The 56028-nt window shown below is 67.9% G+C and carries 54 protein-coding genes (2 of these 54 cut by a window edge); 11 read left to right on the top strand and 43 right to left on the bottom strand.

Features of this window, described 5'->3' with window-relative positions; translation table 11 throughout:
* The 3 genes from pelG to ACAV_RS04915 all read left to right on the top strand — a co-directional run.
* A protein-coding gene (gene pelG / locus ACAV_RS04925) for an exopolysaccharide Pel transporter PelG (RefSeq protein WP_013593470.1) crosses the window boundary here: on the top strand, positions 1-538 show its 3' end. It extends 836 nt beyond the left edge of the window; 538 of the gene's 1374 nt are visible here — the last part of the coding sequence; its start codon lies off the left edge, out of view; the stop codon is at positions 536-538.
* A gap of 48 nt (positions 539-586) precedes the next feature.
* Positions 587-1795 (top strand): spherulation-specific family 4 protein, encoded by a 1209-nt coding sequence (locus tag ACAV_RS04920; protein WP_013593469.1) that lies wholly within the window; start codon positions 587-589, stop codon positions 1793-1795.
* A 153-nt stretch (positions 1796-1948) separates the two neighbouring features.
* Entirely contained in the window at positions 1949-3151 is a 1203-nt protein-coding gene (locus tag ACAV_RS04915; protein WP_013593468.1) for a spherulation-specific family 4 protein, read from the top strand.
* A 39-nt stretch (positions 3152-3190) separates the two neighbouring features.
* Here the strand turns inward: ACAV_RS04915 and hisA are convergent, their stop codons facing one another.
* The 7 genes from hisA to ACAV_RS04880 all read right to left on the bottom strand — a co-directional run bounded on the left by hisA (position 3191) and on the right by ACAV_RS04880 (position 8649).
* On the bottom strand, positions 3191-3937 hold the full coding sequence (gene hisA, locus ACAV_RS04910) for a 1-(5-phosphoribosyl)-5-[(5-phosphoribosylamino)methylideneamino]imidazole-4-carboxamide isomerase (protein WP_013593467.1): 747 nt from the start codon (positions 3935-3937) through the stop codon (positions 3191-3193).
* Positions 3938-4030: 93 nt separating this feature from the next.
* Positions 4031-4699, bottom strand: coding sequence for an imidazole glycerol phosphate synthase subunit HisH (gene hisH / locus ACAV_RS04905; protein ID WP_013593466.1), 669 nt, complete (start codon positions 4697-4699; stop codon positions 4031-4033).
* A gap of 2 nt (positions 4700-4701) precedes the next feature.
* Positions 4702-5331, bottom strand: a complete 630-nt coding sequence (hisB, locus tag ACAV_RS04900) for an imidazoleglycerol-phosphate dehydratase HisB (protein WP_013593465.1) — start codon at positions 5329-5331, stop codon at positions 4702-4704.
* Positions 5328-6440, bottom strand: a complete 1113-nt coding sequence (gene hisC / locus ACAV_RS04895) for a histidinol-phosphate transaminase (RefSeq protein ID WP_013593464.1) — start codon at positions 6438-6440, stop codon at positions 5328-5330. The genes hisB and hisC overlap by 4 nt, the downstream gene beginning before the upstream one ends.
* Positions 6437-6886 (bottom strand): PIN domain-containing protein, encoded by a 450-nt coding sequence (locus tag ACAV_RS04890; protein WP_013593463.1) that lies wholly within the window; start codon positions 6884-6886, stop codon positions 6437-6439. Before ACAV_RS04890 ends, hisC begins: the two co-directional genes overlap by 4 nt.
* On the bottom strand, positions 6883-7128 hold the full coding sequence (locus ACAV_RS04885) for a hypothetical protein (RefSeq protein WP_013593462.1): 246 nt from the start codon (positions 7126-7128) through the stop codon (positions 6883-6885). Before ACAV_RS04885 ends, ACAV_RS04890 begins: the two co-directional genes overlap by 4 nt.
* 51 nt (positions 7129-7179) lie before the next feature.
* Positions 7180-8649: an aminotransferase-like domain-containing protein gene (locus ACAV_RS04880; RefSeq protein ID WP_013593461.1), complete on the bottom strand. Its 1470-nt coding sequence runs from the start codon at positions 8647-8649 to the stop codon at positions 7180-7182.
* A 145-nt stretch (positions 8650-8794) separates the two neighbouring features.
* On the opposite strand from ACAV_RS04880, the gene ACAV_RS04875 reads away from it, so the two are divergent.
* Positions 8795-9148: a DUF2917 domain-containing protein gene (locus ACAV_RS04875; protein ID WP_157768731.1), complete on the top strand. Its 354-nt coding sequence runs from the start codon at positions 8795-8797 to the stop codon at positions 9146-9148.
* A gap of 73 nt (positions 9149-9221) precedes the next feature.
* Here ACAV_RS04875 and hisD read toward each other — a convergent pair whose 3' ends face one another.
* From hisD to ACAV_RS04840, 7 genes are all read right to left on the bottom strand, one after another.
* On the bottom strand, positions 9222-10532 hold the full coding sequence (gene hisD, locus ACAV_RS04870) for a histidinol dehydrogenase (RefSeq protein ID WP_013593459.1): 1311 nt from the start codon (positions 10530-10532) through the stop codon (positions 9222-9224).
* Between the two features lie 33 nt (positions 10533-10565).
* Positions 10566-10919 carry a hypothetical protein gene (locus ACAV_RS04865; protein ID WP_013593458.1) on the bottom strand — a complete coding sequence of 118 codons (354 nt, stop codon included), beginning with the start codon at positions 10917-10919 and terminating at the stop codon, positions 10566-10568.
* A 106-nt stretch (positions 10920-11025) separates the two neighbouring features.
* A complete protein-coding gene (hisG, locus tag ACAV_RS04860; RefSeq protein WP_013593457.1) occupies positions 11026-11688 on the bottom strand; it encodes an ATP phosphoribosyltransferase in 663 nt (220 codons plus the stop codon).
* Positions 11685-12989 carry a UDP-N-acetylglucosamine 1-carboxyvinyltransferase gene (gene murA / locus ACAV_RS04855; RefSeq protein ID WP_013593456.1) on the bottom strand — a complete coding sequence of 435 codons (1305 nt, stop codon included), beginning with the start codon at positions 12987-12989 and terminating at the stop codon, positions 11685-11687. Before murA ends, hisG begins: the two co-directional genes overlap by 4 nt.
* A gap of 74 nt (positions 12990-13063) precedes the next feature.
* Complete coding sequence (locus ACAV_RS04850; protein WP_011794177.1) at positions 13064-13312, bottom strand: BolA family protein; 249 nt, start codon at positions 13310-13312, stop codon at positions 13064-13066.
* Between the two features lie 76 nt (positions 13313-13388).
* Positions 13389-14144: an ABC transporter permease gene (locus tag ACAV_RS04845; RefSeq protein ID WP_013593455.1), complete on the bottom strand. Its 756-nt coding sequence runs from the start codon at positions 14142-14144 to the stop codon at positions 13389-13391.
* Positions 14141-15118: an ABC transporter ATP-binding protein gene (locus tag ACAV_RS04840; RefSeq protein ID WP_013593454.1), complete on the bottom strand. Its 978-nt coding sequence runs from the start codon at positions 15116-15118 to the stop codon at positions 14141-14143. The genes ACAV_RS04845 and ACAV_RS04840 overlap by 4 nt, the downstream gene beginning before the upstream one ends.
* A 105-nt stretch (positions 15119-15223) precedes the next feature.
* Between ACAV_RS04840 and ACAV_RS04835 the strand changes: the two genes are divergently transcribed.
* Entirely contained in the window at positions 15224-16756 is a 1533-nt protein-coding gene (locus tag ACAV_RS04835; protein WP_013593453.1) for a DUF4034 domain-containing protein, read from the top strand.
* Positions 16757-16770: 14 nt separating this feature from the next.
* Here the strand turns inward: ACAV_RS04835 and ACAV_RS04830 are convergent, their stop codons facing one another.
* The 23 genes from ACAV_RS04830 to ACAV_RS04720 form a co-directional block, all read right to left on the bottom strand.
* Entirely contained in the window at positions 16771-17085 is a 315-nt protein-coding gene (locus ACAV_RS04830) for an STAS domain-containing protein (protein WP_491894095.1), read from the bottom strand.
* Positions 17082-17738, bottom strand: coding sequence for an MlaC/ttg2D family ABC transporter substrate-binding protein (locus tag ACAV_RS04825; RefSeq protein ID WP_013593451.1), 657 nt, complete (start codon positions 17736-17738; stop codon positions 17082-17084). The genes ACAV_RS04830 and ACAV_RS04825 overlap by 4 nt, the downstream gene beginning before the upstream one ends.
* A gap of 142 nt (positions 17739-17880) precedes the next feature.
* Positions 17881-18663 (bottom strand): MlaA family lipoprotein, encoded by a 783-nt coding sequence (locus ACAV_RS04820; protein WP_013593450.1) that lies wholly within the window; start codon positions 18661-18663, stop codon positions 17881-17883.
* On the bottom strand, positions 18660-19151 hold the full coding sequence (gene mlaD, locus ACAV_RS04815; protein WP_011794171.1) for an outer membrane lipid asymmetry maintenance protein MlaD: 492 nt from the start codon (positions 19149-19151) through the stop codon (positions 18660-18662). Before mlaD ends, ACAV_RS04820 begins: the two co-directional genes overlap by 4 nt.
* 39 nt (positions 19152-19190) lie before the next feature.
* Positions 19191-19973, bottom strand: coding sequence for a lipid asymmetry maintenance ABC transporter permease subunit MlaE (gene mlaE / locus ACAV_RS04810; RefSeq protein ID WP_011794170.1), 783 nt, complete (start codon positions 19971-19973; stop codon positions 19191-19193).
* On the bottom strand, positions 19970-20794 hold the full coding sequence (locus tag ACAV_RS04805) for an ABC transporter ATP-binding protein (RefSeq protein ID WP_041828579.1): 825 nt from the start codon (positions 20792-20794) through the stop codon (positions 19970-19972). Before ACAV_RS04805 ends, mlaE begins: the two co-directional genes overlap by 4 nt.
* A 208-nt stretch (positions 20795-21002) precedes the next feature.
* Entirely contained in the window at positions 21003-21815 is an 813-nt protein-coding gene (locus ACAV_RS04800; protein WP_013593448.1) for an amino acid ABC transporter ATP-binding protein, read from the bottom strand.
* Positions 21796-22449, bottom strand: coding sequence for an amino acid ABC transporter permease (locus ACAV_RS04795; protein WP_013593447.1), 654 nt, complete (start codon positions 22447-22449; stop codon positions 21796-21798). Before ACAV_RS04795 ends, ACAV_RS04800 begins: the two co-directional genes overlap by 20 nt.
* Positions 22450-22644: 195 nt before the next feature.
* A complete protein-coding gene (locus ACAV_RS04790; protein WP_013593446.1) occupies positions 22645-23448 on the bottom strand; it encodes an amino acid ABC transporter substrate-binding protein in 804 nt (267 codons plus the stop codon).
* Between the two features lie 346 nt (positions 23449-23794).
* Positions 23795-25273 (bottom strand): glutamate synthase subunit beta, encoded by a 1479-nt coding sequence (locus ACAV_RS04785; RefSeq protein ID WP_013593445.1) that lies wholly within the window; start codon positions 25271-25273, stop codon positions 23795-23797.
* 57 nt (positions 25274-25330) lie between these two features.
* On the bottom strand, positions 25331-30073 hold the full coding sequence (locus tag ACAV_RS04780) for a glutamate synthase-related protein (RefSeq protein WP_013593444.1): 4743 nt from the start codon (positions 30071-30073) through the stop codon (positions 25331-25333).
* Positions 30074-30243: 170 nt separating this feature from the next.
* On the bottom strand, positions 30244-30948 hold the full coding sequence (locus ACAV_RS04775; RefSeq protein WP_013593443.1) for an REP-associated tyrosine transposase: 705 nt from the start codon (positions 30946-30948) through the stop codon (positions 30244-30246).
* A gap of 18 nt (positions 30949-30966) precedes the next feature.
* Positions 30967-31929, bottom strand: a complete 963-nt coding sequence (locus ACAV_RS04770; protein ID WP_013593442.1) for a class I SAM-dependent methyltransferase — start codon at positions 31927-31929, stop codon at positions 30967-30969.
* Entirely contained in the window at positions 31926-32504 is a 579-nt protein-coding gene (locus ACAV_RS04765) for a DUF1415 domain-containing protein (RefSeq protein WP_167539401.1), read from the bottom strand. The genes ACAV_RS04770 and ACAV_RS04765 overlap by 4 nt, the downstream gene beginning before the upstream one ends.
* Positions 32505-32652: 148 nt before the next feature.
* Positions 32653-33912: a deoxyguanosinetriphosphate triphosphohydrolase gene (locus ACAV_RS04760; protein ID WP_013593440.1), complete on the bottom strand. Its 1260-nt coding sequence runs from the start codon at positions 33910-33912 to the stop codon at positions 32653-32655.
* 22 nt (positions 33913-33934) lie between these two features.
* Positions 33935-35065 (bottom strand): 3-dehydroquinate synthase, encoded by a 1131-nt coding sequence (gene aroB, locus ACAV_RS04755; RefSeq protein ID WP_174270292.1) that lies wholly within the window; start codon positions 35063-35065, stop codon positions 33935-33937.
* A gap of 111 nt (positions 35066-35176) precedes the next feature.
* Positions 35177-35728, bottom strand: coding sequence for a shikimate kinase (locus tag ACAV_RS04750; protein WP_013593438.1), 552 nt, complete (start codon positions 35726-35728; stop codon positions 35177-35179).
* Positions 35710-37431, bottom strand: a complete 1722-nt coding sequence (locus ACAV_RS04745; protein ID WP_157768730.1) for an Ig-like domain-containing protein — start codon at positions 37429-37431, stop codon at positions 35710-35712. Before ACAV_RS04745 ends, ACAV_RS04750 begins: the two co-directional genes overlap by 19 nt.
* 146 nt (positions 37432-37577) lie before the next feature.
* The gene (locus ACAV_RS04740) at positions 37578-39725 is read right to left on the bottom strand and encodes a type IV pilus secretin PilQ (protein WP_013593436.1); all 2148 of its coding nucleotides are present in this window, start codon (positions 39723-39725) and stop codon (positions 37578-37580) included.
* Positions 39722-40267, bottom strand: a complete 546-nt coding sequence (locus tag ACAV_RS04735; protein WP_013593435.1) for a pilus assembly protein PilP — start codon at positions 40265-40267, stop codon at positions 39722-39724. The genes ACAV_RS04740 and ACAV_RS04735 overlap by 4 nt, the downstream gene beginning before the upstream one ends.
* The gene (locus ACAV_RS04730) at positions 40264-40944 is read right to left on the bottom strand and encodes a type IV pilus inner membrane component PilO (protein WP_174270267.1); all 681 of its coding nucleotides are present in this window, start codon (positions 40942-40944) and stop codon (positions 40264-40266) included. The genes ACAV_RS04735 and ACAV_RS04730 overlap by 4 nt, the downstream gene beginning before the upstream one ends.
* A gap of 2 nt (positions 40945-40946) precedes the next feature.
* Positions 40947-41561, bottom strand: coding sequence for a PilN domain-containing protein (locus ACAV_RS04725; protein ID WP_013593433.1), 615 nt, complete (start codon positions 41559-41561; stop codon positions 40947-40949).
* Complete coding sequence (locus ACAV_RS04720; protein WP_013593432.1) at positions 41558-42637, bottom strand: pilus assembly protein PilM; 1080 nt, start codon at positions 42635-42637, stop codon at positions 41558-41560. The genes ACAV_RS04725 and ACAV_RS04720 overlap by 4 nt, the downstream gene beginning before the upstream one ends.
* Before the next feature lie 274 nt (positions 42638-42911).
* On the opposite strand from ACAV_RS04720, the gene ACAV_RS04715 reads away from it, so the two are divergent.
* The gene (locus ACAV_RS04715; protein ID WP_013593431.1) at positions 42912-45305 is read left to right on the top strand and encodes a penicillin-binding protein 1A; all 2394 of its coding nucleotides are present in this window, start codon (positions 42912-42914) and stop codon (positions 45303-45305) included.
* Between the two features lie 99 nt (positions 45306-45404).
* Here ACAV_RS04715 and cyaY read toward each other — a convergent pair whose 3' ends face one another.
* The gene (cyaY, locus tag ACAV_RS04710) at positions 45405-45737 is read right to left on the bottom strand and encodes an iron donor protein CyaY (RefSeq protein ID WP_013593430.1); all 333 of its coding nucleotides are present in this window, start codon (positions 45735-45737) and stop codon (positions 45405-45407) included.
* A 48-nt stretch (positions 45738-45785) separates the two neighbouring features.
* Here cyaY and lptM point away from each other — a divergent pair, with 48 nt between their 5' ends.
* The 3 genes from lptM (at position 45786) to ACAV_RS04700 (ending at position 48257) form a co-directional block, all read left to right on the top strand.
* On the top strand, positions 45786-46064 hold the full coding sequence (gene lptM / locus ACAV_RS23995) for an LPS translocon maturation chaperone LptM (protein WP_225976044.1): 279 nt from the start codon (positions 45786-45788) through the stop codon (positions 46062-46064).
* Positions 46061-47344, top strand: coding sequence for a diaminopimelate decarboxylase (lysA, locus tag ACAV_RS04705; protein WP_013593429.1), 1284 nt, complete (start codon positions 46061-46063; stop codon positions 47342-47344). The genes lptM and lysA overlap by 4 nt, the downstream gene beginning before the upstream one ends.
* 76 nt (positions 47345-47420) lie before the next feature.
* Positions 47421-48257: an oxygen-binding di-iron domain-containing protein gene (locus tag ACAV_RS04700; RefSeq protein WP_013593428.1), complete on the top strand. Its 837-nt coding sequence runs from the start codon at positions 47421-47423 to the stop codon at positions 48255-48257.
* A gap of 33 nt (positions 48258-48290) precedes the next feature.
* Here ACAV_RS04700 and msrQ read toward each other — a convergent pair whose 3' ends face one another.
* The 5 genes from msrQ to ACAV_RS04675 form a co-directional block, all read right to left on the bottom strand.
* Positions 48291-48914: a protein-methionine-sulfoxide reductase heme-binding subunit MsrQ gene (gene msrQ, locus ACAV_RS04695; RefSeq protein ID WP_013593427.1), complete on the bottom strand. Its 624-nt coding sequence runs from the start codon at positions 48912-48914 to the stop codon at positions 48291-48293.
* A gap of 50 nt (positions 48915-48964) precedes the next feature.
* Positions 48965-49960, bottom strand: coding sequence for a protein-methionine-sulfoxide reductase catalytic subunit MsrP (gene msrP / locus ACAV_RS04690; RefSeq protein WP_013593426.1), 996 nt, complete (start codon positions 49958-49960; stop codon positions 48965-48967).
* Positions 49961-50037: 77 nt separating this feature from the next.
* A complete protein-coding gene (gene ccsB / locus ACAV_RS04685; protein WP_013593425.1) occupies positions 50038-51372 on the bottom strand; it encodes a c-type cytochrome biogenesis protein CcsB in 1335 nt (444 codons plus the stop codon).
* Positions 51369-53564 carry a cytochrome c biogenesis protein ResB gene (locus ACAV_RS04680; protein ID WP_013593424.1) on the bottom strand — a complete coding sequence of 732 codons (2196 nt, stop codon included), beginning with the start codon at positions 53562-53564 and terminating at the stop codon, positions 51369-51371. Before ACAV_RS04680 ends, ccsB begins: the two co-directional genes overlap by 4 nt.
* Before the next feature lie 225 nt (positions 53565-53789).
* Complete coding sequence (locus ACAV_RS04675) at positions 53790-54428, bottom strand: c-type cytochrome (RefSeq protein WP_013593423.1); 639 nt, start codon at positions 54426-54428, stop codon at positions 53790-53792.
* A gap of 92 nt (positions 54429-54520) precedes the next feature.
* On the opposite strand from ACAV_RS04675, the gene yihA reads away from it, so the two are divergent.
* Together yihA and ACAV_RS04665 are read left to right on the top strand one after the other, a co-directional pair.
* Complete coding sequence (gene yihA / locus ACAV_RS04670) at positions 54521-55282, top strand: ribosome biogenesis GTP-binding protein YihA/YsxC (protein ID WP_013593422.1); 762 nt, start codon at positions 54521-54523, stop codon at positions 55280-55282.
* Between the two features lie 49 nt (positions 55283-55331).
* Positions 55332-56028: the 5' portion of an alpha/beta fold hydrolase gene (locus ACAV_RS04665; protein WP_013593421.1), read on the top strand. The gene runs 224 nt beyond the window's last position; the window shows 697 of its 921 coding nt (coding positions 1-697); its start codon is at positions 55332-55334; the stop codon falls past the right edge of the window.

Genomic DNA, 56028 nt, shown 5'->3' with positions numbered 1-56028 from the left:
CTACCTGTCCATCATTCCCGGCATGGCGGTGTTCCTGGTGCGCATCGAGACCGATTTCGTCGAGTACTACGACAAGTTCTACGACGCCGTGCGCAGCGGCGGCTCGCTGGAGTACATCGAGGCCATGCGCGACGAAATGGTCTATTCCATCCAGCAGGGCCTGGGGGAGATCGGCAAGATCCAGACCCTGGCCGTACTCATCACCTTCGTCGCCGGGCCGGCCATCCTCAGTGGCCTGGGCATCTCGCGCCTGTACCTGCCGCTGCTGCACGTGCAGGTGATCGGCGCGGGGCTGCAGGTGGGGCTCATGGCCATCCTCAACGTGTTCTTCTACCTGGACCAGCGCCGCATCGTGCTGATGCTGTGCGTGCAGTTCGTGCTGCTCAACATGGTGCTGACCGGCTTCACGCTGCATGCAGGCGCCGCGCTGTACGGCTACGGCTTCGCCGTCGCCACGCTGCTCACGCTGTGCACGGGCATGTATTTATTGTCTCGACAGCTGAACCGGTTGGAATACGAAACTTTTATGCTGCAGTAGCCGGCAGCATTCCACAATCGGTGCTCCAGACCAGCAGAGGGGGGCCCGATGGCACAGCCGAACTTTCCGAACGCACGGGCGGCACTGCCCGCCTGCCTCCTGGCCGCCGCCGGATGGCTGAGCGGCTGCGGCGGCGGGGGAGGTCCCGCCGAAGGCTCCGCCACGGCCACCCAGGCCACCCAGGATGCAGGGGCCTCCGCCCTGCCGGGCGCAGCGCTCGCGTTCACCGCGCCCGGCGATGGCGCGGACGTGTTCGACGTGGGCGCCGCCGTCGGCATCGCCGTGGAGGCATCGGGGGCCGGGGACGGCGCCAGCGTGGTGTTCTCCGCGGGTACGGCCACCATCCTGCCGGTAGCCGCCACGGTCCGCGCCGGCACCGCCTCGGCCAGCTTCACCGCATCCGTCCCCGGGCCCCAGGTGATCTCCGCCACGCTGGCCTCTGCCAGCGGCGCCGCATCCGCGAAGCGCACGGTGTACGCACGGCCGGCCCCGGCCCCGCTCGAGGTGCTGGTGCCCGCCTACTTCTATCCGTCGGAAGGCTCGCCCTGGGATGCCCTCAGCGCGGGGGCGCGCGCCTACCCGGATGTGGCGGTCACCGCCATCCTCAACCCCGACAACGGCGTGTTCCAGCGCGCGAACCCGGAATTCACGGCGGCGGCCGGCACCTTCGTGCAGTCGGGCGGCCGGCTGCTCGGCTACGTCTATACCCGCTACGGCGCGCGCTCCGCCAGCACGGTGAAACGCAACATCGACAGCTACCTGCAGCTCTACGGCCGGGGCCTCATCAGCGGGTTCTTCATCGACGAGATGTCCACGTCGCCGAAGCGCCTGGCCTACTACCTCGACCTGTACACCTACATCAAGGCACGCGATGCGGGCCTGCGGGTGGTGGGCAACCCCGGCACCCAGACCACCAGCAGCTACCTCGCGGCCGCCGACACGCTGGTGAACTTCGAGAACCGCTCACCCACCTTCGCCAGCTACGATCCGCGCGCCGATGGCGGCTGGCTCTACCAGGTAGCCAACACCCGGCAGGCGGCGCTGCTGCACGATGCACCCGACTGCGCCGCGATGCAGCAGGCCGTGCGCTCGGCCGCCGCGCCGCGCAGCAACGCGGGCATGCTGTATGTGACCGACGACCAGTTCAACCCCGATACGGGGGAAGGCAACCCGTGGGACACGCTGCCGGGCTACTGGCTGCGCTTCCTCGGCACGGTCGATGCCGTCAACCGCGGAGCCTCCCTGCCGTCCTGCTGAGCTCCTGGTTGAGCACTGCCGAGCATTTCCCGGCGCCTTTCCGCCAAATTGTGTCGAAAATTTACAAGAACCACAGAAATCGTCAAAACTACGCAGGCCGGACCGCAACACAATCCGTCCGACCGCTTCGTTCTTATCCAGACAGGAATCGCCATGGCCCGTATGTCCCCCGTTGCCCGCTGGTGCAGCCTGTCGCTGGCCGCCCTGATCGCCGCCTGCGGCGGTGGAGGCGGCGGCTCTTCGAACGGCACGACACCGACCAACCCGACCAACCCCTCGAACCCCACCACCGTCGCCATCGCATTCTCGGGCCCCGATGCGGAGACGATCTCCACCGCGGGCGCCGCCCTGTCGCTGAGCGCGCAGGTCACGGTGAACGGCGCGGCTGCCGCGGACGGCACGCCGGTCAGTTTCGCGGTGTCCCCAGGCACGTTCTCCGCCACGGGCACCACGCGCTCCGGCGTGGCGACGGTCACGTTCAACGGCGCCACGCCGGGCCGCCAGCAGCTCAGCGCCTCCGTATCGGTGGCCTCGTCGTCGGCGAACGCCACCGCGACGGCCACGCGCGTCATCTACCTGCGCCCCGCCCCCGCGCCGATGGAAGTGCTGGTGCCGGCCTATTTCTCGCCCGCTTCCGGCACCGAATGGAGCCGCATGGCCAGCGGCGCCGCCGCCAACCCCGGCGTGCAGGTCACCGCCATCATGAACCCCGACAACGGCGAATTCGACACGGCGGACCCGGCCTACGTGAGCGCGCTCAACCAGTTCGTCGCCGCCGGCGGCAAGGTGGTGGGCTACGTGTACACGGGCTACGGGAAGCGCCCGCTGGCCACCGTGAAGGCCAACATCGAGGCGTATTTCACGCTCTACGGTCGCAACGCGATCAGCGGCATCTTCCTCGATGAAATGTCCTCCGACGCGGCCATGCTGGCCGGATACCGCGAGATCTACGCCTACATCAAGGCCAAAGATTCCAGCCTGCGCGTGATCGGCAACCCGGGCATGGTGCCGAACACCGCCGACTACGCCTCGGCGGCCGACGTGCTGGTCACCTTCGAGGCGCGCAACAGCAGCTACGCCACCTACGATCCACGCACCACCCCCTGGCTCTACACCCTGGCCAACAGCCGCCAGAGTTCGCTGGTGCACAACACCGCCACCTGCGCCGACATGCAGAAGGCCGTGCAGTCCGCCGCATCCGCGCTCTACAACGCCGGCCCCATCTACATGACGGACCTGCAGTACGACCCGGTGAACGACATCGGCAACCCGTGGGCCTCGCTGCCCTCGTACTGGACGGCCCTGCTGCAGACCGTGGCGGCCGTGAACCAGGGGCGCACGCCCATCGGCTGCTGACGGGAAACACCGCCTGCGCCCTGCGGCGCAGGCGCCGGATCAGGCCGCGCCGTTCAGTTCGTCCGCACGCGCCTGCGCCGCGGCGAAGTCGAGGTCGCCGGAGTAGATCGCCCGGCCGCAGATGACGCCTTCCACGCCTTCGCTCTCCACCGCGCAGAGCTTGTCGATGTCGGCCATGCCGGCCAGGCCGCCGGAAGCGATCACGGGAATGGTGAGGGCCTGCGCCAGCTTCACCGTGGCGTCGATGTTGATGCCCGACAGCATGCCGTCGCGGCCGATGTCGGTGTAGACGATGGACTCGACGCCCCAGTCCTCGAACTTCTTCGCGAGATCGACCACCTCGTGGCCGGTCAGCTTGCTCCAGCCGTCCGTGGCCACCTTGCCGTCCTTGGCGTCCAGGCCCACGATGATGTGGCCGCCGAAGGCGCTGCAGGCGTCCTTCAGGAAGCCGGGGTTCTTGACCGCCGCGGTGCCGATGATCACGTAGCGCAACCCGCCGTCGATGTATTTCTCGATCGTGTCCAGGTCGCGGATGCCGCCGCCGAGCTGCACGGGCAGGTCGTCGCCCACCTCCTTGAGGATGGCCTTGATCGCCGCGTAGTTCTTGGGCGTGCCGGCGAAGGCGCCGTTCAGGTCCACGAGGTGCAGGCGCCGCGCCCCGGCATCCACCCACTTGCGCGCCATGGCTGCCGGGTCTTCGCCGAAGGTGGTCGATTGATCCATGTCACCTTGCTTGAGGCGTACGCAGTGTCCGTCCTTGAGGTCGATGGCGGGGATGAGCAGCATGATGGAATGACGAGGTGGGAATGTGCCGTGGCAGGGGCGTGCCAGTGCCGGCCGGGGGTGGAAGAAAGAGGGAAGGAAGAAGCGGGGGAATGCTCAGGGATTCCAGTGGAGGAAGTTGCGGTAGAGCGCCAGGCCGTGCTCGGAACTTTTCTCGGGATGGAATTGCGTGGCAAAAATATTATCGCGAGCCACGGCGGATGCAAAGCGCCCGCCGTAATCGGTTTCCCCTGCAGTGTGCGCCGCATCGCGCGGCAACGCATGGAAACTGTGCACGAAATAAAAGTAGCTTTCGTCGGGAATGCCGGCCCACACGGGATGCACGGTCCCGCCGTGCGGCATCTGCCGCACCCGGTTCCAGCCCATCTGGGGCACCTTGAACCGGCTGCCGTCCGGCTGCAGGCGGCCGGCCAGCTCGAAGCGCACCACGTCGCCGGGAATCAGCCCCAGGCCCGGGGTGTCGCCCTCTGCGCTGTGGTCCAGCAGCATCTGCATGCCCACGCAGACACCGAAGAGCGGCTTCGACGCTGCGGCCTCCAGCACGGATTCCTGCAGGCCGGATTCGCGCAGTTCGCGCATGCAGTCGGGCATCGCGCCCTGCCCCGGCAGCACCACGCGCTGCGCGGCGCGCACGTCCTCGGGGCGCGAGGTCACGACCACGGCCCAGCCGCTGCCTTCGGCGGCGGCCTGCACGGCCTGCGAAACCGAGCGCAAGTTGCCCATGCCGTAATCCACGACGGCGACGGTCTTCGATTCAAGGTTCATGGCTACAGCGAGCCTTTGGTGGAAGGAATGACGCCGGCCGAGCGCGGATCGCGCTCCAGCGCGAAACGCAGCGCCCGCGCGAAGGCCTTGAAGATCGTCTCGCACTGGTGGTGCGCATTGAAGCCCTTCAGGTTGTCGATGTGCAGCGTCACGCCTGCATGGTTCACGAAGCCCTGGAAGAACTCGTACACCAGCTGGGTATCGAGTTGCCCGATGCTGCCGGCCGTGAACTTCACGTCCATGTGCAGGCCCGGACGGCCCGAGAAATCGACCACCACGCGCGAGAGCGCCTCGTCGAGCGGCACGTAGGCATGGCCGTAGCGGCGGATGCCCTTCTTGTCGCCCACGGCCCGCGCGAACGCCTGGCCCAGCGTGATGCCCACGTCTTCCACCGTGTGGTGGCCGTCGATGTGCAGGTCGCCCTCGCACTCGATGTCCAGGTCGATCAGGCCGTGCCGCGCGATCTGGTCGAGCATGTGGTCGAAGAAGCCGATGCCCGAGGACAGGCGCGCAGCGCCCGTGCCGTCGAGGTTCACGCGCACGCGGATGCGGGTCTCGGCGGTATTGCGGGCGACCTCGGCGATGCGGTCGCCCTCGGAGGCGGTGGAGGGAACGAGTGCGGAGGAAGTCATAGGGAAGCCTGGAGTGCGTCGAGCATCCGGGCATTGTCGGCCTCGCTGCCCACCGTGAGGCGCAGGCAGCGGGCCAGCAAGGGATGCATTGTAGAAACGTTCTTGACGAGAACCTTGCGGGCTTTCATGCCCTCGAAGGCCCGTGCCGCGTCGGGCACGCGCACGAGCACCATGTTGGCCTCGCTGTCCCACACGCGCTCGATGCCCGGCATGGCGCGCAGCGCGGCGACCAGCCCGGTGCGCGCGGCGCGCAGCTCGGCCGCCTGCGCGGCGAACACCGGCGCATGCTCCAGCGCGAAGAGCGCCGCCTCGCAGTTGAGCACGCTCACGTTGTAGGGGGGGCGCACCTTCTCGATCTCGTCCACCAGCGCCGCCGGCCCGGCCAGGTAGCCCAGGCGCACGCCCGCCAGGCCGAACTTGCTGAGCGTGCGCATGAGCAGCACGTGGGCGTTGCGGGCGGGCTCGGCGCGCATGCGGTCCAGCCAGGTGCGGCTCGCGAAAGGCTGGTACGCCTCGTCCATGACCACGATGCCGCCCTGCGCGCCCACCGCGTCGATGACGCGCTGCACCGCCCCCTCGTCCCACAGCGTGGCCGTGGGGTTGTTCGGGTAAGCCAGGTAGGTGATGGCCGGGCGGTGCCGGGCGATGGCGGCGAGCATGGCCGGTTCATCCAGCTCGAAATCGGCCGTGAGCGGCACGCCCACGAAATCCAGGCCCTGCAACTGCGCGCTCATCGGGTACATCACGAACCCCGGCATGGGCGCGAGCATGGTCGCGCGCTCGCCCGTGCCGGGCCGCGCGCAGGCCAGCGCCAGCAGCGTGATGATCTCGTCGGAGCCATTGCCCAGCACCATCGAGAAGCCCTCCGGCATGCCGATGTGCGCGGCGAGCGCCTGCTTCAGATCGGCCAGACGCGCGCCGGGGTAGCGGTTCAGTGCCAGGGTGCCCAGGCGCCGGCCCAGCGCCTCCTGCAGCTCCGGCGGCAGCGGGAAGGGGTTTTCCATCGCGTCCATCTTGAGCACGCCGGTGGCGGGCTGCACCGCGTAGGCATGCATGGCGCGGACGTCGGGGCGGATGCGGCCGAGCGCGGCGGCAAGGGTGTCGGTCATTCGAGCGATTCCAGTTCGTCGGGAGCCAGGAGAAAAGGGTTCACGGCGCGCACCGCGTCGTAGCGCTGCCCGTGCGGCAGCACGTCGCCCAGCACATGGCGGCAGCCCTGCTGGTGCGCGGACGCGACGATGAGCGCGTTCCAGTAGTTCAAGCCGTAGCGGTCCTGCAGGTCCCAGGCGCCATCGACCACGTAGGCATCGAGGTGCGGCGGCTGCCAGACGCGCAGGCGGCGCACCTGCGCGCGCACCAGGTGCAGCGTCTGCGGTCCGGGGAAGCAGGCCACGGCGTTGTGGTAGAGCTCATTGAGCACCTGCGAGCTGATGCGCCCGCGGCGCGTGTTCCAGCACAGCGCTAGCCATTCGCGGGCGCGGGCCTGGCGGACGGGATCGCGGTCGTCCACGCTGCTGAGCAGCACGCCGGTATCCACGAACAGCGGGGTATTCATGGCGCGGCCTCGCGCTCCTGCAGCTCGGGCCTTGCCAGGTAGGGCCGGGACGAAGCGCCCCAGCTTTCGAAGGCCAGCGCCTCGCGCATGGCCTGCGCATACGCGTCTTCCTGCCGCATCTTTTCCGCCAGCCATTCGCCCAGCATGCGTGACACGCTCGTGCCCCGCCGGGCCGCCTCGACGCGGGCCCATTCGGCGACGGTGTCGTCCATGGTGACGGTGACGTTTTTCACGGAAGCCATGGTAGCCGAAAAATGTCACGAAGTTCGTGCGACACGAACTTCGTGCCGCCTTCAAGCCGGGGCTTTTTCGGGATGCCCTGCCTTCGCCCCCATCGCGCAGGCAATGGCGCCCACCTGCCGCAGCGCGGCCGCGTGGTGGTCGGTCCAGTCGCCGCCCACGCCGATCCGCAGGCAGTTGCGGAAGCGCCCACCGGTGCCGAACACGGTGCCGGGCGGCACGAGGATGCGCTCCTGCAGGCAGGCCTGGTGCAGTTGCAGGGTGTCCAGACCCCGCGGCAGTTCCACCCACAGCAGCAGCCCGCCGGGCGGATCGCTCACCCGCGTGCCCGGCGGGAACGACTGCGCGATGGCATGCCGCACGGCATCCATGCGCGCCGCCACGGCCGTGCGCAGCTGGCGCATCGCCGCGGCATGCCCGGTCTGCAGCATCAGGTCGGCCAGCGCCAGCTCCAGCACCGGGGACTGCCCGCCCGCCTGCAGGTCCTTCATCTGGCGCAACTGCTCCGTCCAGCGGCCCCCCTCCAGCCAGCCGAGCCGCAGCCCGGGCGCGAGCGTCTTGGAAAACGAACTGCACAGCATCACGTGGCCCGCGGTGTCGTGCGATTTCACGGTGCGGCGGTGCTCCTCCTGCTCCGCGAGGTCGTTGTACACCGCGTCCTCGATCACCGCGAGCCCGTGGCGCGCGGCCATCTGGGCGAGCCGGCGCCGCTCCGGCTGGGGCATGCAGGCCCCGAGCGGGTTGCTGAGCGTGGGCACCACGATCAGGGCCTTCACCGGCTGCGTTTCCAGCGCCAGCTGCAGGGCGTCCAGCGAGATGCCGTGCCGTGGATGGGTGGGAATCTCCAGCACCTTCAGGTGCAACCCCTGCAGCAGTTCCAGGAAGGAAAAATGCGTGGGCGACTCCAGGGCCACCACATCGCCCGGCTGCGTGACCGCCCGCAGGCACAGGCTGATGGCGTCCATGCAGCCACCGGTGACGAGGATGCGCTCCGGATCCAGGCTGCAGCCCATGCCCACGGCATAGCGCGCGATGGCGCGCCGCGCCTCCTCGTGCCCCTCGGATGAGGGATACATGCACAGCAGGTGGCGGTGACGCTGCACCGACCGGGCGACCGCGCGCCGCACGCGATCCACATCGAGCAGGTCCGGGCCCGGCGTGCCGCTGCTGAACGACACCACATCGGCCGGCTGCGGCGTGCCCAGGATGCGCTGGCCCAGCCAGTCCACGGACACGTCGCGCGGACGGCGCAGCCCCCGGGACACCGTCGGCTCCGGCAGCACGGCCGGCCGTGGCGCCACGAAATAGCCCGAGCGCGGGCGGGCGGCGATCAGGCGCGTGTCCTCCAGCCAGTGGTAGGCCTGCACCACCGTGCTCTGGGCGACGCCGCGCTGGCGGGACAGTTCGCGCACGGAAGGCATGCGCGCGCCACGCGCGAGCGTGCCGTTGCGGATCAGCTCGGCCATCTGCGAAGCGATCTGCAGGTACAGCGGTGTGGAATCGAGGTCGGACATTGCGTCCATTCTGTATCGCTCCACGACGCCAGAATCGATACAGATGCCCGGCAATGCAGGCAATACAGACGCCACGCGGCCGGCATCTGTGCTGGTCCATCTGCCCCGTGCCTGCGGCTGTCACCCCCCGCCCGGCGCCGGCACAGTGGACGGCATGAACTCCGCAACCGCCTCCGCCCCCCTCGCCCTCCTGCGCCGACTGGCCCCGCGCCCGGCCAAGGCCCCCCGGACCCTCGTGGCCACGCTGGCGCCCGGCGATCCGGTGCATCCGCTGGACTGTGCCCCGGGCTGCCGGGCCACGCTACAGGTGCTGGCGGGCATCGCCTGGGTCACGCAGGACGGCGATGGCGACGACTGGTTCCTGGAGGCCGGCCAGCGGCTGGTCCTGCCGGGGCCGGGGCGGCTCTACGTGAGCGCCGAAGGCAGCGCGCCCCTGCGGCTGCGCTGGGTGGTGGATCCCGCATCGCCGCAGGACGGCACGGCAGGCACCGTGCGTGCCGCTGCCTGAGCGCGACACGTGCCCGAAGGACTGCCGGCTCTGGCGGCTGCTGCCCGGAGGCGCACAGCGCCTCAGGGGGATGTCACTTCAGCCGCATCTCCGCAGCCCGCGCATGGGCCTGCAGCCCCTCGCCGTGCGCCAGCACGCTGGCGATGCGGCCCAGCGCCTGCGCGCCCTCCTCGCTCACCTCGATGAGGCTGCTGCGCTTCTGGAAGTCGTACACGCCCAGCGGCGACGAGAACCGCGCGGTGCCGCTGGTGGGCAGCACGTGGTTGGGGCCCGCGCAGTAGTCGCCCAGGCTTTCGCTGGTATAGGCCCCGAGGAAGATCGCGCCCGCATGGCGCAGCAGCGGCTCCCAGCGGTGCGGGTCGCGGCTCGACACCTCCAGGTGCTCGGGCGCGATGCGGTTGCTGATGGCGCAGGCCTCTTCCATGTCCTTCGTGAGGATCAGCGCGCCGCGGCCCGTGAGGCTTTTGGCGATGATCTCCGCACGCGGCATGTCGGGCAGCAGGCGGTCGATGGCGGCCTGCACGGCGTCGATATAGGCGGCATCCGGGCACAGCAGGATGGACTGGGCCAGTTCGTCGTGCTCGGCCTGGCTGAACAGGTCCATCGCCACCCAGTCGGGTGGCGTAGTGCCGTCGGCCAGCACCAGGATCTCGCTCGGGCCGGCGATCATGTCGATGCCCACCGTACCGAACACGCGCTTCTTGGCGCTGGCCACGTAGGCATTGCCGGGCCCGGTGATCTTGTCCACCTTCGGCACGGTGGCCGTGCCATAGGCCAGCGCGGCCACGGCCTGCGCGCCCCCGAGGGTGAAGGCCCGGCTCACGCCCGCCACGTAGGCCGCCGCGAGCACGAGCGGGTTCTTCTCGCCGCGCGGCGTGGGCACCACCATGACGATGTCCTGCACGCCGGCCACGTGGGCCGGAATGGCATTCATCAGCACGCTGGAAGGGTATGCCGCCTTGCCGCCGGGCACGTAGATGCCCACGCGGTCCAGCGGCGTCACCTTCTGGCCGAGCAGCGTGCCGTCCTCGTCGCGGTAGCTCCAGCTCTCGCCGCTCGCCTTCTTCTGTGCCTCGTGGTACTTGCGCACGCGGCGGGTTGCCGCCTCCAGCGCATCGCGCTGTGCGGCGGGCAGCGTCTCGAAGGCCACCTTCAGTTCCGACTGGGAGAGTTCCAGGGCCGCCACGGAATCCGCCTGCAATCCGTCGAAGCGCTGGGTGTATTCCAGCACGGCCGCATCGCCGCGCGCCTGCACGTCGGCCAGGATGTCGGCCACGCGCTGCTCGATGGCGGCATCGGTCTCGGCGGACCAATGCAGCCGCTCCCGGAAGGCGGCTTCGAAATCGGCACTCGCGGTATGCAGGCGGGCAGGCGTGGCTTTCATAAGTCTCTCAGGCGGATCGGAGTGGGACCGCGCTTATTCGGTTTCGGCCGAAACTTCGCGCGTCTTGCGGTTGTACTTCAGGGTGATCTTGTCGAGCTCGCAGAGGTCCAGGCCTTCCCATTCGACGTCGGAGCCATCGTCCGCGAACACCACCTTGATGTCCTGGACGCAGTGCTTCGTATCGCCGAACTTGAACTTCCGCGAGGCACCGTTGGCCAGCTGGTTGCTGCCCAGCCGGTCCTTGCCCCAGTTGTCCATTTTCGTCGGGGAGATGTACACCTCGTTGAGCGCATAGCCCGTGCGGTTGACCAGCGTGAAATCCGCGTCGGCCGCGAACGCGGCACCGCTCAGGACCAGGCCGCCGAGCAGCAAGATTTTTTGGAACATGGGACGAACCCTCCGATTTGAAACAAATGATGCACTGGGAAACAATTTTCCCAGCGTTCGCATTTTGGTGTTTATTTATCGGAAAAACTCATCCGTACCGTGGATTTCAGCTTTTTCGTTCCGTCGCGGCAGCGAAGGCATCGATGATGCGGCGCAGCGGCTCGCGCTTGAGCTTGAGGGCGGCCTGGTTGACCACGAGGTGGGAGCTGATATCCATGATGCGCTCCACTTCCACCAGATGATTGGCACGCAGCGTGCTGCCCGTGGAGACCAGGTCCACGATGGCATCGGCCAGCCCCGTGAGCGGCGCGAGTTCCATGCTGCCATAGAGCTTGATCATGTCCACGTGCACGCCCTTGGCCGCGAAGAAGTCGCGGGCGATGGTGGTGTACTTGGTGGCCACGTTGAGGCGCGCGCCCTGCTTCACCGCGCGGGCATAGTCGAAATCCTCGCGCACGGCGACGCTCACGCGGCACTTGGCAATGCGCAGGTCCAGCGGCTGGTACAGCCCCTGGCCGCCATGCTCGATGAGCGTGTCCTTGCCCGTCACGCCCAGGTCCGCGCCGCCGTACTGCACGTAGGTGGGCACGTCGGTGGCGCGCACCAGCACCACGCGCACGTCGGGCTGGTTGGTCGGCAGGATCAGCTTGCGGGACTTCTCCGGGTCTTCCAGCACCTCGATGCCGGCGGCGGCCAGCAGCGGCAGGGTTTCCTCGAAGATGCGGCCCTTGGACAGGGCCAGGGTGATCACGTCGCCCGGGTTCGTCATGCCTTCACCCTTTCGATATCGGCGCCCAGGGCGCGCAGCTTGCCTTCCATGCAGTCGTAGCCGCGGTCGAGGTGGTAGATGCGGTCCACCGTGGTCTGGCCCGTGGCCACCAGGCCGGCGATCACCAGGCTGGCGGAGGCGCGCAGGTCGGTGGCCATCACGGTGGCGCCCGACAGCAGCGCGCCCGTGTCGCCCAGCCCCTCGATCACCGCCACCTTGCCGTCGGCCTGGATGCGCGCGCCCAGGCGCAGCAGCTCATCGACGTGCATGAAGCGGTTCTCGAAAATGGTTTCGGTCACGCGCGAGGCGCCCTGGGCCACCACGTTGAGCGCCATGAACTGCGCCTGCATGTCGGTAGGGAACCCCGGGTACTCGGTGGTACGGAAGCTCTGCGCCCGCAACTGGCCCGCCCCCGGGCTGCGCACGCGGATGCCGCCCTCGACGGACTCCACGGTCACGCCCGCATCGCGCAGCTTGTCGATGACGGCGTCCAGGTGGTCGGCGCGGCCATGGCGCAGCAGCGCCTCGCCACCCGTGGCGGCCACCGCGCACAGGAAGGTGCCGGCCTCGATGCGGTCGGCCACCACGCGGTGGGTGCAGCCGTGCAGGCGCTCCACGCCCTGCACCCGGATGCGGCTCGTGCCATGGCCCTCGATCTGCGCGCCCATGGCGATGAGCATCTCGGCCAGGTCCACCACCTCGGGCTCCTGGGCCGCGTTCTCCAGCACGGTCTCGCCATCGGCCAGCGTGGCCGCCATGAGCAGGTTCTCGGTGCCGGTCACCGTCACCATGTCGGTGGTGATGCGCGCGCCCTGCAGCCGCGAACGGCCCTCGGGCAGCCGGGCGATCATGTAGCCATGCTCCACCACGATCTCCGCGCCCATGGCCGACAGGCCCTTGATGTGCTGGTCCACCGGGCGCGAGCCGATGGCGCAGCCACCGGGCAGCGACACCGTGGCCTCGCCGAAGCGCGCCAGCAGCGGGCCCAGCGCCAGCACCGACGCGCGCATGGTCTTGACCAGTTCGTAGGGCGCCTCGGGCGTGGACAGCGCGCCGGCATCGATGCGCACCGTGCCGCTGCTGGCCCGGTCGTCGCCCTGGGAATGCTCGGCCGCCACCCCCATGTTGCGGATGAGCTGCAGCATGGTCGCCACGTCCTGCAGGCGCGGCACGTTCAGGAGGGTGACGGGCTCGGCCGTGAGCAGCGCGGCGCACAGCTCGGGCAAGGCGGCGTTCTTCGCGCCGGAGATCGGCACGTCGCCGCTCAGGGCACGGCCGCCGCGAATCTGGAGTTGGTCCATGGCTTGTTGTTCTGGGGTCTGGAGGACGAAAAGGGGCCGTTGCGGCGGATGGCGCAGCGGGAAGGGACCTGCGTTCATTCGCCGCGCGGCTGCGCGGCCCATTCGGCGGGTGTGAAGGTCTTCATGGAGAGCGCATGCACCTCGTCGGTGTGCATGCGGCTACCCAGCGTCGCGTACACCCGCTGGTGGCGCTGGATCGCACGCTTGCCCTCGAACTCCGCGGAGACGATGGTCGCATACCAGTGGCGGCCATCGCCTTCCAGCGTGAGGTGCTCGCAGGGCAGCCCCGCCCGGATCAGGTCTTTGAGTTGGTCGGCGGTCATGTCAGTGGTTCATGTGGGGGACGGGCACCGGCCGCACGTGCGGCGCCTGGCGTGCGCGCGCCCCGGAGGATGGTCATCAGTTCCGGATCTTGTAGCCGGTGCGCAGCAGGTGGACGGCCAGCGCGCTCACGGCCAGCCAGGCGCTGCCCACGATGGCCAGGCTCAGCCAGGGCGACGTATCGCTCTGCCCGAAGAAGCCGTAGCGGAACCCGTCGATCATGTAGAAGAACGGATTCAGGTGGCTCACCGTCTGCCAGAAAGGCGGCAGCGACTGGATGGAATAGAACACGCCCGAGAGGAAGGTCATCGGCACGATGATGAAGTTCTGGAACGCCGCCATCTGGTCGAACTTGTCGGCCCAGAGCCCGGCGATCAGGCCCAGCGTGGCCAGCAGCGCGGCCCCCAGGAGTGCGAATGCGGCAATCCACAGCGGCGCCGCGAACTCCGGCCGTGCGAAGCCGAGCGTGGCAATGAACACGCCCAGCCCCACGGCCAGGCCGCGCACCACGGACGATCCCACGTAGGCGAAGAACCAGGACCAGTGCGACAGCGGCGTGAGCAGCACGAACACCAGGTTGCCCATGATCTTGCTCTGGATAAGGCTCGACGAGCTGTTGGCGAAGGCGTTCTGCAGCACGCTCATCATCACCAGGCCGGGCACCAGGAATGCGGTGTAGCTCAGGCGGTCATAGACCTTGACGTGGTCTTCCAGCACATGGCCGAAGATCAGCAGGTAGAGCACGGCCGTGAGCACGGGGGCGGCGATGGTCTGGAAGCTCACCTTCCAGAACCGCAGCACCTCCTTGTAGAACAGGGTCTGCCAGCCGGTCATAGCCGCACCCCGCCTTCGGGCGTTTCCGCGGGTTCGTCCGCCGGAGCGGGCTCGCGCGCAGGATCGGGATAGCGCCCTTCGGCCATGAGGCTGAGGAACACGTCCTCCAGGTCCGCCTTGCGGATCTCGACGTCGTGCACGCCGACGCCCGCGGCACGCAGCCCGGAGAGGATGCGCTCGATGTCCGCCGCGTCCTGCGCGGGCAACTGCACCACGCGGCCGGTGACGCGCGCGGCGGCGGCCAGCGCCGGGGGCAGCGCATCGTCGGTCTTGAAGCGCAGCACGTTCGTGGAGGCGGCCTGCAGCAGTTCGGACGTGGTCGATAGCGCCACCATCCGGCCGCGCTTGAGCATCGCGATGCGATTGCAGAGCGCCTCGGCCTCTTCCAGGTAGTGTGTGGTGAGCAGCACCGTATGGCCCGCCTTGTTGAGCCGCGCGACGAAATGCCAGAGGGTCTGGCGCAGTTCCACATCGACCCCGGCCGTGGGCTCGTCCAGCACGATGATGGGCGGCTTGTGCACCAGCGCCTGCGCGACGAGCACGCGGCGTTTCATGCCGCCCGAGAGCTGGCGCATGTTGGCGGAGGCCTTGTCGGCCAGGCCCAGGCTCTCGAGCAGTTCGTCGATCCAGGCGTCGTTGTTCTTCACGCCGAAATAGCCCGACTGGATGCGCAGCGCCTCGCGCACGTTGAAGAACGGATCGAAAACGAGCTCCTGCGGCACGATGCCGAGCTTGCGGCGCGCATCGGCATAGTCGGCGAGCACGTCGCTGCCCTGCACCAGCACGCGCCCGCCAGAGGCCCGGGACAGGCCCGCGAGGATGCTGATGAGCGTGGTCTTGCCTGCGCCATTGGGCCCGAGCAGGCCGAAGAACTCGCCCTCCTCGATGTCGAGGCTCACGCCGTCGAGCGCCTGGAAGGGCCCTTTGGGCGTGTCGTAGGTCTTGGAGACGGACTGGAAGGAGACTGCGGGCATGGGAGCCGGCCATTTTACGGGTCTGGCGCGGATATGCTTGCCGACCCCATCGATGCCACCTCGGCGGCCTCGCCCATAGCCCCTCCGGCCCCAGCCCTCTCTTCCATGCAACTGCACGACATCCAGTCCCTCTTGCTGCAAGGCGACTACCGCACACCCGCACGGCATTTCCAGGCCCTGCAGCAGGATTTCGAGAACGGCCGCATCGGCGAGCCGGAGTACCTGAGGCAGGCCGCCGCGGCCTCCGTCGAGCGGCGCAGCGCAGAGCCCGCGATACTGGCCTGGGCCAGCGAGTTTCCGGAGGACTACTTCGCCCAGTTCGCGGCGGGCAATTACTTTCTCCGCATCGGCTGGCGTGCCCGCGGCATCCAGACACGGCAGTTCACCACGGAAGCCCAGTTTTCGCTGATGAATGCCTATTTCCAGAAAGCGCTGCCCTACCTCTACCGGGCCATCGAACTGAGCCCCAGGCCCTATTGCGCACTCTCCATCGGCATTCACCTGGAAACCGCAGGCAGCCTGGACCTGCCCCACAGCTTCCTCGCGTTGTCGGAAAGGCATATCGAGCACTCCGTGGAGGTGTGCCTCTCGCACATGTGGGCGCTACAGCCCAAATGGGGCGGAGAGGACGGAGCGCTGGAGGCCTTCTTCCGGCGCATCCATGCGCTGGACTGGCCAGAGGAATCCGCCGCGATGCTCGAAGCCGCATACGACTGCCACCAGGCGGAAATCCTGTGCTGCGAAGGCCAGATCGACCGGGCGCAAGCCCTGCTGGCCGCGAGCCGGCACGCCCGGTCGCCCCGGGTACTGCAAAGCCTCAGCCGGTACCTCCAGCAGCAGGAACGGCATGCGGAAGCCGTCGAATCATTGCAGGCCGTGATTGCGCACAAGCCAGCCCCGGACCTCCATGAACGCCTGGCCACGAGCCTGGCCGCGCTCGGGCGTGACAGGGAGGCGGATGCCGCCTATGCGCAGGCGGCCCTCCTGGGAGACGGCGATGCCGCCGCCACTGCAGCCAACCGCCTGCGGCCGCGCATGGGCGACCCGGCCGTGGCCGCCGAAGCAGTGCGCTGGTGCGAACTGGGGGCAGAGCAATTCAGCGGGCACGCGATGTTCGAGCGCGGCTGCCACTTCTCGCTCGGCCTGGGAACGCCAAAGGATGCCGAAGCCGCCGTGCCCTACTGGGAGAGCGCACTGGCATGGGGCTCCCACGCCGCCATCTGGAATGCCGTGCTGGCGTACTGGCAGGGAAAGGGCAGCATTCCCAGGGATTTCGCCAAGGCGCGGCGCTATGCGGCCCAGGGTGCCGCCATGGACTGCGTGGACTCCACCTCGGTCTATGGCGTCCTGCTGTACCGCGGCCAGGGCGGGCCCGTGGATTTCGAAGCCGCGCTCGAGCACCTGTACAACGCGGCATGCGAGGACGACGTGCTGGCGATCAGCTACCTGATAAGGGCCCTGTGGTTCGGGCACGGAACCGGCGTCGATCGCGCCGCCGCCCGGAAATGGCTGGCCGCGCTACGGCAGCACGGGAAGAAGGACGACGTGGCGAACGTGACGGAAGACATCTTCAGCCTGTCGGGCTGGCTGAAGAGCTTCTGGCGCCAGTGGCAGGAGCGCCCGCAAGCCGCGCGCTGAGGCGCGCGTTCAGTTCAATCCGCCGCTGCGGCCACCGCCGGGCTGGCCAGCAACTCCTCCACCCCGTACAGCCCCGCCAATTTGGCCAGGCCCGCGGGCAGGTCCTTCACTTCGAAGCGCCGGTTCTCCAGCAACGCGGCGCGGCGGCACTCGAGCAGCACCGCCAGGGCCGAGGAGTCGAAGGTGGCAAGCGGTGCGGCGTCCACGACGAGGATCTCGTCGCGGTGCGCCTTGAGCCCCTGCAGCAGCATGCGCAGGCAGGCCTCGGCCTGCTGGTGCGTCAGCTCGGTGGGTAGGACCAGCATGGCAGGCGCCCCGCGATGCGTCAGCCCGCCTTGCCGGAGCCGGCGGCGTTGGCCTTGTTGCGAGCAGCCAGGGATTCGATGAGGCCATCGATGCCCTTGGCGTTGATCTCCTGGGCGAACTGGGTGCGGTAGGTCTCGACCAGCCACACGCCCATCACGTTCAGGTTGTAGATCTTCCAGCCCGCGCCATCGCCGGGGGTCTTCTCCAGGCGGTAATCGAGCTGGATCGGGTCGCCGCGGCCCAGGATCTCGGAACGCACGAGCACGTCCTTGTCATCGGGGCCGGCGCGCAGGGGCTTGACCTGGATCGACAGGTCGTTGACCTGGCTGAGGGCGCCCGAGTAGGTGCGCACGAGCAGCGACTTGAATTCGTCCTGCAGGCGCGCCTGCTGCTGCGGCGTGGCCTGGCGCCAGGCCGGGCCCACCGCGGCAGCCGTCATGCGGCGGAAGTTCACGTGCGGCAGGATGACCTTGTCCACCAGCGCGGTGATCTTGTTGATGTCGCCCGACTTGATGCTCTTGTCGCTGCGCACCGTGTTCAACACATCGGTGGACAGGCGCTTGACCAGTTCGTCGGGCGTTTCGTCGGCGGCCAGGGCTGCCACCGGCATGCCCAGCCACAACACGGCGGCGGTGCAGAGGGCGGCATGGCCCAGGGTACGTCGGCTCATCGTCATATCGGTTTCCTTTCTGAAGGCGCGTCCCCGGCGGGGCGCGCCATGTCATGTTCGATTGTGGGAGGGCGTACCGCCCCCCATGCGTCTGCCCGGTGCACGGATGCAAGCAACTGCAACGCCGTCCCGGGCTCCACCGCAGCCCTCAGGGCTTCGGCTCTTCGGGCAGCTTGCCGGCATCCTGGTCGTAGCGTTCCTCGCTGCGCCGGTCCGTCTGCACCGCCTGGCTGCGCACCTGCAGGTAGGCGTCGCGCGTGAAGCTGTACTTGTCGAGCGCTGCGCTGTCCAGCACCGAACTCGCGCGCAGCAGGTTGGCCCGCGTGTTCACCGCACTCAGGGCGTAGAGGGCGTTGCGGTCCGACACCGGATCGACATAGGTGATGAGGTTGCCCTTGGCATCCACCGGCAGAGCCACCGTGTCGCGCACGGTGGAGGGGCCCAGGAACGGCAGCACGAGGTACGGCCCCGTAGGCACGCCCCAGCGGCCGAGCGTGAGGCCGAAATCCTGCTTCGAGCGCTCGATGCGCATCTCGGTGGCGACGTCGAACAGGCCGCCGATACCGAACACGGTGTTCGCGCTGAAGCGCGCGATGCTGTTGAGCGCGCCCTCCCCGCGCAGCTGCAGCGCGTTGTTCACGAAGGACCACAGGTCGCCGAGGTTGGCGAAGAAGTTGCTCACGCCGGTGCGCACCAGGCGCGGGGTGACCTCGGTATAGGCGGTGGCGACGGGCCGCAGCAGCACGTCGTCCACCTTGTCGTTGAACCGGGTCATGCCGCGGTTGTAGGGCTCGAACGGATCGCGCGGGTTGGCGTCGGGACCGGTCGCGCAGCCGGCCAACAGGCAGGCCACGGCCAGCGCGCATGCGCTGCCGCGCAGGGACGGGGCCCGGAGAGCTTGGGATTTGGTGGTCATCATTGTTGTCGTCATTTCTTGGAACCGCCCGCGGAGGCCCCGCCACCGCCCTCTTCGGCCTTGCCGTAGAGGAACTGGCCGATGAGGTTTTCCAGCACCACGGCGGACTGCGTGGACGTGATGCGGTCGCCCTCGGCGAGGTTCTTTTCGTCGGCACCCGCCTGGATGCCGATGTACTGGTCTCCCAGCAGGCCGCTGGTGAGGATCTTGAGCGAGCTGTCCTTGGGGAAGGCGTAGCGCTTGTCCATCTCCAGCGTCACCTGGGCCTGGAAGGTCTTGTCGTCGAAGGTGATGGAGTTCACCCGGCCGACCACCACGCCGGCGCTGCGCACCGCGGACTGGGGCTTGAGCCCGCCGATGTTGTCGAAGAGCGCGGTGACGTGGTAGCCGGACTGCCACTGCACGCGCAGCAGGTTGGCCGACTGCAGGGCGAGGAAGAGCAGGGCCGCACCGCCGAGGAGGACGAAGAGGCCGACCCAGACGTCGTTCTTGGAATGCTGCATGGTGTTTTTCTCTCTGAAGGGTTCTTGGGCGCTGCCGCGTCAGATGCTGAACATCCAGGCCGTGAGCAGGAAATCCAGCCCCAGCACCGTGAGCGAGGCCATCACCACGGTGCGGGTGGTGGCGCGGGACACGCCCTCGGGCGTGGGCTTGGCGATGTAGCCCTGCAGCAGCGCGATGAAGGTGACCGTGACGCCGAAGACGAAGCTCTTGAGCACGCCGTTGCCCACGTCCGCCCACACGTCCACCCCGCTCTGCATCTGGCCCCAGAAGGCGCCGCCGTCCACGCCGAGCATGACCACGCCGACGATCCAGCCGCCGATCACGCCCACAGCGCTGAACACCGCGGCCAGCAGCGGCATGGCGATCACCCCGGCCCAGAAGCGCGGGGCCAGGATGCGGCGCACCGGGTCCACGGCCATCATCTCCATGGCCGAGAGCTGCTCGCCCGCGCGCATGAGGCCGATCTCCGCAGTGAGCGAGGTGCCCGCGCGGCCCGCGAACAGCAGCGCGGAAACGACAGGCCCGAGCTCGCGCACCAGCGACAGCGCCACGAGCAGGCCCAGGGCCTGTGCGGAGCCGTAGCGCTGCAGCGTGTAGTAGCCCTGCAGGCCCAGCACGAAGCCCACGAACAGGCCCGATACGGAAATGATGGACAGCGAATAGTTGCCCAGGAAGTGCAACTGGTCGCGCACCAGCCCGAAGCGCTGCAGCGTCGGGCCGATCAGGCCGGCCAGGCGCACGAACAGCCGCGCCGCCCGGCCCATGTCCGCCAGCAGGCTGCGCGTGGCGAAGCCGACATCGGAAGGTTTCCACCAGCTCATCGCGCGCCTCCGCCCGGGCCGGCCAGCGGCCCGAAATCGTCGGCCACCGAAGGACCGGGGTAATGGAACGGCACCGGCCCGGTGGGCAGTGCATGCACGAACTGGTGCACCAGCGGGTCGGTACTGGCGCGGACCTCGTCGGGCGTGCCCTGGGCCGCGACCACGCCCGGCCCGAGGATGACGACGTGGTCCGCCACGCGGAAGGTTTCCTCCACGTCGTGGGACACGACCAGCGTGGTCAGGCCCATGGCGTCGTTCATTTGCCGGATCAGCTGCGCGGCCGTGCCGAGCGAGATGGGGTCGAGCCCGGCGAAAGGCTCGTCGTAGAGGATCAGCTCCGGGTCGAGCGCAATGGCCCGCGCGAGCGCCACGCGCCGCGCCATGCCGCCCGAGATCTGGCTGGGCATGAGATCGCGCGCGCCCCGCAGGCCCACGGCCTGCAGCTTCATGAGCACGATGTCGCGCACCAGCGCCTCGGACAGGTCGGTGTGCTCGCGCAGCGGGAAGGCCACGTTCTCGAACACGCTCATGTCGGTGAAGAGCGCCCCGAACTGGAACAGCATGCCCATGCGGCGGCGCGCGGCGTAGAGCTGCTGCGTGTCCATGCGCGCGACGTCCTGGCCGTTCACCAGGACCTCGCCCTGCTGCGCGAGATGCTGGCCGCCGATGAGGCGCAGCACCGTGGTCTTGCCCCCGCCGGAGGCGCCCATGAGCGCGGTCACCTTGCCGCGCGGAATGCGCAGCGAGACATCGCGCAGGATCGGGCGCTCGCCATACGAGAACGTGACGTTGCGCAGTTCGACCAGGGGGGTTTCGGACATGCGGAGGGCGTTGGAAATATCGGTTGGGGACGTATTGTCGCGGCTGCGGACGATGGCGATGCGAGCGATGGTAACGCAAACATACATGCATGCATGTTTGCTGAAGCACCTGGCAGTTGGTCGCTACTTTTTCAGGAGCATGCCATTCATATCTGACGGACCACAGAGGCACCAAGAAGCCATATTCTCCCGCCGCCAGCAAGCCCTTTCACAACATGCTGCGAAGGAATGCCTGGGTTCGCGCATGTCGCGGCTTCGCAAAGAACTCCGCCGACGGCGCGGCCTCGATGATCTCCCCCTGGTCCATGAAGACCACGCGGTGGGCCACCTCGCGCGCGAAACCCATCTCGTGCGTGACCACCAGCATGGTCATGCGCTCCTGGGCCAGCGCGCGCATGGTGCGCAGCACCTCGCCGGTCAGCTCCGGGTCGAGCGCCGAGGTGGGCTCGTCGAACAGCAGGATGTCCGGCTCCATGGCCAGCGCACGGGCGATGGCCACGCGCTGCTTCTGCCCGCCCGACAACCGGCCGGGATAGCTGTCCTGCTTCTCCAGCAGCCCCACCTTGGCCAGCAGCGCCTGGGCGGGCGGCACGGCGGCCTGCCGGGACACGCCCTTGACCACCATGGGCGCCTCGATGACGTTCTCCAGCACGGTGAGGTGCGGAAACAGGTTGAACGACTGGAACACCATGCCCATGCGGCGGCCGATGCGGCGCACCTCGGCATCGGGCACGTAGCGGCAGTGGCCGCCGGCATCGGTGGTCGCGAGCGTGTCGCCCTCGATGGCGATGTGGCCGCGGTCGATGGTCTCCAGGTGGTTCAGGCAGCGCAGGAAGGTGCTCTTGCCCGAGCCCGAGGGGCCGATCACGGCCACGGTCTCGCCGCGGCCGAGCGTGAGCGACACGTCCCGCAGCACGGGCAGGGCGCCGAAGGCCTTGTGCAGGCCCCGCGCCTCGATCATGGGCACGGCGGCAGGGGTATCGGCAGCAGGGGCGGAAAGGTCAGGCGTCATGGCGGGCATAGCGTCGCTCCAGGCGCTGGAAGCCCCAGGTCAGCACCAGGGTCATCACGAGATAGAAGGCAGCGGCCACGAGGAAAGGCGTGGTCGTGAAATCGCGCTGCACGATGCCGCGCGCGGCGCGCAGCAGGTCGTTCAGGGCCAGCACGTAGATGAGCGAGGTGTCTTTCACCAGCGTGATGGTCTCGTTGCTCATGGGCGGCAGGATGCGGCGCACCATCTGCGGCAGCACGATGCGCCGCATGGTCTGCCCGTAGGTCATGCCCAGCACCTTGGCGGCCTCGTACTGGCCGCGATCGATCGACTGGATGCCGGCGCGGAAGATCTCCGCGAAATAGGCCGCGTAGTTCAGCGCGAACGCCACCACCGCCGCAGGGAAATCCGGCAGCCGCACACCGATCACCGGCACGAACGGCAGCGCGAAATAGATGAACAGCATCTGCAGCATCAGCGGCGTGCCGCGCATCAGCCAGATGTAGCCATTGACCAGCCCCGACAACAGCCCCCAGCGCGACACCCGCGCCAGCGCCAGCGCCAGCCCGAGCGGCACCGCCAGCACCAGCGTGATCGCAAAGAGCTTCAGCGTGACCGTCGCGCCCTGCGCCAGCGGCCCCAGAAGTGAAAGAACGTAATCCATCTACAAGCTACAAAAATCCATGTCTGCACTACGGCGCCAGACATCGCCCAAGGCGCATGCCGCTGGCGCGGCCGAAGGCCAGCGGCAGCCGCGCAAGGGACGCCCCGCCGCGCCGGCTGCGTCCCCCTTCCCGCATCGCGCAGCGATGCGAGAGAAGGGGGAAGGCGCGCAGCGCCTCAGGGGGATGCGCCGAAGTTATTTGATGATGTTCTTGCCGAACCACTGCGTGGCGATCGTGGCCGCGGCGCCATCCTGCTTCATGTCGGCCAGCGCCTTGTCGAGGCGGCCCTGCAGCGCGGTGTCGTCCTTGCGCACGCCCACGCCGTATTCCTCGGTGCCGAAATGTTCGTCCAGCACGGCATAGTCCTGCGGCTTCTTGGCGACGTAGTAGCGGCCCACCACCTCGTCCACCACCACGGCTTCCAGGCGGCCAGTGGAGAGGTCCATGAGTGCGGTCACGTTGTCGCCGAAGGTCTTGAATTCCTTGAACGACTTGAAGACGGCTTCGTCCTTCTTGACCGCATCCACGGCACTGCTGCCCTCCTGCGCGCCCACGATCTTGCCGGCGAGGTCCGCCTTCGTCTTGATCGGGGAATTGGCGGCCACCACGACGATCTGGTGGTTCTCCATGTAGGGCGCGGTGAAGGCGATGTTCTGCTTGCGCTCCTCGGTGATCGTGAGACCGTTCCAGAGCGCGTCCACGCGCTTGCCCGACAGCTCGGCCTCCTTGGCGCTCCAGTCGATCGGCTTGAACTCCACCTCCACGCCCATGCGCTTGGCGGCTTCGCGGGCCATGTCGATGTCGAAGCCCACGAGCTGGTTCTTGTCGTCGCGGAAGCCCATCGGCGGGAAGTTGTCGTCCAGGCCGATCACGATCTTCGTGACGGCGGCCGGAGGCGTGGCGGGGGTGGAGGCGGCCGGCTGGGCGCTGTCGTTCTTGCCGCAGGCGGCAAGCAGGGCACCGAGGGACACCAGGGCGATGGCGGCGATCTTCTTCATGGCAATGGCAACGAAAAGCCGGCCCGCAGGCCGGCATGGAGCGAAAAAAGGGTGAAGGGACAGTCAGGCCGGCAACAGCGCACGGGGCCTGCGCGGGAACAGCAGGCGGGCATGCTTGGCGGCACGGAACCAGCCCGTATTGTCCCCGATCGCCCGCACCAGCCATGGCACGGCGCACCGCCTGCCCTGCCGCATGCACAGGAAAACTGCGCACAACCCACCGACATCGGCATACCTTGCCATCAAAAAGATAGCAAACCCCAGCGCATCCACCCATGAAAAACGGCGCCCGGGGCGCCGTTGGCATGCGCCCCGCGGACGAGGCCGGGCACGGGAGGCTGCGCTTTCAGCGCGGCAGGTCGGAGTAACCCATCAGGAACTCGTCCACCGCCCGCGCGGCCTGCCGGCCCTCGCGGATGGCCCACACCACCAGCGACTGGCCGCGGCGCATGTCGCCGGCCGCGAACACCTTGGGCACGTTGGTCGTGTAGCCGCCAGTGAAGTCGGTGCTGGCGCGGGCGTTGCCGCGGGCATCCTTCTCGACGCCGAAGGCTTCCAGCACGGGCGACACCGGAGCGACGAAGCCCATGGCCAGCAGCACGAGGTCGGCCTTGAGCGTCTGCTCGGAGCCGGCCACCTCGACCATCTTGCCGTCCTTCCACTCCACGCGAACGGTCTTCAGGCCCGTGACCTTGCCCTTCTCGCCGATGAATTCCTTCGTGGCGATGGCGAACTCGCGCTCGCAGCCCTCTTCGTGGCTGGAGCTGGTGCGCAGCTTGTAGGGCCAGTAGGGCCACGTGAGCGGGCGGTTCTCCACCTCGGGCGGCTGGGGCATCAGTTCGAACTGCGTCACGCTCGCGGCGCCGTGGCGGTTGCTCGTACCCACGCAGTCGCTGCCCGTGTCGCCGCCGCCGATCACGATGACATGCTTGCCATCGGCGCGCAGCTGGCCCTTGAGCTTGTCGCCAGCATTCACCTTGTTCTGCTGGGGCAGGAACTCCATCGCGAAATGCACACCGTCCAGCTCGCGGCCCGGCACGGGCAGGTCGCGGCTCTGCTCGGCGCCGCCGGCCAGCAGCACGGCATCGAACTCGGCCTGCAGTTGCTCGGGCGAGATGGTTTCCTTGGCCCAGTTGGTGACCTTGGAGCCCTTGCCCAGGCCATCCTTGGCAGCGCCGACGAACACGCCGGTGCGGATGGTGACGCCCTCGGCCTGCATCTGCGCCGCGCGGCGGTCGATGTGCGACTTCTCCATCTTGAAGTCGGGAATGCCGTAGCGCAGCAGGCCGCCGATGCGGTCGTTCTTCTCGAACAGCGTCACGTCGTGGCCGGCACGCGCGAGCTGCTGGGCGGCCGCCATGCCCGCGGGGCCGGAGCCCACCACGGCCACCTTCTTGCCGGTCTTGTGCCTGGCCGGGCGCGGCTGCACCCAGCCTTCGGCCCAGGCGCGATCGATGATGGCGTGCTCGATCGACTTGATGCCCACCGGGTCGTCATTCACGTTCAGTACGCAGGCGGCCTCGCAGGGAGCGGGGCAGATGCGGCCGGTGAACTCGGGGAAGTTGTTGGTCGAGTCCAGCACGGCCCAGGCGCTCTTCCAGTCCTGCTGGTACACCAGGTCGTTGAAGTCCGGAATGATGTTGTTGACCGGGCAGCCGTTGTTGCAGAACGGCGTGCCGCAGTCCATGCAGCGCGCGCCCTGCAGCTTGGCCTGCGCTTCGTCGAGGCCGATGACGAATTCCTTGTAGTGCTTCAGGCGCTCGGCGACGGGCTTGTAGCCCTCCTCGATGCGCTCGTATTCCATGAAGCCGGTGGTCTTTCCCATGATTGCGTGTCCTGTCGTTGTGGGGTGCGAAGCGGTGCGTCGTCGGTCGATCCGGCCTTACTTGGCCGGCACCGCGGCGCGCACCTTCTCCTGCTCGGGGGCGGCCACCGGCGGGGTGGGCGGCTCCTGCAGCGCCTTGCGTTCGTGGATCTCGGACAGCGCGCGCTTGTATTCCGTGGGGAACACCTTCACGAACTTCGCCCGCGAGGCCGCCCAGTTGTCCAGCAGTTCGCGCGCACGCTTGCTGCCGGTCCAGCGGTTGTGGTCCTCCAGCATCTTCTTGAGCTGCGCCTCGTCGGTCTGGCCGCGGTGCCAGATGCCGGCGTGGGTGGTCGCCATCTGCTCGTCGGAAGGCAGGATGCGGTCCAGCGTCACCATGGACAGGTTGCAGCGCGTGTGGAACAGGCCGTCCTCGTCATAGACGTAGGCCACGCCGCCGCTCATGCCGGCCGCGAAGTTGCGGCCCGTCTTGCCGAGCACCACCACCGTGCCGCCCGTCATGTACTCGCAGCCGTGGTCGCCAGTGCCCTCCACCACCGCGGAGGCACCGGAGAGGCGCACCGCGAAGCGCTCGCCCGCCACTCCGCCGAAGAAGGCTTCGCCAGTCGTGGCGCCGTACATCACCGTGTTGCCCACGATGGTGTTGCGCGTGGTGTCGCCGCGGAAGTCGATGCTCGGGCGCACGATCACGCGGCCGCCCGAAAGGCCCTTGCCGGTGTAGTCGTTGGCATCGCCGATCAGGTAGAGCGTGATGCCGCGCGTCAGGAACGCGCCGAACGACTGGCCGCCCGTGCCTTCGAGCTGGATGCGGATGGTGTCGTCGGGCAGGCCTTCCGGATGTTCGCGCGTCACCGCGCCCGAGAGCATCGCGCCCACGGAGCGGTTCACGTTGCGCGCCACCTCGATGAACTGCACGCGCTCGCCCTTCTCGATCGCGGGCCGGCTGCGCTCGATGAGCTTGCGGTCCAGCGTGTGCTCGATGTTGTGGTCTTGCGTGTCCACGTGGAAGCGCGGCACGTCGGCGGGCACCTGCGGCTGGGCGAACAGGCGGCCGAAATCGAGGCCGCGCGCCTTCCAGTGCGCGATGCCGGCGCGCATGTCGAGCAGGTCGGTGCGGCCGATCAGGTCGTCGAACTTCGCGATGCCCAGCTGCGCCATGATCTGGCGCACTTCCTCGGCGACGAAGAAGAAGTAGTTCACCACGTGCTCGGGCTTGCCCGAGAACTTCTGGCGCAGCACCGGGTCCTGCGTGGCCACGCCCACCGGGCAGGTGTTCAGGTGGCACTTGCGCATCATGATGCAGCCCTCCACCACCAGCGGCGCGGTGGCGAAGCCGAACTCGTCGGCGCCGAGCAGCGCGCCGATGGCGACGTCGCGGCCGGTCTTCATCTGGCCGTCGGCCTGCACGCGGATGCGGCCGCGCAGGCGGTTCAGCACCAGGGTCTGCTGGGTTTCGGCGAGGCCGATCTCCCAGGGCGAGCCCGCGTGCTTGATGGACGACCAGGGCGAGGCGCCCGTGCCGCCGTCATGGCCGGCGATCACCACATGGTCGCTCTTGCACTTGGCCACGCCGGCCGCGATCGTGCCCACGCCCACTTCGGAGACGAGCTTGACCGAGATGTCGGCGTGCGGCGCCACGTTCTTCAGGTCGTGGATCAGCTGCGCGAGATCCTCGATCGAGTAGATGTCGTGGTGCGGCGGCGGCGAGATCAGGCCCACGCCCGGCACGCTGTGGCGCAGCTTGCCGATGTAGTCGGACACCTTGCCGCCGGGCAGCTGGCCGCCCTCGCCGGGCTTGGCACCCTGGGCCATCTTGATCTGGATCTGGTCGGCCGACGACAGGTATTCGGCGGTGACGCCGAAGCGGCCCGAGGCCACCTGCTTGATGCGCGAGCGCAGCGAGTCGCCGTCCTGCAGGGGCAGGTCCACCTCGACGTTGGCGGCGCCGATCACGCTCTTGAGCGTGTCGCCCTGCCGGATCGGGATGCCCTTGAGTTCCTGGCGGTAGCGCGCGGCATCCTCGCCGCCCTCGCCCGTGTTGCTCTTGCCGCCGATGCGGTTCATCGCCACGGCCAGCGTGGCGTGCGCCTCGGTGGAAATGGAGCCCAGCGACATCGCGCCGGTGGCGAAGCGCTTGACGATCTCCTTGGCCGATTCGACCTGCTCCACGGGGATGGCCTTGGCAGGGTCGAACTTGAACTCGAACAGGCCGCGCAGCGTCATGTGGCGGCGGCTCTGGTCGTTGATGATCTGCGCGTATTCCTTGTACGTGTTCCAGTTGTTGGCACGCGTGGAATGCTGCAGCTTGGCGATCGCGTCGGGGCTCCACATGTGCTCCTCGCCGCGTGCACGCCAGGCGTACTCGCCGCCCGCGTCCAGCATGGTTTCCAGCACCGGGTCGTCGCCGAACGCGGCCTTGTGCATGCGGATGGCCTCCTCGGCGATCTCGAACACGCCGATGCCCTCCACGCGGCTGGCCGTGCCGGTGAAATACTTGGCGATCGTGTCGGTGTTCAGGCCGATGGCCTCGAACAGCTGCGCGCCACAGTAGCTCATGTACGTGGACACGCCCATCTTGGACATGATCTTCGAGAGGCCCTTGCCTATCGCCTTCACGTAGTTGTAGATGGCCTTCTCCGGCGACAGGTCGCCCGACATGTCCTTGTGCATGTCGGCCAGCGTCTCCATGGCCAGGTAGGGGTGCACGGCCTCGGCACCGTAGCCCGCGAGCACGGCGAAGTGGTGCACCTCGCGCGCCGTGCCGGTCTCCACCACCAGACCCGCCGTGGTGCGCAGGCCCTCGCGCACCAGGTGCTGGTGGATCGCCGACAGCGCCAGCAGCGCGGGGATGGCCACCTGTGTCGCGCTCACGGCGCGGTCGCTGATGATGAGGATGTTGGCGCCGCCCTTGATCGCGTCCACCGCCTGCGCGCACAGCGAGGCCAGCTTGGCCTCCACGCCCTCGCGCCCCCAGGCCAGCGGGTAGGTGATGTCGATCACCGCACTCTTGAACTTGCCCTGCGTGTGCTGCTCGATGTCGCGCAGCTTGGCCATGCCCGCGAAGTCGAGCACCGGCTGGCCCACTTCGAGCCGCATCGGCGGGTTGACCTGGTTGATGTCCAGCAGGTTGGGCTTCGGCCCGATGAAGCTCACGAGCGACATCACGATCGCCTCGCGGATCGGGTCGATCGGCGGGTTGGTCACCTGCGCGAACAACTGCTTGAAGTAGTTGTAGAGCGGCTTGTTCTTGCCCGAAAGCACGGCCAGCGGGCTGTCGTTGCCCATCGAGCCGATGCCCTCCTCGCCGTTCTTCGCCATCGGCGCCATCAGGAACTTGATGTCTTCCTGCGTGTAGCCGAAGGCCTGCTGGCGGTCCAGCAGCGGCAGCTCGGCCGGCAGCGGCGCGACCGGGACGTCGCTGCCGACGCTGTCGAGCTTGATGCGCAGGTTCTCGATCCACTGCTTGTAGGGCTTGGTGTTGACGATGTTGGCCTTGAGCTCGTCGTCGTCGATCATGCGGCCCTGCTCCAGGTCGATCAGCAGCATCTTGCCGGGCTGCAGGCGCCACTTGCGCACGATCTTGTTCTCGGGCACGGGCAGCACGCCGGACTCGGAGGCCAGGATCACGATGTCGTCGTCGGTCACGCAGTAGCGCGAGGGGCGCAGCCCGTTGCGGTCCAGCGTGGCGCCGATCTGGCGGCCGTCGGTGAACACGATGGAGGCCGGGCCGTCCCAGGGCTCCATCATGGCAGCGTGGTATTCATAGAAGGCGCGGCGGCGGCCGTCCATGGTGGCGTGCTGCTCCCACGGCTCGGGGATCATCATCATCACGGCCTGGCTGATCGGGTAGCCGGCCATGGTCAGCAGTTCGAGGCAGTTGTCGAACGTGGCGGTGTCGGACTGGTCCGCGAAGCTGATCGGGTAGAGCTTCTTCAGGTCCGGGCCCAGCACGGGCGAGGCCATCACGCCTTCGCGCGCACGCATCCAGTTGTAGTTGCCCTTGACGGTGTTGATCTCGCCGTTGTGCGCCACGTAGCGGTACGGGTGGGCGAGCGGCCACTCGGGGAAGGTGTTGGTGGAGAAGCGCTGGTGCACGAGGCCGATGGCCGAGACGCAGCGCGGGTCCTGCAGGTCCAGGTAGTAGGTGCCCACCTGGTCGGCCAGCAGCAGGCCCTTGTAGACCACGGTGCGGCTGGACATGCTGGGAACGTAGTATTCCTTGCTGTGCTTGAGCTTCAGGCTCTGGATCGCGGCGCTGGCGGTCTTGCGGATCACGTAGAGCTTGCGCTCGAGCGCGTCCTGCACGATCACGTCGTTGCCACGGCCGATGAACACCTGGCGCAGGATGGGCTCCTTGGTGCGCACGGTGGGCGACATCGGCATCTCGACGTTCACCGGCACGTCGCGCCAGCCCAGCAGCACCTGGCCTTCGGCCTTGATGGCGCGCTCCATCTCCTGCTCGCAGGCGAGGCGCGATGCATGCTCCTTGGGCAGGAAGATCATGCCGACGCCGTATTCGCCAGCGGGCGGCAGCGTGACGCCCTGGCGAGCCATCTCCTCGCGGTAGAGCGCGTCCGGGATCTGGATCAGGATGCCGGCACCGTCGCCCATCAGCTTGTCGGCGCCCACGGCGCCGCGGTGGTCGATGTTCTCGAGGATCTTCAGCGCCTGGGTGACGATGTCATGGCGCTTCTCGCCCTTGATATGGGCCACGAAGCCAAGGCCGCACGCATCGTGCTCGTTGGCGGATGCGTACAAACCGTGCTGTTGCAGGTGCTGGATTTCGGCGGCCGTCGTCATGGCGCACTCCTCAAGAAAAATCGCGGGGAGCCCGAGCGTATTGCATGACGTTATGCGGGGCAAGCATTTTAAATTAGGGTCAGATACTTAATATTCTTTCGCTGCGTTTCATCAACATTTAATGAGGGACACATTAAAAACAGCCGATCATGGCCATTAGAGGCCAGCGGTCAGGCTTCGGGATGTCCGATCCGCTTGCGTGGACGTCCTGCCTGTGCCTTCGTCACACGCCGCTCTGTCTGGGATTGCAGCGCTGCAGCGAATTCCGCATCGCCGAGCGCCCATCCAGACAGCGTCGCATCGGTGATGCGATGGCGATCCTGTTCGGACAGCCCGGCCTGCACCAGGGCGCCGTAGGCAGCCTCGCGCGCGAACGGTGTGTTGCCCAGGGCCCAGTAGAGCGCGTGCGGCGTCACCAGACGGTCGGGCCGCAGGCCCAGCGCGTGCGCGTGGCTGGACCAGGGGTACTCCGCAGGCTCGGCCACCAGGCCGGCGCGCACCGGGTTCAGGTCGATATAGGCCATGCAGGCCAGCAGGTAGCGTGCGGGATCGAGCACGGTGGAGCGGTATCGCCCTTCCCACAGGGTTCCGGTGCGCCCGTGGCGCTGGTTGAAGGCACGCACGTAGCGGCGGCCCACGGCCTGCATCAACATCGGCAGGCCCTCGGCCGTGCGCGGCGTGGCCAGGAGATGGAAATGGTTGTCCATCAGCACGTAGGCATGCACTGCCACGTCGAAGGCCCGCGCCTGCTCGGCGAGCGACTCGAGCAGCAACTCCCGGTCCTGCCGGTCCACGAAGACCGCCTGCCGGTTGTTGCCCCGGTGGATCACGTGGTGCGGATAGCCCGGAAGAGTCAGGCGGGGAAGGCGGGCCATGGTCGGGCCTCTCCCGTCTCAGGCCTGTACGCCCTGCACAACCGCCCCGTCCTCGCCAGCGTTCACGCTGCCATCGCCCGCCAGGCCGAAGCGCGGACCGAGGTCCCGTTCCAGCCCGAACTCGGCGAGGATCGCACGCAGCCGCTCGGCCGCGCTGCGCTTGCGCTGGCCGGTGTGCCGGGCCACGATCAATTCGTTCTTCATGCTGTGCTCCCAGCCCACCAGTTCCGTCACCGTGACCTGGTAGCCGCTGGCTTCCAGGTACAGGCAGCGCAGCACGTTCGTCAGCTGGCTGCCCAGCTCGCGCGTGTGCAGCGGATGCCGCCACAGCTCCGCCAGCGGCGTGCGCGCCAGGGCCAGCGCCTTGTTCTGCCGCAGGCAGGAGGCCACTTCGGCCTGGCAGCAGGGCACCAGCACCATGGCGCGCGCCTGCTTGGCCAGCCCGAAGGCGATCGCGTCATCCGTCGCGGTATCGCAGGCATGCAGCGCCGTCACCACGTCGAAACGTGCGGGCAGGACATCGGCCTGCATGGAGTCGGCCACGCTCAGGGCGAGGAACGACATGCGTCCGAAGCCCAGGCGTTGCGCCAGCGCCTGCGACCGCTCCACCAGTTCGGCGCGTGTCTCGATGCCGTAGATGTGCCCGCGGCCCAGTTCGCGGAAGAACAGGTCGTAGAGGATGAAGCCGAGGTACGACTTGCCCGCGCCATGGTCCGCCAGCGTGGGTGCCTGCTCGTCCTGCGCAAATTCGCGCAGCAAGGGTTCGATGAACTGGAACAGGTGGTACACCTGCTTGAGCTTGCGGCGCGAATCCTGGTTGAGCCGGCCTTCGCGCGTCAGGATGTGCAGTTCCTTGAGCAGTTCCACGGACTGGCCGGGGCGCAGCTCCTGCAGCACCTGGGCGTCCGCGCCCGTACCTGCATCGCCGCGTGCCGCCGGGATCTTCGGCGCCTGCGCGGCCATCCGTGCGGTCTTCTTCATGCCCCGCTCCGGCCACCGCCATGCGCCACAGGACAGCGCGGCCCGACATCGAGCGCCGCCCAGCCATCGGCCCCCAGTTCCTCGAGCACCTCGATGTTGCGTTCGAAGATCGCCTCTGCCTCGGGGAAGGCCTCCACCGCCCGGTCGATGCTCTCTTCGCGCAGCAGGTGCAGCGTGGGGTACGGCGCCCGGTTGGTGGCGTTGCCCACGTCGTCCACCTCCGTGCCCGCGAACTGGAAGCGCGGATGGAACGATGCCACCTGCAGGATGCCGCCGAGGTCCATGGCTTCGACGAGGTCGTCGGCCAGGCCGAGGAAATCATTGAAATCGAGAAAATCCTCCATGCAGCGCGGTGCCATCAGCAGCGTGGTGTCGCGCTGCTCAGGTGATGCCTCGGCCAGGGCCTCCAGTTCGCGCTGCAGGTCTTCGATGAGCGCGCGTGCGTCCTCGGCCTCGCTCACCACGTAATGGATCTGGCCCTTGACGTGCACGGACTTGGCGAACGGACAGAGGTTCAGCCCGATGACCGCACGCTCCAGCCAGCGGACCATGTCGTCGATCACCGTCTGGTGCATGGAGGATGCGCTCGCGGCGGCGGAAGGCGGCACCGCGTCGGCGGAGGATTCGGTCATGGGGTCTTTCGGCAAGGCTGGCGCGTGTATCGGCAGGAGGGCGATTTTATCGGGCCCTTCCCGCCGCACCCCTGCACCGCCGCTGCGACGCTCAGGACAGCAGCCGGTGGCCCGTGAGCCGCTCGTGCTCGCGCACCGCGAAACGGTCCGTCATGCCGGCGATGAAGTCGGCGACGATGCGGGCATGGGGCATGCCGCCGGGATCGGAGGCCGCCTCCTGCGCCGCCACGGCGCGGTCGGCGAACCGGTGCTTCATTTCCGAAGGCCGCTCCGCATAGATGCCGAACAGGTCGCGCACCACCTGCTGGGCGTGGCCGGTGGTTTCCATCACCTGCGGATGGCGGTAGAGGTTCTGGAACAGGAAGCGCTTGAGCTCCAGGGACTGCGCGCGCATCGATGCACTGAAAGCCACCAGCGGCGGCATGCCGCGCACATCGTCCGCCGTGCGCGGCGCGGCCTGCGCCAGCGCGGCTTCTGTGGCGCCGATCACGTCGTACACCTGGGCACTCAGCATGCGGCGAATGGCCTCGTGCAAGAGCCGGCGCCGTGCCTGCGGCGCGGCCAGGTGCGGGTGTTCCCGCTCGGCATCGGCCCGGAACCGGTCGAACAGCGGCACATCGCGCAACTGGGCCAGCGTGATCAGGCCGGAACGGACGCCATCGTCGATGTCGTGGGCGTTGTAGGCGATCTCGTCGGCCAGGTTGCAGAGCTGCGCCTCCAGGCCGGGCTGCTCCCCGCGCAGGAACCGCGCCCCCACGCCGCCGGGCTCCGAGACCTCCAGCCGCTCGGCGTTGGCGCGCGAGCAGTGCTTGAGGATGCCTTCGCGCGTCTCGAAGGTCAGGTTCAGGCCATCGTAGTCCGGGTAGCGCTCTTCCAGCGCATCCACCACGCGCAGGCTCTGCAGGTTGTGCTCGAAACCGCCGTACGGGGCCATACAGGCATTCAGCGCGTCCTGCCCCGCGTGCCCGAAGGGCGTGTGCCCCAGGTCGTGCGCCAGCGAAATCGCCTCGACCAGGTCCTCGTTGATGCGCAATGACCGCGCGATGGAGCGCCCCAGTTGCGCGACTTCGAGCGAATGCGTAAGCCGGGTGCGGAACAGGTCGCCCTCGTGGTTCAGGAACACCTGGGTCTTGTACACCAGCCGGCGGAACGCGGTCGAATGCACGATGCGGTCGCGGTCACGCTGGTACTCGGTGCGCGTGGGGGCGGGAGCCTGCGGATGGCGGCGGCCACGCGTCCGGGCGGGGTCGCTGGCATAGGGCGCGAGCGGGCCGGCAACCTGATCCGCGGCGTCCTGCAAAGCGCTGGCGCCGGGCTGCCCGGCCGCGCCGGGGGAATGCATGTCCGCCATGGGACGCTCCCGCATGTTCAGTTCACGCGCAGCAGGCGTCGATGACCTCGCGCACCAGCGCATCGGGCGCCGGACGCACGGCGGCGCGGCCCGGTCCGTCGATGACGACGAAACGGATCTCGCCCCCTTCCGACTTCTTGTCCAGGCGCATGAGTTCCAGGTAGCGGCCGGCATTGTCGGCGGGATCGAGCACGGCGCCGCGCACGGGAAGGCCGGCACGCTCGACAAGGCGGCGCAGCCGCGCGGTGAATGCACCGTCCACGAGTCCCAGGCGGCGCGACAGCTCGGCGGCCATCACCATGCCCGCCCCCACGCCCTCTCCGTGCAGCCACACGCCATAGCCCATGCCCGCCTCGATCGCGTGCCCGAAGGTATGGCCGAAGTTCAGGATGGCGCGCAGGCCGGCTTCGCGCTCGTCCTGCCCCACCACCCAGGCCTTGATTTCGCAGCTGCGGCGCACGGCATGGGCCAGGGCCGCGTGGTCGCCCGCACGCAGGGCCTCGATGTGGTCCTCGAGCCAGGCCAGTAATTCCATGTCCGCGATCGGGCCGTACTTGATGACCTCGGCCAGGCCCGCGCTCAACTCCCGCGCCGGCAGCGTCGCCAGGGTGGCGAGGTCGCACACCACGAGCTGGGGCTGGTAGAACGCCCCGATCATGTTCTTGCCCAGGGGATGGTTGATGGCCGTCTTGCCACCCACCGAGGAATCCACCTGCGCGAGCAGGGTCGTCGGCACCTGCACGAAGGGCACGCCACGCATGTAGCTCGCGGCCGCAAAGCCGGTCATGTCGCCCACCACACCGCCGCCCAGCGCAAACAGCACGGTCTTGCGGTCGCAGCCGTGCGACAGCAGCGTATCGAAAATGCGGTTCAGCGTGGGCCAGTCCTTGTGCTCCTCGCCGTCCGGCAGCACGGCCAGGACGACCTCGGCATAGTGCGCGGACAGCGCTGCGCGCAGGGGTTCGGCGTAGAGCGGCGCGACAGTCTCGTTGGTCACGACCAGCGCACAGGCGGCCCTGGGCAGCGCGCCATAGGTCCGGGCATCGCCCAGCAGGCCCGCGCCGATATCGATGCCGTAGCTCCGGTCGCCCAGCGCGATCTCCACGCGGCCGGCATGCGCCTGCATCGCGGCCGGTGCCACGGACGGGGCCATGCGGCGCGGCGCGGTGGTGCCGGCAAGGGAGGACGGCAGGGGCCGGCCGGTATCTCGAACGGAAAATGCGTCGGCAGTCATGCCATGGAGTCTATCGACTTCCGCCCGGCTTCACGGGGATGGCAGATGGATGCCTGCCAACTCCAGCTGCATGGCGATGTGCTGGACCAGGGCGGCCACGTTCTTGCCACGCTCCGGCGAGATGACGAAATGGGCTGCCTCCCGGTAGAGCGGATCCCGCTCGCGCTGCAGTTCGCGGAGCCGGTCCAGGGGCGAATCCACCTGCAGCAGGGGCCGCGTCTGGTCGTGGCGGATGTGCCGGAAGATTTCCTCCGGCGAAGCGTTCAGGTAAACGACCGTGCCCCGCTCGCGCAGGCGCGCCCGGTTGCCGGGACGCACCACGACCCCGCCGCCCGTGGCCAGCACCTGCGGCCGAACCTCCGGGCCGGTCAGTTCGCGGATGACCTCCTCCTCCAGGTCGCGGAAGGCGGCTTCGCCTTCACGATCGAAAAAACCACGGATCGAGCCGCCGATGCGCTGCTCGATCACGTGGTCCGAATCGATGAAGGGCAGACCCAGCCGCCGGGCGAGATGCCGCCCGACGGTGGATTTACCCGAGCCTGGAAGGCCGATGAGGTGGATGCTCAGTTGGGGTCCGTGCAATTGTTGATGCTGCCGAAGGGACTGACCTGCGAGGCGGGAGGCACCTGCGCGTTCGTCATGTCCGAAGACGGCGCCCCTGTGAAGAAGCTGAAGAACGTGCTGGATTCCGTACCCGCGACGATGGCCCTGGCAGCCAGCTCGATCTGCAGCCAATTGGCATATTGCTGCCCAAAAGTCAGCGTGAACGTGGCGCTGCCGGTGGCATCCGTGGTCACGGAGGCCGGTGCGATGGCAGCCGGCAGCCCCGGGCTCAGGCGGCCATTGCCATCCCGGTCCTCGCCCGGATCGAGAATGCCGTTGCGGTTGGCGTCTTCATTGAAGCAGAAGGCCGGGGGATTGTCCCTGTAGGTCCAGACACTGTTGGTCTTGTCGAAGAGCAGAATGCCCTTGCCGTACAGCGGTGCCCAGTACGACAGCGCCACATTCTGGTTGGCCACCGGCGCACCGGTGGCATCCGTGACCTGCACGGAGAACGTATTGCGGTAAGTGGTCGTCAGCTTCTCGATCTGGTTGTTGGCCGCGATGGAGATGAAGAGCGCCTGGCTGCTCACCGTCAGGGACGACACGGCACTGATGTTGGTGTTGGCCACGTTGGCGCGGATCTGCACGCCGTTGGCAGCGGTCGAGGTGGCACCGGCCACGAACACATCGGTCGCCAGGCCGTTGGCATCCGTCACCGCCGTACCCGTCTTGATGGCACCGCCGCTCAGGTCCTGCACCACGGTGAAGAACACGGTCTTGCCCTTGACGGCATTGCCTGCGGCATCGCGCACGGTGGCGCGCAGCTGCACCTGGCTGGTGCTGCTGCCGGCCGGGTTGGGCGCCAGGGCTGCCGAAGAGGTCTGCAGCACCAGCGTCGCCGGCGTGGAAGCCACGAAGTTCAGCGGCAGGGTCGTGATGGCGTTGTCATCCACGCGCGCACTCACCGTGGCGACACCCACCGACGGAGACGTCACCTGCACCGTGGCCGAGCCCGTGGCATCGGTGACCGCCTGGGTGGGCGTCACGGTGCCGCGCGTCGTGCCGAACGACACGGTCTTGCCCGCCACGCCGGCATTGCCCGACAGGTAGCGCACCGTGACCGTGCTCGTGCTGTTGATCTCCACTTCCGTGTTGGCGGCAGGGGCCGTGAAGGCGAAATTCACGCTGCTGACGCTGATGGTGAGCGCCTGCGAGGCGCCTGCGCCCTGGATGGTCAGCGTGTCCGTGCCGCTGCGGGTGGCCGCATAGGCCAGGGTCAGCGAGCCGTTCGCGTCCGTGGTGGCGCTGCTGGCGGTGACGGCATTGCCCAGCGACGACGATGCGGTCACCGCGACGCCGGCAAGGGCGGCCCCGCCGCTGTCGCGCAGCGACACGGCGAAGTTGGTCGTCGCGCCCGTCAGCATGGACGTCGCGCCCGAAGCCGTCAGCGTGGTGCCCGAGACCGGGATGGTGGCCTTCTGGGTGATGGAGCCCGATGCCACCGTCACCACGATGTCGCGGTTGGAACGGTCCGTGCCGGCGGTGAGGATGGCCGTGGCGCGGCCATCCGTGCCGGTGGCAGCCGCCACGCTGGCCAGCGTGCCGCTGCTCGCGCTGAAGGTCACCGGCTTGGACGCGATGGCGTTGTTGGAGGCGTCCTTCAGCACGGCCGTGACCGTCACGCCCGTGGTGTCGGCGGATGCCAGCGTCGTCGCCGAGGTCAGGACCTCGATGGATGCCACGGTCGGCGTCGTGGTACCGCCGCTTCCGCCGCCGCTACCGCTGCTGCCGCCGCTCCCACCACCTCCTCCACACGCTGCGAGCGTGGCAGCCAGCGTTACCGCGATGGCTCTCATCAATGCTTTCATTCGTTCACCTTCGTTTGCTTTTAACGGACCGGACCTTTGTCCGAAATCACCTTCGGCGTGATGAACACCAGCATCTCGCGCTTGGTGGACTCACGGGTCCTGTTTTTGAAGAGGTTGCCGACGACCGGCACGTCTCCCAGCAGGGGGATCTTGTTTTCCTGGTTGGTTTCCTCCAACCGGAAGATCCCGCCGATCACCACGGTCCCGCCGTTCTCGACCAGAACCTGCGTCTTGACGTGGTTCGTGTCGATGGCGACGCCCTGCGTGGTCGTCTCTCCCTTGCTGTCCTTGTTCACATCCAGGTCGAGGATGATGTTGCCCTCGGGCGTGATCTGGGGCGTGACCTCCAGCTTCAGCACCGCCTTCTTGAAGGCGATGGTGGTCGCGCCGTTGGGTGCCGTCACCGAGTACGGGTATTCGGTACCCTGCTCGATGAGGGCCTTGGTCTGGTCCGCCGTGATGAGGCGCGGGCTCGACACCACCTTGCCCTGGCCGTCGGCTTCCATGGCGGACAGCTCCAGGGTCAGGAAGCGGTTCGCGGCGGAGTTGAAGAGTGTCAGTGCGAAGTTGCCGAAACTGGCACCCGAGGAGAGCGCGGCCGGCAGGTTCACGAAGGTGGAACCGGCGGCATCCGAACCCGTCGCCACCGTTCCGCCTCCGCCGCTCGATGCGACGGCGTTGTTGTAGCTGGTGCCGATCGCGAGGCGGTTGTTGCCGCCCACGCTGTAGCCGCCGTCTCCCCCGCGGTTGGCCCGCAGGTCGGCGCCGCCCAGGCGCACGCCCAGGGAACGGCCGAAGGTGTCGCGCGCCTCGACGATGCGCGCCTCGATCATCACCTGGCGCACGGCCACGTCCAGCGTGCTGAGCAACTGGCGCACCTCTTCCAGCTTGGCTGGCGTATCGGTGACGAAGAGCTGGTTGGTGCGGGGTTCGGCGATCGCGCTGCCGCGCTCGGACAGGAAGCGCGTGGACGTGCCGGTGCTGCCGGTGCTGTTGTTTGCCAGTTGGGCCACCATGTCGGCCGCCTTGGCGTAGTTGAGCTGGAAGGCCTGCGTGCGCAGCGGTTCGAGCTTCTGGATGGCCAGCGCCGCCTCATAGTCCTTCTTCGTGCGGGCGTCGATCTCGTCCTTCGGGGCGATCCACAGCACGGTGCCGGACTTGCGCATGCCCAGGCCCTTGGCATCCATGATGATCTGCAGCGCCTGGTCCCACGGGACATCCTTGAGCCGGAGCGTGAGGGCGCCGGTCACCGTGTCGGACGTGACGATGTTGAAATTGGTGAAGTCCGCGATCACCTGCAGCAGCGAGCGCACTTCGATGTTCTGGAAGTTGAGCGACAGCTTCTCGCCGCTGAACCCCGGGCCCTGGCTCAGCTTGTTCAGGTCGACCTTCTTCTGCCGGACCTCGACCACGAACTGGTTGTCGCTCTGGTAGGCGCTGTGCTCCCATTCCCCGATGGGCTCGATCGTCATGCGCACGCGCTCGCCCTGGGCGGTGGTGGTCACGGTGCGCACGGGCGTGCCGAAGTCCGTGACGTCCAGGCGCCTGCGCAGCCCCTCGGGCAGCGAGGACTTGAGGAATTCCACCACCAGGTTGTTGCCTTGCTTGCGCAGGTCCACGCCCACCTGGTTGTTGGCCAGGCCGACGATGACCCGGCCGGCGCCATCGGTGCCGCGGCGGAAGTCCACGTCGCGCAGCGGGAGCACGTCGGTGTTGCGGTTCTCGGCGAACACCGCAGGAGCGGCCGCACTGGCCACGGCCCCGCCGGACACCGGCTCCAGCGACACCATGAGGGCGGAACCCTGCACTTCCGCCTTGTAGGACGTCGGTTGCTTCAGGTTGAGGACCACCCGCGAACGGTCGCCTGCCTGGACGATGTTCACCGACTTCAGGTTGCCCTGGTTCACCTCGACCAGCGACTTGCCCGTACCGTTGGTGGTGTTGGGGAAGTCCAGCGCGATGCGGGCGGGCGCCTGGATCGCGAAGCCCGAAGGCACGGCGCCGAGCGGCTGCGACAGCTCGATGCGGACCATTTCCGTGCCACCCTGCATCACGCCCTTGACCGACTCGATCGCAGCCTGCGCATGGGCCCAGGTGCTGCAGAACGTGGCTGCGGCAGCCAGCAAGGCCGCCCGGCAGCGAAAACCAAACCATTTCGTTCGAATCATTTCTTCCCCTCTTGGAGATCCAGCGTCGCAGGACGCTCTATCCAGTCGCCCGTGGCGTCCTGGACTATTTCACGCAGCTGAATCGCCGTCTCGGTGATCCGGGTGATCTTTCCGTAGTTCTGCCCCAGGTAATTGCCCACGCGCACCTGGTAGATCAGGTTGTCCACCTTCAGGAGGGCCGTGGGAACACCGTTCTTGTTCAGGCTTCCGACCATGGCCATGGCATCCAGCGGATAGGCCTCCAGAGGCTCCTTGCGGCGGGCCATCTCGGGCGCTATCAGCGTCGCGTTGGAGGCCACCTGCGCGGAATCCCGGCGCAATGCCTGCGTCAGCTTGGCCTGGTTGAACGGATCGGCGGCTCCATCGACGACGTAGTTCTCGGGCTGGAACCGCTTGGGCTCGCTCAGGGGCGTGACGTGCGGGCGGGTCGTGGCGCGCAGTTGCGCCATCCACTCGCGCAGTTCGTCCTCGTTGGAGGAGCCGCAGCCCTGCAACGCCGCCACCGCGAACGCGGCCAGCGCATACGGAAGATGCCGCTTCATTTCTTTCCTCCGGCAGCCTTGCGCTGGGCCTGGATCTCGTCAGGGTCCAGGTAGCGGAACGTGCGCGCCGTGGCCTCCATGGACAGCGTGCCGGCCGGCGCGTCCTTCGCTGTCGCGGGCGACAGCGAAATGTTGTTCAGCGTGACGATGCGGGAAAGATTGGCGATGTCCGCCGCGAAGGCGCCGATGTCGTGGTACCTGCCCGTGACCCGGATGGCGATGGGCAGCTCCGCGTAATAGTCGCGCACCACCACCTGCCCCGGCCGGAACAGTTCGAACTGCAGGCTCCGTCCCAGGCCGGCCTGGTTGATGTCCGACAGCAGCGCGGCCATCTCGGCCTTGCTGGGCAGTTGCTTCTCCAGCTGGATCACGTACTGCTGCACCTGCTCGCGCTGTTTCTTCAGGGCATCCAGGCTCACCGCCTTGACGAGCTTGCGCTGGTAGTCCTCCCGCAGGCTGACCTCCTTCGCACGCTCGGCTTCGAGCTCGTCCTGGTATTCGTTGATCTTGAAGAACCACAGGAACGCAGCCACGGCCACGGCGATGAAGACGCACAGCAGCAGCCGGGGCAGGGGCGGCCAGAGGGAGGGGTCTTTCGGATCCAGGTTCCTGAATTGCCGCTGCAGGCTGTCCTGCAGCGCGCCGAAATCCACCGATGCCTTTTTTCTTGTCGCCATCCTCATCCCCCCGCCGCGCGCGGCGCGCTCGCGCCATCCATGGCCTTCTGCGCCTCGCTGGTCCGCATGAGCCGGAAACGCACGTTGAACGAAGCCACCCGGCGCTGGTCCCGGGGGCTCAGCGCCACGTTCGCCGCCACGATCTCCACCAGCTCGGGCTTGGAGAACCACGGCGTGTTGTCCGCCAGGTTGCGCAGCATTTCCGAGACCCGCTCGTTCGATTGCGCCATGCCCTGCATGGTGATGACCTGGTCCGCCTGCTTCAGGCTCGTGATGTAGACACCGTCAGGCAGTTGCCGCACCAGCTCCGAGAGCAGGTGGACGGGCAGGTTGCGGTCGGACTGGAGATCCTCCACCGCCTTCTGGCGCGCGCGCAGGGCGGCGATTTCCTCCTCGATGGTGGCGATTTCCTTGATCTGCCCCTCGAGGACCTGGATCTCGGACTGCAGGAAGGCATTGCGCCCCTGCTGCTCGCCGATCATCATCTGGAACCACCAATAGACGATGGCGGCAATCGCGAGGCCTGCCAGGAACGACGCGAACATCGCCACCTGGAAGGCTTCCTTGCGGCGCTTCCGGGCTGCCTCGCGGTGGGGCAGCAGGTTGATGAGAATCACTGGAGGAACCTCCGCATGGCGAGCCCGCACGAAGTCAGGTAGGAAGGCGCCTCGCGCACCATCTTCTTGAGACGGACGGAACTTCCGATCTCCATGCCCTCAAAGGGATTGATGGCAGTGCAGGCGCAGCCCGAGTGCTGCGTGACGGCTTCCGTCAGGCCGGGCAAAGGCGCGGAGCCGCCGGCCAGCATGATGTGATCCACCCGGTTGTAGGGCGTACTCGTGAAGAAGAACTGCAATGCACGGCCGATTTCCTGAGCCATGCTTTCCACGAACGGGCGGAGGACGGCCGAGGCATAGTCCTCCGGCAGGTCGCCGCTGCGTTTCTTGCTCTCCGCTTCCTCGGCGGAAAAACCGTATTGCCGCACGATGAGCTGGGTCAGCTGCGCGCCGCCGAAGGCCTGGTCCCTGTCGTAGAGGACCTCTTCATTGCGTATGACCTGCATGCTCGTCGTGAGCGCGCCCACCTCGAACAGCGCCACGAGCGCGTCCTTGCCCTGCTGTGGCAGGGCCTCGATGAGCCGTCCCGCGGCAAGCCGGGACGCGTGGGATTCGATATCGACGATGACCGGCTTCAGCCCGGCGGCCTCGGCCAGCCCCTGCCGGTCCTGCACCTTCTCGCGCCGCGAGGCTGCGATCAGCACGTCCACGTCGCCCGGCGCGTTCTTGTTGGGGCCGATGACGCAGAAATCGAGGCTCACCTCGTCGAGGGAGAACGGGATGTACTGGTTGGCTTCGGACTCGACCTGGACCTCGAGCTCCTGCTCCGTCATGCCGCCCGGCAGGGTGATGCGCTTGGTGATGACGGCCGAAGGCGGCAGCGCGAGCGCCACGTTGCGCGTGCGCGTGCCGCTCTTCTTCACCAGGCGGCGCAGGGCCTCGGCGACTTCGTCGAATTTTTCGATGTTGCCGTCGCTGATCCAGCCCCGCTCCAGGGGCTCGATCGCACAACGTTCCAGTACCAGCCCCCCTGCCTTGTCGCGCCCGAGCTCCACCAGCTTGACGCTGGAGGAGCTGATGTCGATGCCCAGCAGCGGCGCAGCCTGGCGACTGAACAAAGATCCCAAAGAGATCAAGATTGGCCCCCTGTAACTCGCCTTATTGACGCAACAAAACTTAACACTTCACATGAATGCTAGCAGTAAGGTTGCGGGGCGGCAAAGCGTTTCCCGCCGCCGAAGCCGCCGTTACGTTGTCAAAAGCAGACGGTTTTCGGCCTGTTGCAGTGCGTTAAATGCACGTGGCCGCAAGCACCGCCACGTCGGCCGCGGCAGGGGCGGCCCGCCCTGAAAAAAAGTTGATGCAACGCCCGATTTTTTATAATGCCCGGTTGATTTGCACTGGACAGATATGCCGCCTCCCCCGAACGACAAGACCGCTCGCGAGAGCGCTTCCGCCCGTCCCACGTGGCTCCGCTGGCTGCTCAGGAGCCTGGCCTGGCTCTTCGGGATCGCGGCCGCGGGCGCACTGGGCCTGGGCCTGCTGATCGCCGTCGCGCTGGCGGTGGCCTACCCCAACCTGCCGGACATCTCCGACCTGGCCGACTACCGACCCAAGCTGCCCTTGCGCGTCTATTCCGCCGAAGGGGCGCTGCTCGGTGAGTTCGGCGAAGAGCGCCGCAACCTCACGCCCATCCAGGACATCCCGAAAGTCATGACCAATGCGGTGCTGGCCATCGAGGACGCCCGCTTCTTCCAGCATGGCGGAGTCGACTACAAGGGCATGGTCCGCGCAGGCCTGGCCAACCTGGGCCGCGTGAAGAGCCAGGGCGCCTCCACCATCACCATGCAGGTGGCGCGCAATGTTTATCTCTCGTCAGAGAAAACAATCACACGCAAAATTTACGAAATATTACTAACATTCAAACTCGAGCATCTGCTGACCAAAAATCAGATTCTCGAGATTTACATGAACCAGATTTATCTGGGCAACAGGGCATACGGTTTCGCCGCGGCATCCGAAGCCTATTTCGGAAAACCGTTGAAATCCATCAGCATTGCCGAGGCGGCGATGCTGGCGGGCCTGCCCAAGGCGCCGTCCGCATACAACCCCATCAGCAATCCCAAGCGCGCCCGCGTGCGCCAGCTCTACATCATCGACCGCATGGTGGAGAACGGCTTCATCACGGCCGAGGAAGGTGCGGCCGCCAAGCAGGAAGACCTGAAGATCCGTCCCGGCGGCCCGGACAACACCCGCATCCATGCCGAATACGTGGCCGAGATGGCACGCCAGCTCATCTTTGCGCAATATGGCGCCGAGGCCTATACGCGCGGCCTGAATGTCTATACCACCCTCACGGCGGGCGACCAGGAATCCGCGTACCAGGCATTGCGCAAGGGCATCATGGACTACGAGCGCCGCCAGCATTACCGCGGGCCGGAGAAATTCGTCGCCCTGCCCACAGATGCCCAGGAGGCCGAGGACGTCATCGACGACACGCTCGCGAGCCATCCGGACAACGGAGACGTGCTGTCGGCCGTGGTGCTGGAGGCATCCCCGAAGAAGATCGTGGCGGCGCGCGCCAACGGCGAGCCCATCGAGATCACCGGCGACGGGCTCAAGCCCGCGCAGTCGGGGCTCAGTGACAAGGCACCTCCCAATATCCGCATCCGCCGCGGCGCGGTGATCCGCATCATCCAGACGCCGAAGAAGACCTGGGACATCACGCAGCTGCCCGAGGTGGAGGGCGCCTTCGTCGCCGTCGATCCCCGCAACGGCGCGATCAAGGCACTCGTGGGCGGCTTCGACTTCGACAAGAACAAGTTCAACCACGTCACCCAGGCGTGGCGCCAGCCGGGCTCCAGCTTCAAGCCCTTCATCTACTCGGCCGCGCTCGAGAAGGGCTTCACGCCCGCGACGGTGGTGAACGACGCCCCGCTGTTCTTCAGCGCCGGCACCACGGGCGGCCAGCCCTGGGAGCCGAAGAACTACGACGGCAAGTACGACGGCCCCATGACGCTGCGCACGGCGCTGGCCAAGTCCAAGAACGTCGTGTCCATCCGCATCCTCCAGGCCGTCGGCCCGAAGACCGCGCAGGACTGGATCACGCGCTTCGGTTTCGATGCAGACAAGCACCCCGCCTACCTGACGATGGCGCTGGGCGCCGGCTCCGTGACGCCCATGCAGATGGTGTCCGCTTACTCGGTGTTCGCCAACGGCGGCTACCGCGTGAACCCCTACCTCATCACCCGCGTGACCGACCACAAGGGCCGCATCCTGTCCAACTTCGAGCCGCCGGCGACCACCGACAACCCGCGCGCCATCGAGGCCCGCAACGCATTCGTGATGGATAGCCTGCTGCAGGAAGTGACGCGTTCGGGCACGGCCGCCCGCGCGCAGGCGACGCTCAAGCGCCCCGACATCTACGGCAAGACCGGTACGACCAACGATGCCATGGATGCGTGGTTCGCAGGCTTCCAGCCCACCATCGCGGCGGTCACCTGGATCGGCTACGACACCCCGCGCAACCTGGGCAGCCGGGAAACCGGCGGCGGCCTGAGCCTGCCCGTCTGGATCAGCTTCATGGAACGTGCACTGAAGGGAGTGCCCGTGGCCGAACCGACGGTGCCGCCGGGCGTGGTGAACGTCGGCGGCGAATGGTTCTACGAGGAATTCGCCCGCAATGCCGGCGTGGCGAGCGTGGGCATGGAAGACCATCCCGCCGCCGCGGTGCCGGGCGCGCCGCCGCAGGCACCGCCCCCGGCGGAAGAGCGCAACCGCATCCTGGACCTGTTCAGGAACTGAACCCCTCGCGCGCGCAGCGCGGGGCGGCGACGGAGGCACCGCGGCTTCGGCCGCGGTGCCTTTTTTACTGGGGAAGCCTCCTGGGAAAACGGCCGGCGCTCAGGCCGCGGAGAACGACAGCGGCATGCCCGCCTGCCGGGACGCGTCCCGGCTCAGGGCCTCGAAGAACTCGCCTGCGCCTTTGGTGTCCTTCCAGGCGCCCTCCTCCAGCCGGTAGTGGTAGCCGCCCGACTGCGCCGCCATCCAGATCTCGTGCAACGGTTTCTGCAGGTTGATGACGATCTGGCTGCGGTTGGGGAAGGTGATGGTCACCATGCCGCCCGAGCGCTGGGCGTCCAGGTCGGCATCGGTGGTGTCGTTGATGCGGTCGCAGCCCTGCTCCACCGCCAGCAGCAGTTTCTCGGCATGGTCCAGGAATTCGAGGTCGGTCATTACTTCTACAATTTGCGGATGTTGAGAGCTTCCCAAATTCTAGTCAGCGTGTCCGTCCTTGCTGCCTGTACGGTTGCCGCGCTGACGGGCTGCGGGCAGCGCGGCCCGCTCTACCTGCCGGGCGACCCCGCGGCCAGCCAGCGTGCCACGCTGCCGCAGACGCTCGACCCCATGCGCGACGCACCGACGCCCTCGCCGATCCCGGCGCCGTCCCTGGTACCCGCAGAGCCGGCGATACCGGCTTCGGCGGCGCCCACACCATCGCCTGCCGCATCGCCCGCGCCCTCCCCGGCGTCCTCTCCTGCCTCCGCCCCCACCACTCCATGACGCTGAACGCACTGCCCGGGCACCCCCACATCGCCTACCGGGGCGACGACCTTTTCATCGAATCCGTGCGTGCCGCCGACCTGGCGCAGGAGCTCGGCACTCCGCTCTACGTCTATTCCAGGGCGTCCATGCTCTCGGCCCTGGAGGCCTACCAGCGGGGCTTCGCGGGCCGCAAGGTGCAGATCTGCTATGCCATGAAGGCCAACTCCTCCCTGGCCGTGCTGCAGCTGTTCGCGCGGGCCGGCTGCGGCTTCGACATCGTTTCCGCGGGCGAGCTCCGGCGCGTGCTGGCGGCGGGAGGCGAGGCAGGCAAGGTGATCTTCTCGGGCGTGGGCAAGACGCGCCAGGAGATGCGCGAGGCCCTCGAAGCCGGCATCGGCTGCTTCAACGTCGAGAGCGAGCCCGAACTCGAGGTGCTGAGCGAAGTCGCGATGGCCTGCGGCCGGCGCGCGCCGGTGAGCATCCGCGTGAATCCCAACGTGGATCCGAAGACCCATCCCTACATCTCCACCGGTCTCAAGGGCAACAAGTTCGGCGTGGCCCACGAGCGCACGGTGGCCACTTACCAGCGCGCCGCAGCCCTGCCGGGCCTGCAGGTGGTGGGCATCGATTGCCACATCGGCTCGCAGATCACCGAGGCCACGCCGTACCTCGACGCCGTGGACCGCATGCTCGACCTGGTCGCGCAGATCGAGTCGGCCGGCATTCCCATCCACCACATCGATTTCGGTGGCGGCCTGGGCATCGACTACAACGGCGACACGCCGCCCGCGGCGGATGCGCTGTGGACGCAGTTGCTCGCGCGCCTCGACGCACGCGGCTACGGCGACCGGCAGTTCATGATCGAGCCCGGACGCTCCCTCGTGGGCAATGCGGGCGTCTGCCTGACCGAGGTGCTCTACGTGAAGCCGGGCGAGCAGAAGAACTTCTGCATCGTCGATGCCGCGATGAACGACCTGCCCCGCCCGGCGATGTACCAGGCGTTCCATGGCATCGTGCCGGTGGCCGCGCCTGCCCCTGGCGCGGCACCCGCCGTGTACGACGTGGTCGGCCCGGTGTGCGAGAGCGGCGACTGGATCGGCCGGGACCGGACTCTGGCCGTGCGGTCCGGCGACCGGCTGGCCGTGCTGTCCGCGGGGGCCTATTGCAGCTCCATGGGCAGCAACTACAACACCCGTGCACGGCCCGCCGAAGTGCTGGTGGACGGCGGACAGGCCCACCTGATCCGCGTGCGCGAGCCGTTGGAAGACACGTTCCGCCACGAGAAACTGCCCGGCTGAACGTTCGCTTGATGCGCATCAAGCTCCCGCCGGGCCGGTGTCCGTACATTGGCCGTTTCACGACGGACGGGACGCCATGGCATCGGAACCACTGGAACTGTATCGAGACAAGCACCACGCGTGCCTGATGTTCTCCGACCTCATCGAGGAGGACGGGCAGGCGGTGCAGGCCAACCAGTTCCTCATCGTGGACGGGGACACCGGGGCGATCATCGATCCGGGCGGCAACCTGGCCTTCAACGAGCTGTTCATGGGCATGAGCAAGCACTTCGCCCCGCACAAGCTCTCCTACCTCATCGCCTCGCACGCCGATCCGGACATCATCGCCTCGCTCGACCGGTGGATGACCAGCACGAAGGCCACGCTGGTGATTTCGCGCATCTGGGAGCGGTTCGCGCCGCACTTCACCAAGGTGGGCAAGACCGAGAACCGCGTGATCGGCGTGCCCGACGCCGGCGGTCACCTGCCGCTGGGCCGCCACGAACTGGTGCTGCTGCCCGCGCACTTCATGCATTCCGAGGGCAACTTCCATTTCTACGACCCGGTGAGCAAGATCCTCTTCACGGGCGACCTGGGAGTCTCGATGACCTCGGGGGCCGAGGCGCGCACGCCGGTCACCGACCTGCGCCCGCACATCCCGCGCATGGAGGGCTTCCACCGCCGGTACATGGTGTCCAACAAGATCCTGCGTCTGTGGACGCGCATGGCCCGCCAGCTCGACATCGCCATGCTGGTGCCGCAGCACGGCGCACCCATCATGGGCCGGCAGGCGATCGCTGACTTCTTCGACTGGATCGAGAACCTGCAGTGCGGCATCGACCTGTTCGACGATCGTGCCTACCAGTTGCCCACGGCGCTCATCGATCCGGCCACCCGGCAGGTGCGACCGTCGCTGCAGGCAGTGCGGGCCTGAGAGCCGGCACTGCCTTCCCTGCCTGGCCCCGAATCAGGACGCCACCGCCCTGGCAGCACGCGCGCCGCGCAACGCCTTCCCGATGCGCCATCCCAGCAGCACGGCCAGGATGGCCGCGTAGATGGCGACTTCGCCGAAGAAGTTCTTGCCCGCCCGCATCCAGAAGAAATGCAGCAGCGCCAGAACAGAAGCCACGTACACGGCGCGGTGCAGCGCCTGCCAGCGCTTGCCACCCAGCCAGCGGATGGCCCGGTTGAACGAGGTGGCCGCGAGCACCAGCAGCAGTGCGAAGGTGAGCATGCCCACGAGGATGAAGGGGCGCTTGGCGATGTCGCGCGCAATTTCCGGAATGTCGAACCCCATGTCCAGCCAGGCGTAGCACAGCAAGTGCAGGAGCGCATAGAAAAAGGCGAACAGCCCGAGCATGCGGCGGAACCGCGCCAGTGCCGGCGTGCCGGTGAGCAGGCGCAGCGGCGTCACCGCCAGCGCGATCCACAGTCCGCGCAAGGCCCAGTCGCCCGACGCACGGATGAGCGTTTCGGCAGGATTGGGGCCCAGGCGATCGGCGAACACGCCATACACCAGCCAGGCGAAAGGCAGCAGGCAGATCGCGAAGACCACCGGCTTGGCGGCGGGGTGCAGCAACAGTTTCTTCATGGAAGGTGGCAGGAAGCAGGGAGCCGGCGACAGCGGCTGCCGCAGCGGGCTCAATAAAACTTCTTGAGATCCATGCCTGCGTACAGCTGGCCGACCTGCGCTTCGTAGCCGTTGAACATCAGCGTCTTGCGCTTCTTGGCGAACAGGCCGTCCTCGCCGATGCGGCGTTCCGTCGCCTGGCTCCAGCGCGGATGGTCCACGTTGGGGTTCACGTTGGAATAGAAGCCGTACTCCTGCTTCGCCGCCTTGTTCCAGGCCGTGCCGGGCTCCTTCTCGACGAAACGGATCTTGACAAGGCTCTTGGCGCTCTTGAAGCCGTACTTCCAGGGCACCACGAGGCGCACGGGCGCGCCGTTCTGGTTGGGAAGCACCTCGCCGTACATGCCGAAGGCCAGCAGCGTCAGGGGGTGCATGGCCTCGTCCATGCGCAGGCCCTCCGTGTAGGGCCAGTCGAGCACGGGCCGGTCCACGTAGGGCATGGTCTTCTTGTCGGCCAGGGTCACGAACTCGACGTACTTGGCACTGCCCTGGGGCTCGACGCGCTTGATGAGTTCGGCCAGCGAATAGCCCACCCAGGGAATGACCATCGACCAGCCCTCGACGCAGCGCAAGCGGTAGATGCGCTCTTCCTGGGGGCTAAGCTTGAGCAGGTCCTCGAGGGTGAACTTGCCGGGCTTGTTGACAAGGCCCTCGACCTCTACCGTCCAGGGCGAGGTCTTCAGGGTATGGGCATTGCGCGCGGGATCGCTCTTGTCCACGCCGAATTCATAGAAGTTGTTGTAGGTGCTGGCGTCCTTGTAGTCGGTCAGCTTCTCGATGGTGGTGGCGCCCGCTACCTTGCTGGGCACGGACGGCAGGGCCGCCAGCTTGCCCGGGCGCGCCGTCTGGGCCAGGGCTTCCCGGCCAGCCCAGGTGGCCAGGGCCGCACCGGCCGCGCCCGCGGCCATCAGCTTCATGAGGTCGCGGCGTCCCTCGTAAAGCGCGCGGGGAGTGATCTCGCTGCCGGCGGGGTGGAGAAAGCCGTCGTCGTGGTTACGGATGAGCATGGATGGTCCTCGGTGGGGCGCCCTGGGGGAAGTACCCCGGTTATACGCGCCGAACCCTCCGAAGGATTCATCCCGCGTTACAACGTTCCATAGCTGTGCAGCCCGGAAAGCCACATGTTGACGCCCAGGAAAGCGAAGGTGGTGACCCCGAGGCCCACCAGCGCCCACCAGGCCGATACCGTGCCGCGCAGCCCCTTCATCAGCCGCATGTGCAGCCAGGCCGCATAGTTGAGCCAGACAATGAGCGCCCAGGTCTCCTTCGGGTCCCAGCTCCAGTAGCCGCCCCAGGCCTCGGCCGCCCAGAGAGCGCCCAGCACGGTGGCGATGGTGAAAAAGGCGAAGCCCACCGCGATGGCCTTGTACATCACGTCGTCGAGCACCTCGAAGGACGGCAGCCTCTCGGCGATGCGCCGGCGGCCCAGGAGGATGCCGGCGACGATGAGCGCGGAGATGCCGAAATACACCATCCAGTAGCTGCCGCCGTTCTCGGCAGCGCCCTGGCGGAACACGATGGGCTCGAAGCACAGCACCACGCCGAGCATCCACAGCGGCGCGAGCTTCCACCAGCGCGTCTCGCCGGCCTGCTGCTTGATGAGATAGGCGAAGGCCACCATGGCGGCGAGCGCGAAGGTGCCGTAGCCGATGAAGTTGGCGGGCACGTGCAGCTTCATCCACCAGCTCTTCAAGGCCGGCACCAGGGGCTGGATCTCGTGGGCCTCCCGCACGACGGTGTACCAGAGCAGGAAACCCACGGCGGCACTCACCACCAGCATGACGAAGCCGCCGAGCGCGCGCGTCGCGTACTGCTCCTCGTAATAGAGGTAGAACGCGGCCGTCATCCAGCAGAACAGCACGAAGACCTCGTAGAGGTTGCTCACGGGAATGTGGCCGATGTCCGGCCCGATGAGGTAGCTCTCGTACCAGCGCACCAGCGTGCCGGTCAGCGCCATGGCGATCGCCACCCAGGCGATGCGCGAGCCCAGCAGGGAGAGCGTGCCGCGCTCGCCGCGGGCGAACATGCCCAGCCAGTAGAAGACGGTGCTGATGAAGAACAGCATGCTCATCCAGAGGATGGCGGACTGGCTGGAGAGAAAGTACTTGAGGCCGAAGACCGTGTCTGCGCGCGCCAGGCTGCCCGCGCCGTCCTGCTGGTAGAGGCCGATGGCCAGCAAGGCGAAGGCCGCCACCGCCAGCATCAGCGTGCGCAGCGGCCGCCAGAACCACCCCAGCCAGACCGTGCACGGGATGGCGCCGAGCAGGATGCCCTTCTCGTACACGTCCATGAAGGCGCCGTAGCGCTGCAGGGCATAGAGGCCGCCCGCCGCCACGATGGCCGCGAACATCCAGTCGAACCAGTTGCGGCGCGCGAAATAACCTTCGCTCAGGGTGATGGTGGTGGTCGCCGTGTTCATGCGGTGATGCCTCCGTGGTGGGGCCGGGCCCCGATGAGTTTCTCGGTGAGCCGGGCGAATTCGCGGTCGCCGTCCATGGTCTTGCGGTTGGTGGACAGGGCCATGGTGGCGTCGGCCCCCTCTCCGTTCCCGGCCGGCGCCAGCCACACCCACACGCGCCGCTCGCGCACGTAGAGCATCGCGAACACGCCCAGGATCAGCAGCGCGCAGCCCAGGTACACCACGTTCTTGCCCGGGGCGCGCGCCACCTGGAACACGCTGGCCTGCACCTGCTTGAAATCCGCCAGCTCGAACGCCATCGGCGCCGGATAGGCCTGGGCGTCGCTCAGCGACAGCACGGCCTGCGTCATGAAGGCGCGGGTGGCCTCGTCCTGCGGCAGGGGCGCGAGGCCCGCGCGCTCGCGCGTCAGCTGGGCGAGCTCGAACAGCGCGCCGTTCAGGATGCGGATCAGCACCTCGCCGGCCCGCTCGCGCTCGGCGGGCGGCACGTTCGCCTCCATGAACTCCGAGATGGCCTGCAGCCCTCCGCGCTGCGGGCTGCCCGTGGCGGCCTTGCCGGGCTCCGCCGCGCCGGCGAAGATCGACAGTGCGCGCAGCGTGGACTGCGCGAGCTGATCGGCCAGTTCGGGCCGGGAGCCGTCCACCGCATGGGCCACGTAGCGCCGCACCGCCTGCTCGCGGAGTACAGGGTCGGCCAGCGCCATGCGCATGCGCAGGAAGCCGTCCATGCGGCCCTGGTCATCGACCGGCACGCGCAGGAACCGGAAGGGATCGGCCGGGGTCTCGCGCACTCCCAGCAGGAACACGGGCTGGCCGTCGCCCGTGTCCACCGGCAGCATGTAGTTGTGGAATTCGCGCGCCTGGCCCGCGGCATCGCGCAGCTTGTAGGTGACGCTCGGGCCCACGTTGCGCAATTCCTTGGGCGTGGACGTCTTGTTGCCCGCCCCGAGGCGCGACTCGATGGAATGCCGCAGGTCCACCTTGCGCACGTCAGCGCCGGAGCCGCCGGCCCCGGCGCCGAAGTTCTCGACGTTGATGGTGCGCAGTCCCGTGAATTCCAGCGTGAGGGCCTGTGCGGCATCCGCATCTTTCTCGGCACCCGTGCCAGCGCGCTCGATGCGCGTGGAGCCGCCCACGGTTCCTTCCACCTCGAATGGCCGCACGCCCGGCGCCATGGGCACGGCGCGCAGCTTGAGCAGGGAGCCGCCGTCATCGAAGCTCGACTGGTAGATCTCGATCCCCCGGTAGCTGGCGGGGTGGTTCACCTCCACGCGGGCGGGCACGGCTTCGCCGGTGGCGCGGTCATGGATGACGATCTCGCTCGCGAAGAGCTTGGGCATGCCCGTGGAGTAGTGCTCCACGATGAATTTCTTCAGTTCGATGGAAAACGGCAGCTCCTGCAACAACACGCCGTCGGACTGGTTCAGGATGGCGGTGCCGGACTGGGTGCCCTCGGCCACGAACAGATTGCCCCGGAAGGTGGGATTGCGTTCGGAAAGCCGGTGCTCCGCGCCCACCTCGGACACCATTCCCCCGCCGGTGTATGGCGTCTTGCCCCCCAGCCACATCTGGGCGCGCACGATCAGGTCGCCGTCCAGCAGGCCCCCCAGGCAGATGAGCACGATGGCGCTGTGCGCGGCGATGTAGCCGATCTTGTTGGCGGCCCCGGCCTTGGCGGCCACCATCCACCCCGTTCCCGGCCCGGCGGAGGTGTCGCGCTGCTGCAGGCGGACCTTCCAGCCTCCGCCGGCCAGCAGTCCCCCGATGCGCCGTGCCGCGGCCTCCGGCGTCTCGGCGCCGAGCACCGCATGCGCGCGGTGGTGGAAGGCCTTCAGGCTCTGCTCCCGGACGTTTTCCTTGTAGCTGCGCAGGTCGGCGAGATAGCGCGGCGCATTGCGGGCAATGCACAGCGAAGTGCTGGTCACCAGGAAGGCGAGGATCAGCAGGAACCACCACGCGCTGTACACGGCATTCAGCCGCAGCGCCAGGAAGAGTTCGGCCCAGAAGGGCCCGAACTGGTTCACGTAGTTCGCCGCGGGCTCGTGCTGCTTGAGCACGGTGCCGATCACCGAGGCGATGCAGATCACCGTGAGCAGCGAGATGGCGAAACGCATGGACGACAGCAGCTCGACCAGGGCCCGCGCGGGTGCGGTGCGGGACGGAAGCGGATGGCCGTGGGCGATGTCGGACATGGAAACGGACAGGCGAAAAAGCGTGCGGCGAGGGGGACGGATGGGAGCGGCGGGGCCTGAAAACGGAAAAAGGCGGGCCATCCGTTCAGATGGGCCCGCCCGTCTTGGGTGTGATTATCGGCGGCAGGTTCCGGAAGGCCGGGGGGCCAACCGGGGAGATTTTGACGCAAATCAAGCGCCGGGGCTCCCGGGATTCCCGCAGGGTGCGCGGGGAGGAAGGCGGGGTCAGCGCAGGCCGGCGATGTAGTCCGCCACGGCGCGGATCTCGCGGTCGTTGAGCTTGGCGGCGACCTGGGTCATCTGCACGCTGTTGGCGCGCTTGCCGTCGCGGAACGCGGCCAGCTGCTTGGCCGTGTAGTCGGCATGCTGGCCCGACAGGCGCGGATACTGGGCCGGGATGCCGGCGCCGTTGGGGCTGTGGCAGCCCGCGCATGCGGCGATGTTGCGGTCGGCGATGCCGCCGCGGTAGATGCGTTCGCCCAGGGCGACGAGGTCCTTGTCCTTGGCGAAGCCGGGCTTGGCCTGCTTGCTGGCCGCCCACCAGGCGATGTTGCGCATGTCGTCTTCCGACAACGTGGCGGCGATGCCTTGCATCACCGGGTCGCTGCGCTTGCCGGACTTGAACTCCTGCAGCTGCTTGACGAGGTATTCGGGGTGCTGCTGGGCCAGCTTGGGATTGGCCACGATGGTGGAGTTGCCGTCGGCCGCATGGCAGGCCGCGCACACCGCGGCGAAGCTGGCCTCGCCCTTGGCCAGGTCCGGCCTGCCCGCCTTCTGTCCCGCCGCGGGTGCCTGGGCCGAGGCCGGGAAGGCGGCCACCGCCAGCGCGGCAGCCATCAGCATGGGAGCAAGCAGTTTCTTCATATCGGGGGTTCTGTGTTGTAGAAGGGGGGCCGCAAAGCCCGTCAATCTTACAATGCGGCCCTTCGCGGGCGTCTCCCTGCTAACCCCCATTTATGACGACTACATCACATGCGCCAGTTGCTGGCTCGCTTCCGCCCGCACCCGACGCCAAGGTCGCCGTGGGATGGATGCACACGGCCCGCTTCCTCACCACCGCCGCGCAGCTGCACCACCTGCCGCCCATCGACGTCCCCGAGATCGCCTTCGTCGGGCGCTCCAACGCGGGCAAATCCACCTGCATCAACACGCTGACGCAGCAAAAGCAGCTCGCGTTCGCCTCCAAGAAGCCCGGACGCACGCAGCACATCAACCTGTTCGCCCTCGGCCGGCAGAACGTGACCGACGCGGTGCTGGCCGACCTGCCCGGGTACGGTTACGCCGCCGTATCGCGCTCGGACAAGCAGCGCTGGCAGCAGGTGATGGTGAACTATCTCGTGAGCCGCAAGGGCCTCACGGGCATCGTGCTGCTCTGCGACCCGCGCCTGGGCCTCACCGAGCTGGACGAGGCGCTGCTGGAAGCGGTGCGGCCGCGCGTCGAGGCCGGCCTGAAGTTCCTGGTGCTGCTCACCAAGGCCGACAAGCTCACGCGCGCCGAGCAGGCCAGGGTGCTGTCCATCACGCGACTGCAGGCGGGCGGCGGGGAGGTGAAGATGTTCTCCGCCCTCAAGAAGCAGGGCGTGGACGAGGTCGCGCAGCTGCTGTGGCAATGGTCGCACCCCCTGGGCGCGTCGCCGGCCGCAGCGGCCGGGCCGCAGGAGGGCCCGCAGCCACCTGACGCTCCCGCGCCCGGCCCCGAGGATTTAGCAACCCCCTGACGACCCGCGTGGACGACCCGCGCGGGTGGCCCCACGGACCGCCGCGCACATGACCGATACCACGCTCCATCCGCTGCCCCACGGCATCACCCTGCACTGCCGCACGCGCGGCGCGCCCGGACGCCCGGTCTTGGTCTTCCTGCACGGCTTCCCCGAGGGCGCCTTCATCTGGGACGGGATGCTGGAGCATTTCGCGCGCCCCGAGAACGGCGGCTACCGCTGCGTGGCGCCCTTCCTGCGCGGGTTCGCGCCTTCCAGCAGCCCGCAGGCCGTGGAGGCCTACCGGGCCAGACACCTCGTTCAGGATCTGGCGGCACTCATCGAAGCGGAATGCGGCCCTGCCGCAGCCGGCGGCCGGCTCGCCGCCCTGGTCGCGCACGACTGGGGCGGAGCGGTGGCCTGGAACCTGGCGAACCAGCGGCCCGGCCTGCTGGAGCGCCTGGTGATCGTCAACTCGCCCCATCCCGGCACCTTCCTGCGGGAACTGCAGCACAGCCCGGAGCAGCAGAAGGCCAGCGAATACATGCACTTCCTCTGCCGGCCCGACGCCGAGGCCCTGCTGGCGGAGGATGGCTACCGCCGGCTCTTCGGATTCTTCGACCGCCCCGACGGGAGCGCACCCGCATGGCTCACGCCCGAGCTGCGGGGCCGCTACCGCGCCACCTGGGACGAAGGCCTCACGGGCCCCTGCAACTACTACCGGGCCAGCCCGATGCGCCCGCCGCGCGAAGGCGAGCCGCATGCCG

This window comes from Paracidovorax avenae ATCC 19860 (assembly GCF_000176855.2).
In the GTDB taxonomy this organism is placed as follows: domain Bacteria; phylum Pseudomonadota; class Gammaproteobacteria; order Burkholderiales; family Burkholderiaceae_C; genus Paracidovorax; species Paracidovorax avenae.
This window is presented reverse-complemented; position numbering and strand designations above follow the sequence as displayed.

Excerpts from the sequence above, each read along its gene's own strand:
- ACAV_RS04920 (WP_013593469.1), top strand. The coding sequence starts at position 587 with ATGGCACAGCCGAACTTTCCGAACGCACGGGCGGCACTGCCCGCCTGC.
- ACAV_RS04915 (WP_013593468.1), top strand. The coding sequence starts at position 1,949 with ATGGCCCGTATGTCCCCCGTTGCCCGCTGGTGCAGCCTGTCGCTGGCC.
- hisA (WP_013593467.1), bottom strand. The coding sequence starts at position 3,937 with ATGCTGCTCATCCCCGCCATCGACCTCAAGGACGGACACTGCGTACGC.
- hisH (WP_013593466.1), bottom strand. The coding sequence starts at position 4,699 with ATGAACCTTGAATCGAAGACCGTCGCCGTCGTGGATTACGGCATGGGC.
- hisB (WP_013593465.1), bottom strand. The coding sequence starts at position 5,331 with ATGACTTCCTCCGCACTCGTTCCCTCCACCGCCTCCGAGGGCGACCGC.
- hisC (WP_013593464.1), bottom strand. The coding sequence starts at position 6,440 with ATGACCGACACCCTTGCCGCCGCGCTCGGCCGCATCCGCCCCGACGTC.
- ACAV_RS04890 (WP_013593463.1), bottom strand. The coding sequence starts at position 6,886 with ATGAATACCCCGCTGTTCGTGGATACCGGCGTGCTGCTCAGCAGCGTG.
- ACAV_RS04885 (WP_013593462.1), bottom strand. The coding sequence starts at position 7,128 with ATGGCTTCCGTGAAAAACGTCACCGTCACCATGGACGACACCGTCGCC.
- ACAV_RS04880 (WP_013593461.1), bottom strand. The coding sequence starts at position 8,649 with ATGGACGCAATGTCCGACCTCGATTCCACACCGCTGTACCTGCAGATC.
- ACAV_RS04875 (WP_157768731.1), top strand. The coding sequence starts at position 8,795 with ATGAACTCCGCAACCGCCTCCGCCCCCCTCGCCCTCCTGCGCCGACTG.
- hisD (WP_013593459.1), bottom strand. The coding sequence starts at position 10,532 with ATGAAAGCCACGCCTGCCCGCCTGCATACCGCGAGTGCCGATTTCGAA.
- ACAV_RS04865 (WP_013593458.1), bottom strand. The coding sequence starts at position 10,919 with ATGTTCCAAAAAATCTTGCTGCTCGGCGGCCTGGTCCTGAGCGGTGCC.
- hisG (WP_013593457.1), bottom strand. The coding sequence starts at position 11,688 with ATGACGAACCCGGGCGACGTGATCACCCTGGCCCTGTCCAAGGGCCGC.
- murA (WP_013593456.1), bottom strand. The coding sequence starts at position 12,989 with ATGGACCAACTCCAGATTCGCGGCGGCCGTGCCCTGAGCGGCGACGTG.
- ACAV_RS04850 (WP_011794177.1), bottom strand. The coding sequence starts at position 13,312 with ATGACCGCCGACCAACTCAAAGACCTGATCCGGGCGGGGCTGCCCTGC.
- ACAV_RS04845 (WP_013593455.1), bottom strand. The coding sequence starts at position 14,144 with ATGACCGGCTGGCAGACCCTGTTCTACAAGGAGGTGCTGCGGTTCTGG.
- ACAV_RS04840 (WP_013593454.1), bottom strand. The coding sequence starts at position 15,118 with ATGCCCGCAGTCTCCTTCCAGTCCGTCTCCAAGACCTACGACACGCCC.
- ACAV_RS04835 (WP_013593453.1), top strand. The coding sequence starts at position 15,224 with ATGCAACTGCACGACATCCAGTCCCTCTTGCTGCAAGGCGACTACCGC.
- ACAV_RS04825 (WP_013593451.1), bottom strand. The coding sequence starts at position 17,738 with ATGACGATGAGCCGACGTACCCTGGGCCATGCCGCCCTCTGCACCGCC.
- ACAV_RS04820 (WP_013593450.1), bottom strand. The coding sequence starts at position 18,663 with ATGACGACAACAATGATGACCACCAAATCCCAAGCTCTCCGGGCCCCG.
- mlaD (WP_011794171.1), bottom strand. The coding sequence starts at position 19,151 with ATGCAGCATTCCAAGAACGACGTCTGGGTCGGCCTCTTCGTCCTCCTC.
- mlaE (WP_011794170.1), bottom strand. The coding sequence starts at position 19,973 with ATGAGCTGGTGGAAACCTTCCGATGTCGGCTTCGCCACGCGCAGCCTG.
- ACAV_RS04805 (WP_041828579.1), bottom strand. The coding sequence starts at position 20,794 with ATGTCCGAAACCCCCCTGGTCGAACTGCGCAACGTCACGTTCTCGTAT.
- ACAV_RS04800 (WP_013593448.1), bottom strand. The coding sequence starts at position 21,815 with ATGCCCGCCATGACGCCTGACCTTTCCGCCCCTGCTGCCGATACCCCT.
- ACAV_RS04795 (WP_013593447.1), bottom strand. The coding sequence starts at position 22,449 with ATGGATTACGTTCTTTCACTTCTGGGGCCGCTGGCGCAGGGCGCGACG.
- ACAV_RS04790 (WP_013593446.1), bottom strand. The coding sequence starts at position 23,448 with ATGAAGAAGATCGCCGCCATCGCCCTGGTGTCCCTCGGTGCCCTGCTT.
- ACAV_RS04785 (WP_013593445.1), bottom strand. The coding sequence starts at position 25,273 with ATGGGAAAGACCACCGGCTTCATGGAATACGAGCGCATCGAGGAGGGC.
- ACAV_RS04780 (WP_013593444.1), bottom strand. The coding sequence starts at position 30,073 with ATGACGACGGCCGCCGAAATCCAGCACCTGCAACAGCACGGTTTGTAC.
- ACAV_RS04775 (WP_013593443.1), bottom strand. The coding sequence starts at position 30,948 with ATGGCCCGCCTTCCCCGCCTGACTCTTCCGGGCTATCCGCACCACGTG.
- ACAV_RS04770 (WP_013593442.1), bottom strand. The coding sequence starts at position 31,929 with ATGAAGAAGACCGCACGGATGGCCGCGCAGGCGCCGAAGATCCCGGCG.
- ACAV_RS04765 (WP_167539401.1), bottom strand. The coding sequence starts at position 32,504 with ATGCACCAGACGGTGATCGACGACATGGTCCGCTGGCTGGAGCGTGCG.
- ACAV_RS04760 (WP_013593440.1), bottom strand. The coding sequence starts at position 33,912 with ATGGCGGACATGCATTCCCCCGGCGCGGCCGGGCAGCCCGGCGCCAGC.
- aroB (WP_174270292.1), bottom strand. The coding sequence starts at position 35,065 with ATGGCCCCGTCCGTGGCACCGGCCGCGATGCAGGCGCATGCCGGCCGC.
- ACAV_RS04740 (WP_013593436.1), bottom strand. The coding sequence starts at position 39,725 with ATGATTCGAACGAAATGGTTTGGTTTTCGCTGCCGGGCGGCCTTGCTG.
- ACAV_RS04735 (WP_013593435.1), bottom strand. The coding sequence starts at position 40,267 with ATGAAGCGGCATCTTCCGTATGCGCTGGCCGCGTTCGCGGTGGCGGCG.
- ACAV_RS04730 (WP_174270267.1), bottom strand. The coding sequence starts at position 40,944 with ATGGCGACAAGAAAAAAGGCATCGGTGGATTTCGGCGCGCTGCAGGAC.
- ACAV_RS04715 (WP_013593431.1), top strand. The coding sequence starts at position 42,912 with ATGCCGCCTCCCCCGAACGACAAGACCGCTCGCGAGAGCGCTTCCGCC.
- cyaY (WP_013593430.1), bottom strand. The coding sequence starts at position 45,737 with ATGACCGACCTCGAATTCCTGGACCATGCCGAGAAACTGCTGCTGGCG.
- lysA (WP_013593429.1), top strand. The coding sequence starts at position 46,061 with ATGACGCTGAACGCACTGCCCGGGCACCCCCACATCGCCTACCGGGGC.
- ACAV_RS04700 (WP_013593428.1), top strand. The coding sequence starts at position 47,421 with ATGGCATCGGAACCACTGGAACTGTATCGAGACAAGCACCACGCGTGC.
- msrQ (WP_013593427.1), bottom strand. The coding sequence starts at position 48,914 with ATGAAGAAACTGTTGCTGCACCCCGCCGCCAAGCCGGTGGTCTTCGCG.
- msrP (WP_013593426.1), bottom strand. The coding sequence starts at position 49,960 with ATGCTCATCCGTAACCACGACGACGGCTTTCTCCACCCCGCCGGCAGC.
- ccsB (WP_013593425.1), bottom strand. The coding sequence starts at position 51,372 with ATGAACACGGCGACCACCACCATCACCCTGAGCGAAGGTTATTTCGCG.
- ACAV_RS04680 (WP_013593424.1), bottom strand. The coding sequence starts at position 53,564 with ATGTCCGACATCGCCCACGGCCATCCGCTTCCGTCCCGCACCGCACCC.
- ACAV_RS04675 (WP_013593423.1), bottom strand. The coding sequence starts at position 54,428 with ATGAAGAAACTGCTTGCTCCCATGCTGATGGCTGCCGCGCTGGCGGTG.
- yihA (WP_013593422.1), top strand. The coding sequence starts at position 54,521 with ATGACGACTACATCACATGCGCCAGTTGCTGGCTCGCTTCCGCCCGCA.